This window comes from Vibrio scophthalmi LMG 19158, from assembly GCF_000222585.1.
Lineage (GTDB): Bacteria > Pseudomonadota > Gammaproteobacteria > Enterobacterales > Vibrionaceae > Vibrio > Vibrio scophthalmi.
Genome location: NZ_AFWE01000184.1, coordinates 1 through 56317, shown reverse-complemented (window position 1 = coordinate 56317; position 56317 = coordinate 1). Strand labels below are relative to the sequence as shown.

Annotated in this window: 56 protein-coding genes and 1 pseudogene; 28 read left to right on the top strand and 29 right to left on the bottom strand. The window is 45.0% G+C overall.

Annotated features, from left to right (window positions below):
* Both adiA and potE read right to left on the bottom strand, forming a co-directional pair.
* On the bottom strand, positions 1–2066 hold a 2066-nt coding region (adiA, locus tag RH88_RS15800), incomplete at its 3' end, for an arginine decarboxylase (protein WP_005597796.1).
* A 63-nt stretch (positions 2067–2129) separates the two neighbouring features.
* A complete protein-coding gene (gene potE / locus RH88_RS15795; protein ID WP_005597794.1) occupies positions 2130–3446 on the bottom strand; it encodes a putrescine-ornithine antiporter in 1317 nt (438 codons plus the stop codon).
* 487 nt (positions 3447–3933) lie between these two features.
* On the opposite strand from potE, the gene RH88_RS15790 reads away from it, so the two are divergent.
* The 5 genes from RH88_RS15790 (at position 3934) to RH88_RS15770 (ending at position 10042) form a co-directional block, all read left to right on the top strand.
* Positions 3934–4551: a DedA family protein gene (locus RH88_RS15790; RefSeq protein ID WP_005597792.1), complete on the top strand. Its 618-nt coding sequence runs from the start codon at positions 3934–3936 to the stop codon at positions 4549–4551.
* Positions 4552–4837: 286 nt separating this feature from the next.
* Complete coding sequence (locus tag RH88_RS15785) at positions 4838–6589, top strand: SgrR family transcriptional regulator (RefSeq protein WP_040757994.1); 1752 nt, start codon at positions 4838–4840, stop codon at positions 6587–6589.
* Between the two features lie 236 nt (positions 6590–6825).
* On the top strand, positions 6826–7815 hold the full coding sequence (locus tag RH88_RS15780) for an ABC transporter substrate-binding protein (RefSeq protein WP_040757997.1): 990 nt from the start codon (positions 6826–6828) through the stop codon (positions 7813–7815).
* Between the two features lie 96 nt (positions 7816–7911).
* Positions 7912–8811, top strand: coding sequence for an ABC transporter permease (locus RH88_RS15775; protein ID WP_005597786.1), 900 nt, complete (start codon positions 7912–7914; stop codon positions 8809–8811).
* Positions 8804–10042 (top strand): quaternary amine ABC transporter ATP-binding protein, encoded by a 1239-nt coding sequence (locus RH88_RS15770; RefSeq protein WP_005597784.1) that lies wholly within the window; start codon positions 8804–8806, stop codon positions 10040–10042. The genes RH88_RS15775 and RH88_RS15770 overlap by 8 nt, the downstream gene beginning before the upstream one ends.
* Positions 10043–10122: 80 nt before the next feature.
* Here the strand turns inward: RH88_RS15770 and RH88_RS15765 are convergent, their stop codons facing one another.
* Positions 10123–10833: a lipoate--protein ligase family protein gene (locus tag RH88_RS15765; RefSeq protein ID WP_005597782.1), complete on the bottom strand. Its 711-nt coding sequence runs from the start codon at positions 10831–10833 to the stop codon at positions 10123–10125.
* Positions 10834–10887: 54 nt separating this feature from the next.
* Positions 10888–11391, bottom strand: coding sequence for a hypothetical protein (locus RH88_RS15760; RefSeq protein ID WP_005597780.1), 504 nt, complete (start codon positions 11389–11391; stop codon positions 10888–10890).
* 304 nt (positions 11392–11695) lie between these two features.
* Between RH88_RS15760 and RH88_RS15755 the strand changes: the two genes are divergently transcribed.
* The 8 genes from RH88_RS15755 to RH88_RS15720 all read left to right on the top strand — a co-directional run bounded on the left by RH88_RS15755 (position 11696) and on the right by RH88_RS15720 (position 18727).
* On the top strand, positions 11696–13399 hold the full coding sequence (locus RH88_RS15755; RefSeq protein ID WP_005597778.1) for a leucine-rich repeat domain-containing protein: 1704 nt from the start codon (positions 11696–11698) through the stop codon (positions 13397–13399).
* A 191-nt stretch (positions 13400–13590) separates the two neighbouring features.
* Entirely contained in the window at positions 13591–14139 is a 549-nt protein-coding gene (locus tag RH88_RS15750; protein WP_005597776.1) for a flavodoxin family protein, read from the top strand.
* A 9-nt stretch (positions 14140–14148) separates the two neighbouring features.
* Positions 14149–14985, top strand: coding sequence for an arylamine N-acetyltransferase family protein (locus tag RH88_RS15745; RefSeq protein WP_005597775.1), 837 nt, complete (start codon positions 14149–14151; stop codon positions 14983–14985).
* A 111-nt stretch (positions 14986–15096) separates the two neighbouring features.
* Positions 15097–15441, top strand: a complete 345-nt coding sequence (locus tag RH88_RS15740; RefSeq protein ID WP_005597774.1) for a MazG nucleotide pyrophosphohydrolase domain-containing protein — start codon at positions 15097–15099, stop codon at positions 15439–15441.
* A complete protein-coding gene (locus RH88_RS15735) occupies positions 15438–16082 on the top strand; it encodes an HAD family hydrolase (RefSeq protein ID WP_005597773.1) in 645 nt (214 codons plus the stop codon). The genes RH88_RS15740 and RH88_RS15735 overlap by 4 nt, the downstream gene beginning before the upstream one ends.
* Positions 16063–16386 carry a cupin domain-containing protein gene (locus RH88_RS15730; RefSeq protein WP_005597772.1) on the top strand — a complete coding sequence of 108 codons (324 nt, stop codon included), beginning with the start codon at positions 16063–16065 and terminating at the stop codon, positions 16384–16386. Before RH88_RS15735 ends, RH88_RS15730 begins: the two co-directional genes overlap by 20 nt.
* Positions 16387–16518: 132 nt before the next feature.
* Positions 16519–17331 (top strand): hypothetical protein, encoded by an 813-nt coding sequence (locus RH88_RS15725; protein ID WP_005597771.1) that lies wholly within the window; start codon positions 16519–16521, stop codon positions 17329–17331.
* A gap of 259 nt (positions 17332–17590) precedes the next feature.
* Positions 17591–18727 (top strand): iron-containing alcohol dehydrogenase, encoded by a 1137-nt coding sequence (locus RH88_RS15720; RefSeq protein ID WP_005597770.1) that lies wholly within the window; start codon positions 17591–17593, stop codon positions 18725–18727.
* Positions 18728–18860: 133 nt separating this feature from the next.
* On the opposite strand, the gene manA is transcribed toward RH88_RS15720, so the two are convergent.
* From manA to RH88_RS15695, 5 genes are all read right to left on the bottom strand, one after another.
* The gene (gene manA / locus RH88_RS15715) at positions 18861–20054 is read right to left on the bottom strand and encodes a mannose-6-phosphate isomerase, class I (RefSeq protein ID WP_005597769.1); all 1194 of its coding nucleotides are present in this window, start codon (positions 20052–20054) and stop codon (positions 18861–18863) included.
* Between the two features lie 264 nt (positions 20055–20318).
* A complete protein-coding gene (locus tag RH88_RS15710; RefSeq protein WP_005597768.1) occupies positions 20319–20921 on the bottom strand; it encodes a fructose PTS transporter subunit IIA in 603 nt (200 codons plus the stop codon).
* Between the two features lie 12 nt (positions 20922–20933).
* Positions 20934–22640, bottom strand: a complete 1707-nt coding sequence (locus RH88_RS15705) for an alpha-amylase family glycosyl hydrolase (protein ID WP_005597767.1) — start codon at positions 22638–22640, stop codon at positions 20934–20936.
* 24 nt (positions 22641–22664) lie between these two features.
* Entirely contained in the window at positions 22665–25355 is a 2691-nt protein-coding gene (locus tag RH88_RS15700) for a glycoside hydrolase family 38 N-terminal domain-containing protein (protein ID WP_005597766.1), read from the bottom strand.
* An 85-nt stretch (positions 25356–25440) separates the two neighbouring features.
* On the bottom strand, positions 25441–26844 hold the full coding sequence (locus tag RH88_RS15695; protein ID WP_005597765.1) for a PTS fructose transporter subunit IIC: 1404 nt from the start codon (positions 26842–26844) through the stop codon (positions 25441–25443).
* Between the two features lie 175 nt (positions 26845–27019).
* On the opposite strand from RH88_RS15695, the gene RH88_RS15690 reads away from it, so the two are divergent.
* Positions 27020–27667 (top strand): MurR/RpiR family transcriptional regulator, encoded by a 648-nt coding sequence (locus RH88_RS15690; protein WP_005597764.1) that lies wholly within the window; start codon positions 27020–27022, stop codon positions 27665–27667.
* A 22-nt stretch (positions 27668–27689) separates the two neighbouring features.
* Here RH88_RS15690 and RH88_RS15685 read toward each other — a convergent pair whose 3' ends face one another.
* Positions 27690–28121 carry a hypothetical protein gene (locus tag RH88_RS15685; protein WP_005597763.1) on the bottom strand — a complete coding sequence of 144 codons (432 nt, stop codon included), beginning with the start codon at positions 28119–28121 and terminating at the stop codon, positions 27690–27692.
* A 191-nt stretch (positions 28122–28312) separates the two neighbouring features.
* Here RH88_RS15685 and RH88_RS15680 point away from each other — a divergent pair, with 191 nt between their 5' ends.
* Both RH88_RS15680 and RH88_RS15675 read left to right on the top strand, forming a co-directional pair.
* Positions 28313–28765 carry a GNAT family N-acetyltransferase gene (locus RH88_RS15680; protein WP_005597762.1) on the top strand — a complete coding sequence of 151 codons (453 nt, stop codon included), beginning with the start codon at positions 28313–28315 and terminating at the stop codon, positions 28763–28765.
* A 92-nt stretch (positions 28766–28857) separates the two neighbouring features.
* On the top strand, positions 28858–29475 hold the full coding sequence (locus RH88_RS15675) for an HAD family hydrolase (protein WP_005597761.1): 618 nt from the start codon (positions 28858–28860) through the stop codon (positions 29473–29475).
* Positions 29476–29556: 81 nt separating this feature from the next.
* Here RH88_RS15675 and RH88_RS15670 read toward each other — a convergent pair whose 3' ends face one another.
* Positions 29557–30948: an MATE family efflux transporter gene (locus RH88_RS15670; RefSeq protein WP_005597760.1), complete on the bottom strand. Its 1392-nt coding sequence runs from the start codon at positions 30946–30948 to the stop codon at positions 29557–29559.
* A gap of 148 nt (positions 30949–31096) precedes the next feature.
* A complete protein-coding gene (locus RH88_RS15665) occupies positions 31097–31843 on the bottom strand; it encodes a methyltransferase (protein WP_005597759.1) in 747 nt (248 codons plus the stop codon).
* Between the two features lie 188 nt (positions 31844–32031).
* Here RH88_RS15665 and RH88_RS23055 point away from each other — a divergent pair.
* The 3 genes and pseudogenes from RH88_RS23055 to RH88_RS15655 form a co-directional block, all read left to right on the top strand.
* Positions 32032–32318 (top strand): annotated as a pseudogene (locus tag RH88_RS23055) (UTRA domain-containing protein); the annotation flags it as partial.
* Positions 32319–32371: 53 nt separating this feature from the next.
* On the top strand, positions 32372–33007 hold the full coding sequence (locus tag RH88_RS15660) for an SGNH/GDSL hydrolase family protein (protein ID WP_005597758.1): 636 nt from the start codon (positions 32372–32374) through the stop codon (positions 33005–33007).
* 34 nt (positions 33008–33041) lie between these two features.
* Complete coding sequence (locus RH88_RS15655) at positions 33042–33929, top strand: LysR family transcriptional regulator (RefSeq protein WP_005597757.1); 888 nt, start codon at positions 33042–33044, stop codon at positions 33927–33929.
* 431 nt (positions 33930–34360) lie between these two features.
* Here the strand turns inward: RH88_RS15655 and RH88_RS15650 are convergent, their stop codons facing one another.
* Positions 34361–35125: a hypothetical protein gene (locus RH88_RS15650; protein ID WP_005597756.1), complete on the bottom strand. Its 765-nt coding sequence runs from the start codon at positions 35123–35125 to the stop codon at positions 34361–34363.
* 159 nt (positions 35126–35284) lie between these two features.
* Here RH88_RS15650 and RH88_RS15645 point away from each other — a divergent pair, with 159 nt between their 5' ends.
* On the top strand, positions 35285–35866 hold the full coding sequence (locus RH88_RS15645; protein ID WP_005597754.1) for a MarR family winged helix-turn-helix transcriptional regulator: 582 nt from the start codon (positions 35285–35287) through the stop codon (positions 35864–35866).
* 110 nt (positions 35867–35976) lie between these two features.
* On the opposite strand, the gene RH88_RS15640 is transcribed toward RH88_RS15645, so the two are convergent.
* From RH88_RS15640 to RH88_RS23050, 3 genes are all read right to left on the bottom strand, one after another.
* The gene (locus tag RH88_RS15640) at positions 35977–36486 is read right to left on the bottom strand and encodes a MerR family transcriptional regulator (RefSeq protein WP_040757993.1); all 510 of its coding nucleotides are present in this window, start codon (positions 36484–36486) and stop codon (positions 35977–35979) included.
* Between the two features lie 100 nt (positions 36487–36586).
* Entirely contained in the window at positions 36587–37273 is a 687-nt protein-coding gene (locus RH88_RS15635; RefSeq protein WP_005597751.1) for an MOSC domain-containing protein, read from the bottom strand.
* 104 nt (positions 37274–37377) lie between these two features.
* Positions 37378–37785: a PaaI family thioesterase gene (locus RH88_RS23050; RefSeq protein ID WP_081467385.1), complete on the bottom strand. Its 408-nt coding sequence runs from the start codon at positions 37783–37785 to the stop codon at positions 37378–37380.
* Between the two features lie 33 nt (positions 37786–37818).
* On the opposite strand from RH88_RS23050, the gene RH88_RS15630 reads away from it, so the two are divergent.
* Positions 37819–38130, top strand: a complete 312-nt coding sequence (locus RH88_RS15630; RefSeq protein WP_040757992.1) for a DUF134 domain-containing protein — start codon at positions 37819–37821, stop codon at positions 38128–38130.
* A 70-nt stretch (positions 38131–38200) separates the two neighbouring features.
* Here the strand turns inward: RH88_RS15630 and nqrM are convergent, their stop codons facing one another.
* From nqrM to RH88_RS15615, 3 genes are all read right to left on the bottom strand, one after another.
* Positions 38201–38398, bottom strand: coding sequence for a (Na+)-NQR maturation NqrM (gene nqrM, locus RH88_RS15625; RefSeq protein WP_005597745.1), 198 nt, complete (start codon positions 38396–38398; stop codon positions 38201–38203).
* Complete coding sequence (locus RH88_RS15620; protein WP_005597743.1) at positions 38395–38853, bottom strand: NifB/NifX family molybdenum-iron cluster-binding protein; 459 nt, start codon at positions 38851–38853, stop codon at positions 38395–38397. Before RH88_RS15620 ends, nqrM begins: the two co-directional genes overlap by 4 nt.
* A 111-nt stretch (positions 38854–38964) precedes the next feature.
* On the bottom strand, positions 38965–39576 hold the full coding sequence (locus RH88_RS15615) for a 3'-5' exonuclease (RefSeq protein ID WP_005597742.1): 612 nt from the start codon (positions 39574–39576) through the stop codon (positions 38965–38967).
* A gap of 440 nt (positions 39577–40016) precedes the next feature.
* Between RH88_RS15615 and RH88_RS15610 the strand changes: the two genes are divergently transcribed.
* The gene (locus tag RH88_RS15610) at positions 40017–42110 is read left to right on the top strand and encodes a methyl-accepting chemotaxis protein (RefSeq protein WP_005597740.1); all 2094 of its coding nucleotides are present in this window, start codon (positions 40017–40019) and stop codon (positions 42108–42110) included.
* A 96-nt stretch (positions 42111–42206) separates the two neighbouring features.
* On the opposite strand, the gene RH88_RS15605 is transcribed toward RH88_RS15610, so the two are convergent.
* A complete protein-coding gene (locus RH88_RS15605) occupies positions 42207–42623 on the bottom strand; it encodes a GFA family protein (RefSeq protein ID WP_005597739.1) in 417 nt (138 codons plus the stop codon).
* Positions 42624–42774: 151 nt separating this feature from the next.
* Positions 42775–43092, bottom strand: a complete 318-nt coding sequence (locus RH88_RS15600) for a helix-turn-helix domain-containing protein (RefSeq protein ID WP_005597738.1) — start codon at positions 43090–43092, stop codon at positions 42775–42777.
* Positions 43093–43232: 140 nt separating this feature from the next.
* Here RH88_RS15600 and RH88_RS15595 point away from each other — a divergent pair, with 140 nt between their 5' ends.
* A complete protein-coding gene (locus RH88_RS15595; protein ID WP_005597737.1) occupies positions 43233–43547 on the top strand; it encodes a hypothetical protein in 315 nt (104 codons plus the stop codon).
* 59 nt (positions 43548–43606) lie between these two features.
* Here RH88_RS15595 and RH88_RS15590 read toward each other — a convergent pair whose 3' ends face one another.
* The 4 genes from RH88_RS15590 to RH88_RS15575 form a co-directional block, all read right to left on the bottom strand.
* Entirely contained in the window at positions 43607–44035 is a 429-nt protein-coding gene (locus RH88_RS15590; protein WP_005597736.1) for a VOC family protein, read from the bottom strand.
* Between the two features lie 270 nt (positions 44036–44305).
* Positions 44306–44608 carry a Bor family protein gene (locus RH88_RS15585; RefSeq protein ID WP_005597735.1) on the bottom strand — a complete coding sequence of 101 codons (303 nt, stop codon included), beginning with the start codon at positions 44606–44608 and terminating at the stop codon, positions 44306–44308.
* A gap of 84 nt (positions 44609–44692) precedes the next feature.
* Positions 44693–46018, bottom strand: a complete 1326-nt coding sequence (locus RH88_RS15580; RefSeq protein WP_005597734.1) for a sensor histidine kinase — start codon at positions 46016–46018, stop codon at positions 44693–44695.
* A gap of 39 nt (positions 46019–46057) precedes the next feature.
* Positions 46058–46756 carry a response regulator gene (locus RH88_RS15575; protein ID WP_005597733.1) on the bottom strand — a complete coding sequence of 233 codons (699 nt, stop codon included), beginning with the start codon at positions 46754–46756 and terminating at the stop codon, positions 46058–46060.
* A 149-nt stretch (positions 46757–46905) separates the two neighbouring features.
* Between RH88_RS15575 and RH88_RS15570 the strand changes: the two genes are divergently transcribed.
* The 5 genes from RH88_RS15570 (at position 46906) to RH88_RS15550 (ending at position 52007) form a co-directional block, all read left to right on the top strand.
* Positions 46906–47997 (top strand): hypothetical protein, encoded by a 1092-nt coding sequence (locus RH88_RS15570; RefSeq protein WP_005597732.1) that lies wholly within the window; start codon positions 46906–46908, stop codon positions 47995–47997.
* Between the two features lie 311 nt (positions 47998–48308).
* Positions 48309–48629 (top strand): hypothetical protein, encoded by a 321-nt coding sequence (locus RH88_RS15565; protein ID WP_005597731.1) that lies wholly within the window; start codon positions 48309–48311, stop codon positions 48627–48629.
* Between the two features lie 251 nt (positions 48630–48880).
* Positions 48881–49291, top strand: coding sequence for a putative signal transducing protein (locus tag RH88_RS15560; RefSeq protein ID WP_005597729.1), 411 nt, complete (start codon positions 48881–48883; stop codon positions 49289–49291).
* 13 nt (positions 49292–49304) lie between these two features.
* On the top strand, positions 49305–49817 hold the full coding sequence (locus RH88_RS15555) for a hypothetical protein (RefSeq protein ID WP_005597728.1): 513 nt from the start codon (positions 49305–49307) through the stop codon (positions 49815–49817).
* 276 nt (positions 49818–50093) lie between these two features.
* Positions 50094–52007, top strand: a complete 1914-nt coding sequence (locus tag RH88_RS15550) for a methyl-accepting chemotaxis protein (protein ID WP_005597727.1) — start codon at positions 50094–50096, stop codon at positions 52005–52007.
* Between the two features lie 79 nt (positions 52008–52086).
* On the opposite strand, the gene sigZ is transcribed toward RH88_RS15550, so the two are convergent.
* The 4 genes from sigZ to RH88_RS15530 form a co-directional block, all read right to left on the bottom strand.
* Entirely contained in the window at positions 52087–52659 is a 573-nt protein-coding gene (gene sigZ, locus RH88_RS15545) for an RNA polymerase sigma factor SigZ (RefSeq protein ID WP_005597726.1), read from the bottom strand.
* The gene (locus tag RH88_RS15540) at positions 52643–52939 is read right to left on the bottom strand and encodes an ArsR/SmtB family transcription factor (protein WP_005597725.1); all 297 of its coding nucleotides are present in this window, start codon (positions 52937–52939) and stop codon (positions 52643–52645) included. The genes sigZ and RH88_RS15540 overlap by 17 nt, the downstream gene beginning before the upstream one ends.
* 363 nt (positions 52940–53302) lie before the next feature.
* Positions 53303–54661, bottom strand: coding sequence for a hypothetical protein (locus RH88_RS15535; RefSeq protein ID WP_005597724.1), 1359 nt, complete (start codon positions 54659–54661; stop codon positions 53303–53305).
* Between the two features lie 488 nt (positions 54662–55149).
* The gene (locus tag RH88_RS15530; protein WP_050798517.1) at positions 55150–56316 is read right to left on the bottom strand and encodes a multidrug effflux MFS transporter; all 1167 of its coding nucleotides are present in this window, start codon (positions 56314–56316) and stop codon (positions 55150–55152) included.
* Between the last annotated feature and the right edge of the window lies 1 nt (position 56317).

The following is a 56317-nucleotide window of genomic DNA, read 5'->3' as shown; positions in this document are numbered from 1 at the left end:
GGCACCATCTCAACATTGTTTTCAACGATAGATTCAAACGCCGCTCGTGGCGTCATTACCGCTTCTGGTAGAGTTGAATAAGCCGCATTAAGCTTGTCTGAAGGTGTATGCTGTTTAAGGTAATTAAACATTTTCACACTCAAATCCTTCATACCCATCTCACCATATACATCAGGGTAATTTTCAACTAACTCGGGTAAAACACTTTTCAATGGTGTGTTTTGATCGTGATGCTGCTTGAAATGCAGCAAGGTATTAACCAATGTCGCCCACTTACCTTTGGTGATCCCCATAGAGAAAAGGAACATCACTTGGAAGTCGGTAGTACGTGTTGGCACAATGCCATAACGGGTTAAATATTGAGTCACCAACGCCGCGGGAACCCCCGTATCAAGCAAGGTGCCATCATCCCCCATCCCTGGAGCAAGAATACTGACCTTAATCGGATCGAGCATACACCAATCTTCCGGCATATCTTTAAAACCATGCCACTCATCGCCCGGCTTCATCACCCAAAAATCTTGTGTTGAGGCCAGCAGTTGCGGATCAGCTTCTTCAAACGGCACTGTCTCACCGGTATTGGGATCAGTGAAGGTTTCTGCATTCCATGGTTTAAAGAACCAGTCACCATCTTGCTCAAACTCACGATACAGGCGGCCCATCGCTTGACGATAATCAACCGCTTCATGAATTACTTCTTGAGTCAGCGAGTAACCTCGATTACCCGACATTTGCGATACAGCAATGTCGTTCGATGCACTGATCGCATACAGCGGAGAAGTGGTTGCATGCATCATGTAGGATTGATTAAAACGCTGGAAATCAATCGCATCTTTACCATGGCGCACGTGAATATAAGAGGCTTGCGATAAGGCATTGAGTAACTTGTGCGTCGAGTGAGTGGCAAATACGGTTGGCTCGTCTTCGCTCTCGGTTGGCTCACCACGCATGGCAAAGTGATCGGTATAAATCGGATTAAAACGTGCGTATCCATACCAAGCTTCGTCAAAGTGGATACGGTTACTGCTCTTACCCAGAATCTCTTGAGCGCGCTTAGCGTTGTAACACAGCCCATCATAAGTACAGTTGGTGATCACCGCGTAAACCGGATCTTGATTGGCAAAATCTTTGGTTAATGGCCCTTCTGCAGCACGCTGCTTGAGCGCGGCCTGCTCCATCTGCTCTGGATAAATAGGCCCAATGATGCCGTAACGGTTACGAGTCGGCAGCATGTAAACAGGACGAGCCCCTGTCAGCATCAAGCCTTGTTCGATCGATTTATGACAATTACGATCACAAATCGCAAGGCTATTTTCCTTCATACACACTTGCATGATGGTACGGTTTGCCCCTGAGGTCCCCGTCACCAATGAATAGGATTTGTCCGCGCCAAACACCTTAGCAGCAAAAGCTTCACTGTCACCAAAATAGCCAGTGTGATCAAGCAAAGAGCCGAGTGAACCACGCTCGATACCCATATCAGAACGGAAAAGGGCTTCTCCATAATGTTGATAGAAACGCTGCCCTGCTGGGGTTTTAGTAAAACCAACCCCACCTTGGTGACCTGGCGCCGCCCAAGAGTATTCATGCACGTCATCGTATTTGATCATCGCCGCCATCAATGGTGGCAACAGTTGATCGCGATAGCGTTCCATCGCGGCAACGGCACGACCAACGATGAAGTCTGGTGTATCTTCAATAATCCAGACAAACTCATCAACCCGTGACATTAAATCACGACTCACAGAAAGCGTGATCTTTTTCCGTTCGGCTAAAAGAAAGACCGGCACGCCTTGCTGGCGACGGTTGAGCTTATCAATCAATTTAAAGAATTTTTCGTTCTCATCGGCTTGTCGACCCGTCATTTGCGAGGTCAACATAAAGCAGTCTACCGGAGTATTGGCATTGAATATCGAATAACAATCATCAAATGACGTCGCAATCGTCACTTCAACGCTTTCGCTGGCAAACTCCTCAATCAACCGGTTAAGCGCATTTTCAATCACGCCCGCCTTGACAGTATCGTTAAAAATTAAAGCGTGCTTCTTTTTACCGTACTTCCTCATAGCTATCGTACCTTATCGTTAATTCATTGATTATTGGATTGGTAGTAATAAATCGTCGTGCACTTATCCCTTTGGACCCGATACTGGTTTGGCATCTCGACTGGCAATAAAGCCATAGAAGAAATACCCCACTAATGTAATGAGCGTGCCGTAGAAGATGGATTCTTGCCCCGTCGCATAAGCACCATAAATGCTATATAGCACTGCGATTGAACCCACGAAAATTGAAACCTTGTATTCTGATTCGCCCACATTCGCTTGGCGCAAAATGACCCCTAGCGCCGTCAACGATAGGATGTATGGCACCATATTGATGAATACTGCGAGGTCCACCAGTACGTTAAATTGCTTGATCAGCGTAGGCGATATAGTCATGACGGCCAGAACAATTTCCAGCGCTAGCATGATCAACATGCCCTTCACAGGCGCATCAAATCGGTTTACGTCACTGAAGACTTTGGGGAAGAGTTTAAGATCGGCAGCCGCTTTAGAAACTTGGGCATTGGTAAACTGCCAGCCGAGCAATGAACCAATACAGGCAATAACGGCCATTGCTGTAATGATTTGTCCAATGGTTGGATCAAACATCTCGGCAAAAACCAAACCAAATGGCGCATCTGATTTAGCCAACTCAGCATTCGGTACGATACCTTGAATCACGGTTGTGGAAGCAATGTAGGTCACGGCGGAAAAAACGGTGGCAAGCATACAGGCCAGTGGTACATTGCGTTTAGGGTTCTCTACTGCGCCAGAGTTAGCACCAGCAGACTCGATACCAAGAAAGGCCCATAGCGTCAGAGCAATCCCCGAAGACATTGCAGTCGAGATTGAAACATTATTCGGATTCCACGCCTCAGCGAAAATTTTACTATCGAACCAAAACCAACCAATCACCGAGACACCAAGTACTGGGATAATGACCCCCCACACCGTAATCGCTGAGATGCGGCCGGTAATTTTAGCACCGCGCATATTGGCAAGCAGGGTAACAACAAGCACCACAACCACACCAACAAAGGTATGAATAGAGCTCTGTTTTAGCCAAGGAATGAAGGACTCCAAATACCCTACTGAAGTAACGGCAATGGCCACCGCACTGATCACCAAACAAACATAGTAGGTATAGGAAGCGATGAAAAAACTCGATTTGGCGTGCGCCCGCTGCGCATAGGCCGACATACCGCCATCTTCTTGGCAATACATACCACACTTGGCAAAGGAATAGGCTATACACAACGCGCCGACGGCGGTGATCCCCCATGCAAGCAGTGCTATCCCGCCAGTTTGGGCAAGACTGGAAGGTAACAGTATGATCCCCGAACCCATCATGTTAACCGTTACGATGGTTGTAAGCCCCATCAACCCCATCTTATTGCTCATAAAACCTCACCTATGCTTGCGTGACAAATTTTGACTAAAGCCATATTCGCCACTACCGCAAAGTAAGTGGGTGTTACCGACTACGATAATAAGCTATCCAGATCACACACTCTTCTTACGGATATTTTCGTCAATAATTGATGCTTGTAAGCATAGTTAGCGAATTTTTGTTCTAGCAAATTTTATTTTAATTAATAATCAGCTAATCGCTGTTAGGTAAAAAACTTGCCAGAAAATGTCGCGCCACACCCTGTCAAACAAATAGCCTCAAACACGACACGAATTCCGCTACACTTATTGATAAATTAATTTTTAGATTAATTATTTATCTTGCAATCAAATTAGCCGAATGATTAATCGCCCCTAGTTGCTCACTTTCGCAGCACTAATATCAGACCAACGTCAGGTTTTGCCTCAAAACGTGGACGACAATTGATTGATACGAACAACAGGCGTATTTAGACGTTTTAGCTCGTGGGAGTTTTGTGTGGAACACATCAACGAATTACTCAACGCCATGTCACCGGTACTTGATCATTACGGCTATCTGGCCTTAGTCATTAGTATCTTTCTCGAAGGGATTGGCGTACCCATGCCAGGTCAGTCACTGATGATCGCCGCCTCAATACTCGCATCACGCGGAGTGATGAATCTCCCTACGGTAATGATCGTTTCATGGTTGGCGTGTTTTATCGGCAACAGTTGCGGCTACCTATTGGGTTATTACTTTGAAGGTTGGCTGGATAAAAAAGGCTATATATCGGGCAGTAAAATGCAAAAGCTGCAAGCTGCGATTCAAAAGTATGGTCCGATATGTTTGGTGATCAGTCGCTTTATCGAAGGAATGAAACAATTCATGCCACTTGCTTGTGGTATTGCCAAGATGCCACGCCACGAATTTCTGTGGGGTAATGCTCTGGCTACCACTATTTGGGTAGCGGTATTTAGCTTGCTGAGCAATGTTGCTTTTGCTCATCTCCATCAAATCAGTACTTTCTACACTGCTCATCAACTTGGCGTATGGTGTGCGGCCGCGCTGGTGTTTATCGGCCTTATTGCCCTGATTGTCCGTCGTCGTGCCAATAAAGAAAAACCGACAAACTGACTCACTTAATAACCTTATTTATTCATTGGTAAAAAGCACAAAAAGCAGCAGTAAGCAGGCATTCTGGGGGTGCAGGAGCATATCTCTGTTCACTACTGCTTTTTCTACTTTCTCACCCCACTATTCTTAACCAGTATTAGGAAGAGAAAAACTCACCAATTTTATATTTCTTGTTCCTCAATTTAACTAAATCCGGCATAAATCAGCAAAATTGTGCGTATAATGAACCAATTGCGGAAATCATCATCCAATTCATTGCTTCATTTGGTCACAAGAGCCTAACGATATTTCTGATCTAAACCTGCTTCGCTACTATGCCCGCCTCGCGCCACTTGGCGTAGGCAACGAAATCAAAACGGCATTATCAGACGTTGCCGAGACTTTATTTACCAGCCCTCGTCATGCCAGAAATTTACTCGGTGAGATGCAAAAACAACAATGGCTTAGCTGGCAACCTAAAGTTGGTCGTAATCAACGCTCTAGCCTAATGTTGCAATTAGATTTAGATGAGCTCAAAGCGCAACTTGCCACTAAGCGCATCCAGCAAGGTAAATATGAAAAAGCCCTTGCGATACTCGACAACAATGAGCGCGCCTTTGGCCAACTACTGCAAAGCACCTCCGGCGCCTCTATCCGTGAAGGGCGCTTACACATTCAGCTCACCTATAAGCGCCCATTTGAAAAATTGCTGCCTCACTCTTTGCACCGTTCGAGTGAACGTTATCTTATCCGTCAGGTGTATTGCTGCTTAGTCACCAGTAATCGCCATGGCATGCTCGAAGGACAACTCGCTCATCATTGGCAACACAATGAACACGGTACTGAATGGTCTTTTTACCTAAGGCCGGGGCTCACTTTTCACAACGGCAATGCCATTGGTGCTTGTCATATCGCAGAGTTGTTTCAAAAACTCAAGCAGCACACAAACTATCAACAAGAATTGAATCACTTGATTGAAGTGCAAGCGCCAATGGTCAACAAAGTCACCTTCTATCTTTCAGAGCCCGATTTTGGCTTTGGTGGCTTGCTCTCTGGGATCAAATATTCCATTCAACCACTAAATCAACTGCAACCTGAGTTTCAAGGGGCTGTTACTGGCAGCGGTGTATTTGAAGTCGTTGAACACTCAGAGACCAAACTGTGTATGCAAGCATTCGATCGCTACTATGCTTGCCGCGCTCTGACCGATATGGTCACGATTTGGCAACTTGACGAACGCGAGTTGAAGCAAAAACAGATTGAAACCAATCATCCCGAAAAACAGCGAGAACAGGCCTGTCACTACTACTTAACGTCCGAGACACAAGCCGCTGATTCACAAGCGATTCAACAAACTCGCATCGAAGATGGTTGCATGTTCATCCTATTTAATCAGCGCAGTGGTGATGGGTTAAATGAGCAACAGCGACGTTATTTTTCCAGCCTAGTGACACCAGAAACCGTCTATCAGCATTTACAGCACCGTGGCAAAAATTTTGGTAGTGAACATGCCTACAATCTGCTGCCTATTTGGCACAAAGTGATCCGTCCGGATACGCCTATTTGTGCCTTGCCAAAACAGATCTCAATTGCCGTCTATGATTACAATGCACTGGTTAACTGCGCCACCGCCGTTGCAGACCAACTTAATCAGCTCGGCATCCAAGTAAAAGTGAACACTTACTCTTACCGTGAGTTAAATAGTCTCTGCTCTGAACAGCGTTTACAGGAGACCATGGTACTGACCAATATCAACCTTGATGACAACCGTCACGCCTCCGCATTTAACAACCTTTTTCATAACGCTATATTACATGGCAGCATCAGTGCTGAAGCAGAAACTTGGCTGATACAATCATTGAAAACACTGCGCCAAACGACCCCTCTCAACCAGTATCTAAATGCTTTAGAGCCCATTGCTGCTGCGCTTATTAATCAATATTGGTTACTGCCACTTTTTCACCACAGCCAAACACTGCGTTTTCATGGCGTGCTTAAAGACGTGGCCCTAACCAACTGGGGCTGGCCAGATATCCGTAATGTGTGGTCAGCAGACTGAATATGACAATTACTTAGATATCTAAAGATAAATATTTAGATACAAAATCGTTCGCCTAAAATTCCACCGTTCTCAAATTAGATAAATCGCTGTAAAAAATACTCTTATCGCTTATATTTCGGGGGATGCAGCCCATCTAAGCGAGATAATTTGGCAAATACGCACTTTAACAATAGTTTGAACTCTAATAAATATTTCGATAACCTTATGGAGTACTCATTAGAATGGAAATCGAAATGAAACTAAAATTAGCCACTCTTATTTTGGCGGGTTTAACCGCTACTCAAGCCTCAGCAGACGAGTGTGGTAACGTCACCATCGCCGAGATGAACTGGAGTTCAGCCAGCTTTCTAGCCAACCTTGATCAATTCATTTTAAATGAAGGCTACGGCTGCAATGCCGAACTGATCCCAGGTGACACGATGCCAACGGGCACCTCAATGATAGAGAAAGGTCAGCCCGATATTGCCCCTGAAATGTGGAGCAACAGTCTCAAAGAAGCCCTTGATCGTGGTGTTGCCGATAAGCGTCTACGCTATGCAGGCAAAGCATTGGTCGAAGGTGGTGAAGAAGGTTTTTGGGTTCCCGCTTACCTTGTGAAGCAGTACCCTGAAATGGCCACCATCGAAGGGGTGAAAAAACACGCGAAACTGTTTGAACACCCAGAAGATCCCGATACCAGTGCATTTTATAGCTGTCCAGCCGGTTGGAACTGTCAGATCAGTGCCGGTAACTTATTTAATGCCATGGAGCTCGACCAAGCAGGCTTTACTGTCGTTGACCCAGGTTCGAGTGCCGGTCTTTCTGGCTCATTAGCCAAAGCCTATACCCGTGAAGAAGCATGGTTCGGTTACTACTGGGCACCGACCGCGATTCTCGGTAAGTTTGATATGGTTAAAGTCGATTTCGGTAGCGGCGTGGATACAGACGAATACTTAAACTGTATCTCACGTGACGGCTGTGAAGATCCTAAAACCACGATGTACCCGCCATCGCCAGTGCATACCATTGTGACGGAAGCGTTCGCCTCTCGTGCTCCTGAAGTACAAGAGTATTTAAACAAACGTGGCTTCACTAACGCGCAAATGAACCAACTATTAGCATGGATGGAAGACAACCAAGCCAGTGGCGAAGATACCATGTTCCATTTCTTAGAAACGTCACCTGAGATTTGGCAGCAATGGCTACCAAAAGCGGTTGCAGACAAAGTCGCGGACGCCATCTAACCTCCTCTAGTACCGCAGACTAATCGCACTTCTGTAGTAACACATCTGTAGTTCTGAAGCGGCAGGAGCCGCTTCAGTATTGATAAGGAAATTAACATGTCTGACACTAGCTGGCTCAGCGAGTTTCCCGCAATGGAACGCGCCGATCTTCGAGCCATTCGCAAAACTTTAGATGGTGCCTATCGTGACTTTTCACGCGAATATGGTGACCTCATCGAATCCATTTTTGACCCACTGCTTTCTTTTTTAGTGTGGTTTGAAAAACTGCTTCTCTCTGCCCCATGGTTTCTGGTTCTCGCGGGTTGCTGCGCGTTAGTTTACGCCGCGAGCCGCTCTTGGAAATTGGTCGTGGGCTGTGCTGCATCACTCATGCTGATTGGTTATTTCGGCATGTGGGACGACACCATGCGCACGCTGAGTATCATCACAGTCTGTACCATGTTAGCAATCGTGCTCGGTATCCCGATTGGTATTGCGATGGCCCGTTCAAACCGCGTACAGTCAATCGTGACACCCATGCTGGATGTAATGCAAACCATGCCAGCCTTCGTCTACTTGATCCCTGTCGTCATGTTATTAGGTATTGGTAAGATTCCAGGGTTAATTGCGGTTGTTATTTACGCAATCCCACCTGTGATCCGCCTAACCAATTTAGGCATCCGTTTGGTCGATAAAGAAGTACTGGAAGCCGCCACTGCCTTTGGTGCAAGCAGCAAACAGCGACTGCTTGGTGTTCAATTACCTTTGGCAATGCCCACCATTATGGCCGGTATCAACCAAACCATTATGATGGCGCTCTCAATGGTCGTTATCGCCTCAATGATTGGGGTGAAAGGCCTTGGCCAGCCGGTACTAAAATCGATCACCAACCAATATTTCACCCTTGGTCTTCTTAACGGCTTTGCCATTGTTGCCCTAGCCATCTTGTTTGATCGTGCATCTCAAGCGTACGCCAAACGAACTCAAGCTCACTTAGGGGATTTAAAACATGACTGATGCATTGATTGAAATTAGCGGTTTATACAAGGTATTTGGCCGTAATCCTCGCTCGGTAATGGAGCAAGTAAAACGTGGCGATAGCAAAGATGATATTCTCAAAAATACCGGTCATACGGTGGGTTTGAAAGACATCAACCTCAGCATTAAACAAGGTGAGATCTTCGTTATCATGGGCTTGTCTGGCTCAGGAAAATCGACCCTTATTCGCCACTTCAACCGCTTAATTGACCCAACTGAAGGACAGATTTTGGTTGAAGGTATTGATGTGATGAAGCTGTCGAAAGACGAATTAGAGCAGTTTCGCCGTCATAAAATGTCGATGGTATTCCAACGCTTTGGTCTGTTACCGCACCGTACCGTGCTGGATAACGTCGCGTATGGTCTAGAAATCCAAGGGATTGAGAAAGAAGAGCGTGTTCAACGCGCAACTGAATGGCTCGAAACCGTTGGTCTTAAAGGGTATGAAAAACAGTACCCTGCCCAGTTATCTGGTGGTCAGCAGCAGCGTGTTGGTTTAGCACGCGCACTTTCAACTGATGCGGAAATTCTGTTGATGGATGAAGCTTTTTCAGCGCTTGACCCATTGATCCGGAGTGAAATGCAAGATCAGCTAATTGAATTACAAGAGACACTACACAAGACAATTATCTTCATTACCCACGATTTAGATGAAGCACTGCGCATCGGTGATCGCATCGCAATCTTAAAAGATGGTGTGCTGGTTCAGCAAGGTACCCCAGATGATATCTTGCTTAATCCGGCAGATGACTACGTAGAAGCCTTCGTTAAAGACGTCAACCGTGCCCGTGCGCTAACCGTTGAAACTGTGATGCAAAAACCAGCGCTACGCATTACCGCTTCAACGATTGAAGAAGCCCTTAGTCAAATGAAGAAGTCAAAGCAAGATTATGGCTACCACGTTACTGACGATGGCTACCAAGGCCTAATCACCAAAGAAGGATTGATTGATGCAGCCAAAGAGCCAAGTATCGATGAGCTGAGTGATGTCACTTATGAACCGGTACCATCGATTTCGCCTGATGCGGTCATTGAAACGGTTCTGACTGAGACCATCTCCAGTGATTACTCACTACCCGTGGTCGATGAAGAGGGCAATTTAAAAGGTGAGCTAGAACGAAGTGCGGTGGCGGATTTGTTTTCAGAAACAATATCAACGACTGTCAGTGATGAAAGCGCTCTAGAGCCCTCGGCAGAAAAAGCCAGCTAACTCCGTCCATCCGTGTAAACAGTCTCTAAATAACGAGCGTCAGCCTAAGCTGGCGCTCTCTCTTTACAACCCAATCACCATTAAGCCAAAAAAGCACTGGTTAACCGCTGAAAAAGCTGATCGACCGATGGGCGCTCAGTTATATGGTCATACAGCGGTGTATGCACAGACGCTTTGATCTGCGTATCATGCTGGCAAATATGATTACACAAAATCACTGGCTCAACGATCTGATCGACGTCAGCATCAATAATGATACATGCCTGCGAAAGAATCACTTGCCCGCCGCCCTTCTTTAGTAATACACGCTGCGCGGTACCAACCACTTTTTGCCCTGCAATATTAAGGTTGTACTGCCCGTCGCAATAAGATCCCTGAGTATCATGCACGTCAACCGACACGCCTAACTGGGCAAAGAAATCGGTGAGTACATCACACAGTTTTAAGTACGCTGATTTGATGTCGTATGGCGTATCTTGTGGCCATTGGTAAATATGCGACAGATTAATGATGCCTGGCAATTGCGGGACGGGCGCGCCACCGGTTTTCCGCGCGGTAAGTTGCCAGCCAGATTCAGCCAGTGCCTCAGTTAATTCGACACTGATTGGCCACTTCTTACCTGCGGGCAAGACTAAGGTTGGGCTTTTCGCCTGCCAAAGTAACAGCACTTGATCGAGGATACCAGCTTGTACCTGTGCAATCAGATCTGCTTCTTTAGCAAACAAGACATCCGCTTCGATAGAAGGGTAACGAATCAATTTATTGCGCTGCGCTGATGAAGAATGTGTCATGATCATAAACCTACCGTAACCAATAAAGCGGGCAACTTCGAAGGAGTAAAGAGGCTAACTTGCGCGGTACTGCTGCAAAAATGCCTGTAAAATCGGAATACCCGATTGACCACTTTGCTCGTGCTGCCAACATTGATAAATAGCAGTTTCATGATCAGCAATCAACGCAAATAGTGAGTGATGACTTGCCGCAAGGTACGCCCAATCTCGGTATTTCTCTTCATAAGGCGCAATCCAAGGCAGCAGCGTTTCGGTCAACTTTGGCCAAGCAAGATCAATCCATTTTTGCGCATCTTTAACTCCTTTTTGCTGCATTTCGCTGCTGTTAATCACAAATTTAGCCTCTAACTCCGTCAAGCCAACTTGCAGTTGTTGCGCGGTTAATGTCTCGACTTCAATCAAGGTTTGCCACAATGCGAGTCGCGATGGATCGGCATAATTTGCGGCAAAGTATTCAAAAAAAGCAATGCCATAAATTTCGCCATCGTAAGCGGCAATGATTTGTTTCAACGCATCGTTCTCTGCGCAAGTCATGGTTGAGGTATTTTGAGCGTTCATTGTGATTTCATTCAGCTTGTTGACTAGCGAAATAGTAGACCCATTTGGGCCTAGATAAAAGAGGGGAAGTAATAAGGTTATATGGCTCTAGAGCGACACGGCGCTAAACATCCATTCAAAACTCAACGTATTGCTAATTACGCAATTCCTAACTAAGCGATTAACGAATATTACTTTTGCTGATTTTTATGTACTCGCGATAACTAAATTTGATCACTAACAGAGTGAAATGTATGCAAACAACATAGTATGCTGACGAGATATGGATCGTACACATCATAAGTAGTGAGTTAGCAAAATCGTTATGTTGAAATATAAACTAGGTAAAATCGCCATTGGATTCTCGATGTTAGCAGGCCTCGCCGGGTGTACTCCTCCTGAGAAAGTCTCTGATATTCGTTTTTCTGATGACAATTTTGAAAAATGTGTCTTAGATTTAGGCATTGAAGAATTAGATCAAGTTACTCGCCTTGAATGCTCGAGTATGGATATTGAAAGTGCTGATGAAATTGAGTATTTCCCGCAATTAAACTACCTAGATCTTAACAGCAACTTACTTTCCCAACTGGATGTCAGCACCAACCAAAAATTGCAGCACCTTGAGGTATGGGCGCAGCTATCAAAAAAGGGGCTTGAATCTCTTACTTTCGGTACGCTGCCTGACCTTACCTATTTAACGCTCGACGGTGATAATCTAACAAAAACCGATATCACGCCTGCGACGTTTGAAAAGCAGTTACCTAGCCTTGAAGACTTGTCCTTTATCGGTACGCCGATTAAAGGCGATTTTACTCTGTCACTACAACACCAGAAGTTACGTGATTTGGGCATAATCGATACTGAAAAAGATCACAGTTTACCCGCAAAGCTAAAACTCGATCTTGATTTGCCTGCATTGACTAGACTCTTTATTCAAACTCCCGGTTTAGAGTCTCTGTCACTCAACAACAGCCATCAATTAGAAAACGTAGAGGTCGTAAAAACCGGGCTAAAATCACTGACGTTAGCTGACATGCCAAATCTTACTGAAGTCAGGTTATCCGACAACAAACTCTCGGAACTAACAGTCACTAATCTACCGGCATTGCACTACTTAGATGCTAACAATAACCAAATCACCTCGTTTGACGGGCGAACGTTACCAGCGTTGACTAATCTGTATCTAGAAGAAAACCAACTTAAAACCATACAGTACGCACAACCCAATTTTATTTCGGTGTTAGGTTTGGATAATAACCAACTGACATCGTTTGATTTTCAGCTCATTCCCAGCATTACCTCTTATTCTTTAGGCAATAATCCATTGGCTAAAGTTGAAGATCAGTTTGCTAAAAACACCCATCTCTATTATTGCGTTTCCGCAGGAGAACAACTCCCCTACATTGCAGAGATCACGGAAATATATTGCAATACGAATGGTAACGTCGCCGAAAGTGGTGACTTTAGCCAATACAATAGCCTCGAATTACTGGAACTCACTGCTGAATTTGATGATGGCCTATTGGATCTATCGACCTTAGAAGATCTTAAACATCTCAGTGCCAATATCTACAATCTGGACACTCTGAAATGGCCAAGTAATTCCGCACTCGAAACCGTCTATCTTACTTCCAGCAAGGTCAAATCGCTCACTATACCGACCTTACCCAAACTCAATGATCTTGAGCTTAAGAGTTTAAACGAGTTAGAAACGCTCACCATCGCACCACAACCTAGCCTTACAGAGCTAGAACTCAACGATGTAAGTGCACCTGAACTCAAGATGCAACAGTCACCAAAACTGACTAAGATTAAGGTTGTCCATTCCGATCTACGCCACTTAACACTCGAAGATATGCCTGCGTTGGAAAAAATTCAGATATTCCAAGCGCCACTTGAAACTCTAATTATTCGCAAGGTGCCAAACTTAAAGGAGATCTGTTTGTACTACGTACCCACAACCACCAAGATCACCAGCGTGCTAAGCAACGAGAAGCTACAGTCGCTCATCAAATATGATTGTCGATAATTAAAGACGCGACTTTATCACCACCACAGAATGAAGGTATTAGCTGCAAGAGCAATACCTTCATTTGCTTTGTGGCCCATGTGTATTCTTGGCGCGATAACTACCACCGCAAAAAGTGCTTTACCTGAAGTTAGGTTGAGGTTTTACAGTGACGACATTGTGATTTCAAACCTAAAAAAAAGGACATCTTTATGAGCAGTGTGGTTCTCTTCTCCAGCGCTAACAAACAAGGCAATACCGCACAAGTGGTACAAGCATTAGCACAACAGGTTAGCTTAAAGGTCATCAACCTCGATGAACTGAGCATCACCCCCTACAACTATGCTAATCAATACCCACAAGATGATTTTTACCCCCTCGTGGAAACACTACTAAGCGCCGACAATATCATTTTTGCCTCACCAATCTATTGGCACTGCCCAACCGCGCAAATGAAAGCTTTCATGGATCGTATGACCGAGCTATTGGATGTGAGTCATCTAAAACCCAAAGCGCGTGCGCTGGCGAATAAACGTGGATTCATTATTAGTAGCTCCGCTCAGGCCGAAGTTTGTCCCATCTTTGAAAGCATTTTTGCAAAAATATACCGCTATTATGATATGAGTTACCAAGGTAACTTACATGGTGATTTTTCATCAGGCCAAGCCAATATCGATAGCAATGCCTTATTGGAATTTGCTCAGCAACTCGATGCCGCCAAGCGACCATGCAACAACGCTACATCAATCACTTCTATTTAAAGGTCACCAATGACTACACAACACTTTATTGATCGTTATGTTATCGATAGTGGTATCACCACTGCACTCAACGCAGGCTCATCAGAATTAACTTTGATCAACCAATTAGTCGCGCATCATCTTGAGCATCTGCCCTTTTGCAGTGCCAACGTATTACTCAAAAAAGAGTTAAGTTTGGATCCTGATAATGTCTTTCAGCGTTTAGTCGAACAGCAGCGAGGCGGATACTGTTATGAACATAACAAGCTCTTTCAAATTCTTCTGGCCGAGCTTGGTTTCAACGTGCGTCCTTTGTTAGCGCGTGTATTATTAAATGGCAATGAACAAAACGGCCGAACCCATCGCATAACATTGGTGGAAATCGATGGCATTCAATATCTGGTTGACGTCGGCTTTGGTGTACAAACGCCGCGCATGGCCATTCCACTAAAACCCCATAGCTTTAGCCATTTAACCCAACAATTTCGACTCCAGCAGCAAGGTCCACAAAACTTTCGGCTTGAGATTTGGCAAGTAGATCACTGGCAAGCGCTGTATCGCTTCGACTTGAGTGAAGTCACCGAAATGGATTGTGACATTGGCCATTTCTACGCATCACAGAGTCCAAACAGCGGCTTTTATCATAATTTGGTGATCTCCAAGATCACCCATGCTCAGCGTCACTTGATCAAAAACCTAGACATTCATCGCTACAATGATGAGCTGGGCGAGCAATATGTTGAAAGCATCACCAGCGCGTCCCACTTGCATCAGCTATTGAGCGATACTTTCCAGCTTGGCTTTAGTGAACAGGAGGCTCAGCAACTGTTTAATCACCAATTGAATTACCTCGCCTCGAAAGCTTAACAGCGGTGCTAACCGACGTTGGGAGTTGCTCACGTCGGTAGCATTGTTCACTTTAAATCGATACGCTATAGGCTCTGACCACCGTCAATCGTTGATTTTTAAGGAAGCCCAATGCCCGATCTAAAACCAAGTCCAACTTTGGCCGATTTTCAGCACTATGTTGCTGAGTTAGAAGTGGAACGCAATTTCGCTGACCAATCGGTTTTAGAAAAGTGTTTATTACTGGGTGAAGAAATTGGGGAGTTGTTTCAAGCGATACGCAAAACAGAAGGCATCGCCATCGACCCGAATGCAAAAGTGGGCGAAATTGGGGATGAGCTGTCAGACATCTTCATCTATCTGTGCTCCATCGCTAATCGTTACGATATCGATCTTGAACAAGCCTTTTTAGCCAAAGAAGTCAAAAACAAGCAACGCACTTGGCAACCCGCCCAAAATGGTAAAACAGCGCCATGAATCTCGCGCTGTTTGATTTTGATGGCACCATCACTCATCAAGATGTCTATACCGAATTTCTATTCTACGCCACGTCTAAGCGGCGGATTATTTGGGGTGGTTTGCTCACCTCCCCCGTCATCGCTTTATACAAACTTGGCTTACTACCGGCGCGATACACCCGTCCAGTATTATCAAAAATGGCCTTTGGCGGCCGTAAAACAACCGAAGTCGACGCCCTTGCCGTACGATTTGTTCGCGACTATTTACCCAGCGTCATTCGCCCACAAGCATTAGAGAAAATCTGCTGGCATCAACAACAAGGGGACGAAATCTACGTCGTTTCAGCCTCTCTAAGCCCGTACCTTGCCATCTGGTGCCAACAACATGGATTGAAGCTGTTATGCAGCACCCTAGAAGAAAAACAAGGCCGATATACGGGCCGCTATCTGTATGGCGATTGCAGTTTAAACAATAAAGTCGCGGCAATTAAACAGACGTTAGATTTAGCCACCTACAGCCGAATTTATGCCTATGGCGATACTTATGAAGATCTCCCGATGTTAAATCTTGCCGATGAAAAATACTTTCAATGGCGCAAGATCGCATCCACTGATGGCCTTTCTCATGCAAGGAAAACCCATGAACAATCTATTGAGTAATATTCCTACCTCATTACCTACGGAAGTCTTTGAAGAGATCATCAATACCGCAGGCGTGCGGATTGAACGTATTATTTCTCATGGGCACACCTCGCCGGAACAAGGCTGGTATGATCAAGCGGAACATGAATGGGTGGTGGTGTTATCAGGCTTTGGCGTGATTGAATATGATGATGGCCAAGTGTTTCATTTGCAGCATGGCGACTATCTCAATATTCCTGCGCAGCAAAAACATCGCGTGATTGAGACCGCTGCCGATGAACCCACCGTGTGGCTCGCGATATTTTATCCCGATGTTCTCTAAGATTATTTGATGTTGCGATGGATGTTGCGATGGATCTCTCGATTCACGTTGATTTTTAACAGCGCTTCCCTCGATATGAGACAGCCAATTGCATAACATAAGATGCTCTCATGGATTGATGGCGCATTAAGTATGAATAAGAAAACCTTATTGGTTGTTGCAGCACTGGGGGCCGTTACGGTTATCTCAATGGCCACCAAACCAAACTCTGAAGGCTTGGTACTCCCATCATGCGACACACAACCGATCGTCGATACAGAAGTGCATTTTTTTGTCGACAATGACGTGCTTGAGCAATCAAATAAGCAAGAAGTCAGCGACTTTTTTACTCGCTCTATCAAACAATCCAATCTCATTCTAACCAATTCCTGCATTCCGATGACGCGATCTCTCGGTACCATCACTTATGTCGAGATCGACAAAGACAATATTCATGACATGTACACTATCCATCGCGAACTCGAAAACCGCCTCAACACCGACAATTTGCATCAATTGTTTCCAATGCCTAACCAATACTACGGGCTCGTCTTAGAGAAAAAGTATCAGGACATTACGGGTTTCTCAGGGATGACTGAGACGAACCTCAGCCAGCAATTTTTTGCTCTGACAATGCATAGTTCGCTATTTACCTTAGAGCACGAACTTGGCCATCTCGCTTGGGCTGAGCACTTGGAAGGTCACCCCATTCCCAATTTGGGTAAGTGGCTCCAATCGACGACATCCCCCGACCTACAACATCACTTAAAGCCTTATGCTCGTGCTTACAAATGTGGAACCGCTGGCACCGTAATGAGCTACGAAAATGAAATCTTGCCCATCTATTCCAATCCGGAAACCACTTACCGAGCCAAGGTTTGCGGGAATGCAGAGGATGGCGACAACGCGCGTGTACTGAGAGAGTTCGCCCATACATTAGCAGAAAAATCAAACTCAAACCCTTGAGTTAAACAGATAATAATCAATATCTTGTAACAATAATTAGCATTTATAACAGTTGAGTAAATAGGTCTTTTGCGCCGAAATAAACTCAGCGCGTTGCACTTCGTTTCATCATTTTTGTCAGTACACTCCTAAAACCGTACGTAAAACGCTAAGGCAAATTCGAGCCTAATCGCTCCATGATGCTGATCAAATTTAACGCAACACTTAACGGTAATATTTCCGCAGTTTGTTTTATTATTTTGACTCTAGGAAGCATCACATGAACATGTTTAAGATCCCTGAAAGCATCTACTTTGGAGAAAACGCAATGGAAGCGTTGAAAACTCTGCAAGGTAAGAAAGCCGTCATCGTGACAGGCGGAAGCTCAATGAAAAAGTTTGGTTTCATTGCCCAAACTCAGCAATTACTGGGCGAAGCGGGAATTGACTCTTTGGTATTTGACGGGGTAGAGCCGAACCCATCCGTGCAAACTGTAGTCAAAGGCGCACAAGCGATGCGTGACTTTGAACCAGATTGGATTATTGCGATTGGCGGCGGTTCAGCACTTGATGCGGCGAAAATCATGTGGTGTTTCTACGAACATCCACAGCTTGATTTTGCCGATATTATTCCGGTCGGTTCAATGCCCGCGCTACGCACTAAAGCCAAATTTGTCGCGATTCCATCCACCAGCGGCACAGCCTCTGAAATCACTGCATTCTCGGTGATCACCGATTTAGAAAACCACATCAAATACCCAATTGTTTCAGCGCATATCGTGCCTGATGTGGCGATCATCGATCCGGCTCTACCTGCAAAAATGCCACCACATATTACGGCGAATACCGGTATGGATGTCATGGCCCACGCACTCGAAGCCTTCGCCTCAACGGTTGCTAACGACTACTCCGACCCACTGGCAATGCGTGCGGTTAAGTTGGTATTTGAGAACATTGAAACGGCTTACAAACATGGCGATGACATGGTCGCGCGTGACAACATGCACAATGCTTCCACACTTGCGGGTATGGCATTTTCTAACGTCTCTCTAGGCCTAGTTCACTCGCTTGCACACAAAATTGGTGGTGAATTTGGCGTAACCCATGGTCTTGCTAACGCGATTTTGATGCCGTACATCATCGAATACAACAAGCAATCAACCGATAAATACGCGGAAATTGAGCGCTACTTAGGCTTAGAAAGCATCGAAAACGAACTACGTGCGCTGAATGCCAAACTGGACATCCCACTTACCTTCAAAGAAATCACTGAAGTTGAGATCAGCGAAGAAGCCTTCCTTGCCGTGCTTGATCGTATGAGCCAAAACGCGTTTGACGACCCTTGCACCCTGACCAACCCAGGTACGCCAACAGCTGAGGATGTAAAAGAGATCTACCGTCGCGCTTACTTTGGTTAAGCAAAAGCGAGAATAAAGTGCTAATCAAGCCTCTGCCAAGCAGAGGCTTTTTTGTTGCCATTGCACAATAGCTGTAGATAAAAAAACAGCCCGCCATGGGCGAGCTGCTATGCAAAATTAAAGATAAGAATAACTAGTTAAATGCGCGAGCTAGGGTGCCGACACCTTGATAGTGATACACCTTAGCGCTGCTACAAACAAACACCGATTCACCAGCTTTTAGCGTCACCGATTCGTGGTTATCCCGCACCGTCACTTCCCCTTCGACACAGAATAGAATCTCAGCGCCGCGCACATATTGGGCTTTCTCTTCGATGTCTGCTTTCAACACTTCAAAAGCAAAGTCATCGACAGGAATTGGGTAACCGATTTTGTTTTCCATTTGGTACGGGGTCAGTTTGATCTGCGTAGGATCGACCGACACAAACTTGGTATTATCAATCAGCTCCGCTACATCCATATGCTTAGGTGTTAAACCTGCGCGCAGTACGTTGTCAGAGTTGGCCATAATTTCAAGCCCCGTCCCTTTCACATACGCGTGCGGGGTTTCAGCATGAAGAAACATCGCCTCACCCGGCTCCAGCTCAACGACATTAAGCATTAATGGCGAGAACAAACCAATATCATCAGCGTACTCGTGGCTAAACTCAGCAATTAAGGCAAACGCTTCACGCGCTTTGCTGGTTTTCGCTTTACTCTCAATGGCTTGATGAAGCTCGCTCAGCGCTTGTTTTTTTTGCTCGCCAGATAAGTTCATCACCACAGAAAAAAACGCTCGCAGACCTGCCGCACTTGGTCTGTCTTGCAGCGCATCAATCTCACTGCGCAGCATTTCTATATTGGCTTGATTAAACAGCGCCACAATATCATTGATTGGTCGAAAGCCGTTCATCGCTTTGTAGAAGGTTAATGCATAAACCAGTTCCGGTTTATGGTTGGCATCTTTGTAGTTACGATTGCCTGCCGCCAGTTCAATACCTTGCGAGTTTTCTTTTTGATAGCCTTGGATCGCTTTACTGCGGCTTGGATGAACCTGAACTGACAACGGTTTGTCTGCCGATAACACCTTAAACAAATACGGTAGATCGCCAAAACGTTCAACCGTGTAATCGCCTAATACCGAGACTGGATCTTGCGCGATGAGATCAGACAGTAGCATGCCGTTACTGGCAATTTTTGAGCAACCATTTGGGTGCGCACCCATCCAAATTTCCGCTTGGGGTTGATGATCTGGGTTGCCAATACCAAACAACTCGGTGATCGCCGTTTGACTACCCCAGATGTAGTTTTGAATAACATTATCAAGTTTGTATAAAGCATGACTCATGAAGAGGCTCTCTTTAGATTCGTTTGAGATGATTTCAGCACTCGAGATAACGCTTTGGGGAGAGAGTTATGCCAATGATATGTGGCGAGGATGCATAATATTACTTTCCATCCACGCCGCTTATATCAACACAACCAGAATAGCGGTCGCTGAAATACCACACTGATTGACGAGAAATAATCTGCGTTAAATTCGCTCTATTTTCGCGCAATATTTCAACTAATGCTGAGATCACCTCAGCATTAATTGATTATCTACTAATAGTTAGAGTAATAAGAACAAAATCGCAGAAGCGAGTAAGCCAGCCCCGAGTACCATAGGGTAAGCTTGTGCACTGATGTCTCGTGCCATCTCAGGCTGCGCGGTTTCCTCAATCTCCTCTTGGACGATATCGGCTTGCTCGTCCTCTTCTTCACCTTCCCCAAACAGCGCCATCACTTCATCAGCCGTGTTGGCTTTGAGCAGCGCTTCGCGAAAATCATCTTCCACTAGCGATGAAGTCAGCGTGGTCAGTACTGCCATATGCGTTGAACCAGCTTCTGCTGGCGGAATCGCCAATAAGAAGATCATATTCACTGGCTCATCGCCATCTAAGCCTTGCCACTGCAGCTCTTCTTTAACCAATGCGCAAGCAAACACCGGCTCTTTCACCGCAATAGACTTGCCATGTGGTACAGCAAGGTATTCACCTAGTGCCGTTGGGCCTTCTTCTTCACGCAATAACACGGCGTCTAAAAACTGCTGACGGTTGGTCAGTTTACCCGCTTGATCAATTCGGTCGGTCAACGCGTTAATCGCAGAAAAACGGTCTGTAAATACCGCATCAAGCATGATCAAATCTGGAGAAGTAAGTTGTGCTAATTTCATCATCGGCTCCTGTTAGTTCGCTAGCCAAACAAATTGATATGGGTTTAGAGTAAATTGCGCGGCAAACTCGTGACCCGAAATAAGATCACGCCCACCAGCCAAGAGTGATACCTCTTGCGTTGTCGCCAACAGATTGACCACAAATCGAATGCTCTCTTCACCCTCGCCACGTTGCAAACCAAATAGCTGCGGGGATAACTCAAGTACCTGTTGCATGGACGTTGGAGCAAAGGCGGTTTGCTGCTTACGCAGGGCCAATAAACGCACCATTTCAGTGTAAATGCGGTTACGCAGCGAGCCAGATTCTGCCAATTCAGCTTCTAGGTTCTCAAGTTCAAATTTTTCACGGTTAATGCGGCGATTAATGCCTGACTCCACCATACCTTGCACATCGTTCTCACTGCCGAGCAAGCTATGGTAATAAACCGCTGGAACACCCACAAACGACAACAAAATCGCTTGCGCCGCTAAGAACTTATCGGCCTTGGTCGCAACATCGTCTTCCGGCTCAGTAATCGCACTCAAATAGTTGATGTTCAACTCGTATGGCGATTGCGTGCCATCACCGTTGTCTTTGTAATTAACTCGGCCACCTTTGCGCTCTACCTGCTCGCACATCATTTGACGGTCATCATTGGTTAAGATGCCTTCGGTAGGACGCACACCAATACCATCATGGCTAGCCAGGAAGTTAAAGTAAGTCGTTTTACGGCCTTCTTGCAACGATGCCATCGCTTCTGCGGTTAAGCCTTTAGCCCACTCGGTCAACACTTGGCTGTCTTGGCATAGGAAGGCATGCAACGTTAATGGCGGTAGCGGGAACTGGTACACCATGTGCGCTTCATCGCCATCACCAAAGTAAGAGATGTTCTCTTTGTGCGGCACGTTGGTTTCCGTTATTAGCAAGCTACCCGGCATCACTTCATCTAGCACAATACGCCATAGTTTGATGATCTCGTGCGCCTCTGGCAGGTGAATACAGCTGGTATTCAACACTTTCCAAATAAAACCAATCGCATCCAAGCGAACCGAACGACCACCGTTCGCCGCGTACATCAGCAAAATATCGATACTTTCCAGCAACACCTTTGGCGAACGGAAGTTGATATCAATTTGGTCATCTGAGAAGGTCGTCCACACATGCGCCGTTTCGCCGCTGGCTTTGGTAAATGGCGTCAGCAAAGGCAAAGCGCGTGGACGTGTCACGCTTGAGTAATCAAGCGCAGGATCAGAGACAACAAAGTAATCTTGATATGCTTCGTCGCCAGCTAAAAAGCCTTGGAACCAATCACTGCTTTTCGAGATATGGTTGATCACGCAGTCGTACATCAAATCAAAGTTATCCGCCAGCGCATTGAGCTCCGTCCAATCGCCCAAATTCTCATCAACCTTGCGGTAATCAACCACACTAAAACCGTCGTCTGAGGTGTAGGGGAACATTGGCAGAATATGGATATTGCTGATCGCATCTTTAAGATACTTATCGGCAAAGCACTTCATGGTTTGCAGCGTCGGCTCGCCTTGACGGCTAAAGCTGTCGCCGTAAGTAATCAGATATGAAGTGGTTTGATCCACCCACTGAGGGTACTGAGGCGCGCTGCCACGCCACTTTTCAATCAGCGCTAGAATATCTTCGGTAATCGATTCTGCTTGTGCTTTATCGCCATTTTCATCGCAGTAAAGAGCAGCCACTTTGGTATAGATTTGTTCTCTTATCATTTCTTATTATTCCTAACCTGCGACCTAAATTTTAAAACTGATTCGTAAATCGATGCTGTTATTCGGCTTCACTTGCCACTGTTGAGCAATTTCTTGTTCAAAGGGTTGTTCAAGACTTTGCTCACGATGATTAACACGCTCTATCTCAGCAAAATGAGCAAATGGTGTGATATCCAATTGCACTGCCTGCTCTGTTGGGTTGTAAAGGCGCACAATCACTGCATTATTGTGATAGAACGAATGACCAATACTGGATAGCTGAAGCGCTTGATGCAGTTCAAACAAGCCAAAACGCTTGGCAACTTGGCGTGAATCAAAACGCACTTGGAAACGCTCTAAACGATTTTCAAAACTGTTGAGTACTTGTTTTTGATAACTAAATGGCGCATCGAGAAACGCTTGTTCTGTACAGCGCACGGTTTGGTGACTCGCATCAGCCGTCAGCGCAATCGAAAAGCTAAACGTCATCGATTTTTGCAACTGTGCATCCGGGGTGTAAACCACGGTATTGTTGATGCCCGAAGCGCGGCCTGGACGCCAAAGCAGATCATCTTTGCCTAAGCGACCCGTCGCTTTAAACAGCGTCAGAGCAATCGCGTTCGTCTTATCACCTGCTTCTGCATCAGTGGCATTATTAGCGGGCAAAATTTGGAACTCTTTGATGCCGCGTCCATTGATGATCATCGCCTTGCCAGCTTCAGCAATTGCCACCGCACCATCGGTGGTTTCAATATCAATTGGACATTCACGGAAGCGCTCACGCCACCCTTCTACGACAGGGGCAATTGGGCGTGCCATTAATGCAAATGGCTGAGTACTTAATGACTGTTGGGTATTCACATCTGAGTTAATCACTACACGCACGCGGTGATCGCACACTTGGTTAACCGTCGTGATATCAACATGTAATTGCTGATCGCCATGGATAAGTTTTAGCTCAATATCAAAGCTCGCCAGCGCAGCTTTCTCTCCCGCAATACGCGACTCTAGATTGTGCGGCACCGCCAATTCTGCGCGCAGTGTCATGCGCTGTTCTAGCTCACCTTGCAGCACGGATAGACACGTCATCTCGCGGCACACCAGCGGCATGTCACCAGCCAACGGCGAGAAATCGTAAGAGTCACCGTCATCGGCCTGTTCTTCAAAGCTCAACAGTTGATTGATAACGCGACCCGATGCTTTATCTTCAAGGCTCAAGTGACCATTAACAAAACGCACGGCAAGTGACTCGCTTTCAATTTGAGCTTCTTTCGCTGTTGGATTTTGCTCTACACACTGCATTTTAGTGACAGCGTCACTTGCTTGCACCTGAAACACCTGATAGCCAAGTGCTGGTAAGTCACTCACGATAACATTCAGCTCAAAGCGGTAATACGGCGGTACATCCACTTCACGCTCACCATCTTTGGTCACTTCAATCATCTTGCCGCCATCTAAACGTTCACGGCGGATGATTTCGCATGTTAGTGATTGCTCACCATCACATAGCGTAATCTGCTCATACTTAGAGAAAGCCACCACTTGCACCACACCAGAGTATGAGCTTGGGCGTGAGTTGAAGATCATCACTTCGTTATCTTGGCATGCATTACTGGCGATCTCTTTCACCACCAAGTTATACAAGCCATGGCAGATCTCTTCTGCCTGTTTTAAACGGTGCATAATATCGGCATTGGTCGCATCGCTGTTACAGCCACCAATACTATCGTGAGCATGACACTCTAAAATCTTCTTCCATGCCATATCCACCAGTTCCGTATGGACGGTGATACCCTGCGCTTTTGCAATCGCAATTACCACTTCAAGCTTTTTCACCAAGAACTGTTCAATTTCAAAATTGAGCTTTTTGATGTCGTAGCGCACCGAACCGATGGTTTTGTGAATACGGGTATAACGCGGCGCTTTAAATTCACCACGGTAGGTTTCAAATTCTTCGCTGTTATGGCGTAGATAGTTAACGAAATTCTCCATCGACGAGATGGTATAGATATCTTTCGCAGGCGATCGCTCTGTTGCCGCAGAAAGCGTTGCTGGCAGGTTCGGGTCGATATTCACTTGGTCGCCGCCCGATGGGATCAATACTTCATCTAGGCCCGATAGTGACTTTATCTTCTCAATCATTGGGAAGATTTTCTTATCCAAATGATCCGCATCCGGCACGATGTTTTTCGCCGCGCCATAGCCATGCACAAGGTTGTAAGCGTAAATGGTGTCATCACCAGCGGACTGCCAATGGAAATGCGATTTTTGCACTTGCTGATCGTAATCGATACCACGCCAAAAAATGATGTTATCAATCCCCATACCTTTAAACAGCGTCGGCATTTGCGCGTTGTGGCCAAAGGTATCTGGCAGGTAACCCACCCTCATGCTGTGGCCTAGTTCTTCAGCGATGTGCATGCCGTATTTTAAGTTACGGATGATTGATTCAGCGCCAACGTTGTAAGTGTCCGTCTGCGTGTACCAAGGGCCAACAAACAACTTTTTATCGCTGATCAGCTTGCCAAGACGCTCACGCATGTGCGGTAGCACTTTTAAGTAATCTTCTACAATCGCCGATTGACCATCAAGGTGGTAGCAACTGTAGCTCGCTTGGTTCTCTAGCGTTTCGATCACTTTAGTGAAGTTATAAGTGGCAAGCACGTCACTGTCTTGCTGGGTAAAATACCACTCACGATCCCAGTGAGTGTGCGGAATGACATGTACTTTCGCCATGGGAAACTCTCTTTATTACGATGACTATTTGGTCTGTGACTTATTTCGATGATTTTGGGGCGAGTAGCTCGCCCCAAGTGACGTGTTATGCGTTTGCGTTGTCAGGCTTAGTACACAGCAGCAGTGCCACTGCAATAAAGCCAGAACCGATAGCGACAGAGATGATGTAGCTAATAGGATCAGAAGAGAGGAACCAACCCCAAACCGCTGGCAATGGTAGGCTTTGCCATACGTTGAGTAGTACGCCCACTTGAGTACCAAGGATGGCACCCAGCATCATAATTGGGATCATTTTCGGGTTCTTCAGAATGAATGGAATTGCCCCTTCTGAAATACCGATCATACCCAGCATGAGCGATGTTTTACCTACGGTGCGCTCTTCGTTCGAGAACACTGGTTTACGGAATTTGCCATCAAGCAGCGCCGCAATACCCACACCGATTGGTGGAATAACAATACCCAACTCACGAGCCAGCAAGTCAAAGCCTTCGCCCATGCCGTTTAGGCCAAGCGCGACCGAACCCGCGGCTTTGTTGATTGGGCCACCCAAGTCAAAAGCCGTACCAGCTGCGATAACCATTGAGTAGATACCGCGACCAGCATCACCCGCTTGAGTGAATAGATCGATCATGGCAATGTTCAACGCGCCAAAGAATGGGTTGATGGCGTATTCCATTGTCAGCACCATCACAACACCGGTAATTGCCGGAACAAGCAACATGGTTTTCAGCGTGGTCAGCTCGGTTTTCACCTTGATGGTATCGTTAAGATAACGAACTAGGTAACCGACTAAGAAGCCGATCGCAATCGCACCAAAGAAGCCCGATGGTGCCCAACCTTCAAGATCGAAGAAGCGTTTATACACTTCATCACTCATGATGCCGCCAATAAAGGCCGGGATTAACGCCGGTTTACCAGCAATTGAATAAGCTAGGTACGCCGCGAAAATTGGGTACATAAACTTGATGGTCATGAAACCAAGCTTATCGAGAGTTTGAATTGGCGTACCAGAGATATCGATGAATTCGCCAGTGATTTTCGCCACCGCCATCAATAGGCCACCCAGTACCACCACTGGCAGCATGTAACTGATACCGGTCATGATATGACCAATCGCCACTTGGTAAGCAGAGCGTTTTTCTTCGACCACTTGCGGGCCGCCTTCGCTCTTCTCTTTGCCTAAATTGAACACATTCGGTAGCAGCTCATCGACACGTTTGATCAGCTCTTGGGTGCGTACTTTCATTGGATTGGCATTGTCGAAACGTTCCATATCCATGATTGGCACATCGATGGCTAAAACCACACCATCCGCTGTCGCAATATCATGCGCGGTTAATTTGTTTTTAACCCCATCACTGCCTTGGGTTTCTACTTTCACTTCATAGCCGTGTTTCTCGGCCCAGCTTTGAATTTTCTTCGCCGCCATAAAGGTGTGTGCAATGCCTGTAGGGCAAGCGGTCACTGCAACTATCTTTTTCTTTGCCATGGTTTTTCACCGTTATATTTATTTGACTAGCGCAGTATATTTTCCGGTTATGTATCAAGATACTGTTTCCTCGTACAAGCCATGTATGACGATACTTTTGTGAACTTCATCAAGGAAAATCGCGCCATTTTCACGCCTAATAGCGCCCTAGCCATTTTCTAAATAAGTACCTTGGATGAACACCTTTAAAGGCATTGAACGAGCGATCTACGAATACCTCATCACTCATGCCAATGAGCTGCACGAAATCGCGGCCAAAACCATTGCCAATAAAGCCTTAACCACCACAACATCGGTTAATCGTGTCTGTAAGAAAATGGGCTACGCCAGCTATACCGAACTGCGCTACAAGCTGGTGCAAGATCTGAGAAAGCAGACAGTCGTGGGCGAAGAGGAAGCGTCGCAATCACAACGTATTTCACAAGTAGCACAGGTACTCAACGCATCGCCGGTGGTTTATCTCTACTCACGCGGCGCATCGATTGTTAGCGTGACTTATCTATCGCGCTTTTTATCGCTGGCCAATATTCCACACTTAGTGATCAGCGATATTCACCAGCTCGCACGAGCAGAAAAAGGCACCTTAGTGTTAGTCAGTAAATCTGGCGAGACGCAAGCGGTGGTCGATATGGCGCACAACGCTAAGCGCAAAGGTTTGAAGGTTTTGGCGATCAGCCATGTTGGCTCGACACTGGCGGCGATCGCCAATACCAACTTAGATTTGGAAGAGCAAGTTGACGGTATTTCACCCTACAGCCGCGAATCGCAGATTCAGATTTTGAAGACCATCGATGTGATTGGTAGAGCGTTGTTGGAAGATTAGAAGGTTAGGCGTGTAGCACAAATCAACTTCGCTCAACATACCAAGAGCCTTTGCATGGACCATTGGTAAGAAACCAGTCACCTTGTATTTGATTGCCCGAAGCGGTGGCTTTGAAGCGATAATCCCAGCGTTCATTGCTCGCATACAGCGTTAACGTGCCTTGCTCATCAATCCACCCTTTCAGTGACGTACCATTGTACGTTAACGTTAGATGAGCAAACCCATCGACCACCGTTCCGGTTATGGTTGTGTTATCGCAGATCCAGTTTTTAGAAACATCGATTCGTCTTCCAGCCCATTCACCATCAAACTCAGTCGACACGGCAAAGCCGGGGGTATCAGGTAATTTCGGAAAAGCGGCCGCATTGCCCAACCCCAATACCTTATATTTACTCGCCACCATCATCACAACGCCAATACCCAAAGTTAGACCAACAACGATTCCTTTCTTCATCTTTGTCCCTAAAGATACATGTCATACTCAACATCCTACCAACCTCAGCTCCGCCTACAAATCCTCTGCTGTGATCTTGACCACATTGATTCAAAATTTAAGGGTTTCTTAATCTTCAGTTGGTGCCTCGGACACTTCACGTTGATTGTTATTTGCTCTATATTAAAATTTTTCAACGAGAATTCAGCCACATGAACATAGAGTTAAGACCAATTACACTCGATAACTTCTATGCAATCTGTCAGCTTGAAGTTTCGCCTGAGCAGGTTACTCAGGTTGATAGCAATGCCATCTCATTAGCCGAAGCGAACTTCATGCCGTTTGCTTGGTTCAGAGCAATCTACGCAAATAATCAACCGGTCGGATTTATCCTCGTGGATGCCGATACTACGACAGGAAAATTCTCTTTATGGCGACTGATGCTCGACCAATCACAACAAGGCAAAGGCTATGGGCGTCTTGCGATAAGTGCTCTCACTAACGCCTTGCAACGTGAGTTTGGTATTTCTGAGCTATTTACCAGCGTGGTCGCGGGGGAAAATAGCCCGATCGCATTTTATCAAAGCTGCGGTTTTGAACTCACCGGTGCTCTGGTCGCAGGGCGCGAAATAGAACTGTGCTTAGCGGTTGAGTTTGTAAAATAAAGACGTTGAACGGCATTTCAAAACGCCAGATGATGTAACCTCTTAACTCAGATCCATGCAACATACCGAAAGGCACAAACAAGGGAGTAATAATGGCGTCTCACAAGATTCACAACGTGGTTTTCGACATTGGTAATGTGGTTGTCCGATGGGCGCCGCTAGAAATTGCTCGGCTGACTTTTGGTGATATTGATGGCCTTGAAGACCAAGCAAGAGCTATTTTCCAATCTGAAACATGGTTAAAACTCAATAAAGGGCTTATATCAGAGAGCGAAGCGGCAAGCCAGTATCAGCAATCGCTAGGATTGTCCGCTCTTGAATGCGAACGCCTGTTCTACTACGTAAAGCAAACTCAGTTACTTATCTATGGATCAGTGGATCTTATCAAGCGAATAAAATCCGCTGGCTATCGCGTGTATGCACTCACCGATAACGTCCATGAAATCGTTTCCCATCTGAAATCAACCTACACATTTTGGCCGTTATTTGACGGCGCGATCGTCTCGGCTGAGGTCGCTCTATTAAAACCACAGCCTGAAATCTATCAAGCATTACTGGCGCAGTTTGCGCTTGAAGCCTCTGAAACCGTGTTTATTGATGATATGCCCTACAATGTCGCCGGTGCTGAAGCGGTTGGCATGGCAGGCATTCAGTTTGAAAATTCAAGCCAATGTGAGCAGACGTTAAAAACGCTCGGTCTGCGTTTCTAATCACTGACACATTCCGATCAAAAAAGCGCGTTACTGCTATAAAACAATAACGCGCTTTTCTCTGCTAATATCTTTGGTTTCTTAAGTGACCGGAATGGCATTTTCTGGCAATGACGAACGGCTTTTAATCACGTAACGCAAACGCAGTAACATCAACACAGCGGCCACGGTTAAACCGGTCAAAATGCCCACCCAGAAGCCCTTCTCGCCCATTGCAGGCACGATGATATCTGTCAGCCCTAACACCACGCCCAGTGGCAAAGCCAGCCCCCAATAGGAAGCGACGGCCAAAAACATCGGGATCTTGGTGTCTTTATAACCACGTAGTGCGCCGTTCGCACCAAGTTGTAGCGCATCACTAAATTGGTACAATGCAGTCATCGCAAGCAGCGTTGCCGCCGTAGCGCTGATAACCGGGTCACTGGTGTAGAGGCGAATAATCCATTCCGGAAACAGCAAGAAAGTCGCCACCGAAATAAGTGACACTAAAGCTGAAACAATGATGCCTATTTTACTGCGATCAATCGCGCCCAGTTCATCGCCTTCACCCAGAGCATAACCAACACGGATGGTGATGCCAAACGAGATGCTCATCGGGATCACATAGGTCATACTAGAGATGTTAAGCGCGATCTGCGCGGCGGCGACGTTTTCAGCACCAATACGGCCAATAAGCAGCGCGATAACGGCAAAAATGCTGCCACAGATGGCGATGTTCATGCCAATCGGTAAGCCAAGTTTGAGCAGATGATACATCGCTGCAGCTCTTGGTTTTGCATCGGAAAAACGAATGATGGTTTTATAGTGATGATGCGCTTTGATGTAACTGAAGAGCAAACCTGACATTAGCCAATAAACCAAACTGGTCGCCCAACCACAACCCACCGCGCCCATTTCAGGGAAACCAAAATGGCCGTAAATCAGCACGTAGTTAACAGGGATATTAACCAATAAACCAATCATCGAAATGATCATCGGAGCCTTGGTATTGTTCATCCCTTCACAGAAACCATTTAGGGTATAGAAAAGCGCAATCCCCGGAACACCAAAAGCAAGAGCGAAAGCATAATCACTGGCGATCGGGATGATTTCAGAAGCAACACCAATCCATTCTAGAATCGACTGAGCACTGACCAGATAAGCAATAAGCAAGGCACTGGCGATCAAGGCCAGCCAAACCATCTGGAAAAATTCCACTGAGATGCTGTCAAAGTCACGCGCGCCACGATGGTAAGCAACAACGGGCGTGAGCGCCATAATCACACCACGTAACAGTAGCAGTACCGGTATCCAAAGACTGGCACCGAGTGCGATTGCCGCCAAATCAGCCGGGCTCACTTGGCCGGCCATTGTCGTATCGACAAAGCCCATCGCTTGAGTGGCAATTTGAGTCAAAATAATAGGAATCGACAGATGCATCAAAGCACCCGATTCACGAGTAAAACGAGAAAAAGGACGAGGAGTCGTATGCATGGAGGTTCTTCAACACCAATATAAATGCACCAATGATGGCAGGATAGCGGGTGTGCATTTTAGGGTGTGCCCGTTAGGCGGCGATAATATAAACAGCTTATGATTGAGAGTAAAGCCTAATAATCCCGCTTACCTCGCGCATTTTTACTTAACAGGTTCGCAGCGGTGGTTTTTGTGCCACCAATAGACCTACCCGTTGTTTTTCTAACGTTAAACCGATCCGTTTTAGGCGAGAAAGCGCGCTAAAATCGTAACAATGGTGCTCGCTGATATTAGCAAAACCGGCTTGGGTTAACTGTTGTCGCCAAAAACGGGCGGAATGGAAACAAACACCGACACCGGCGGTGTTCGCGCCCAGTTTTTCAGTGAGCGGCGCCAGCACTTTACTCGAGGTAAGATGGTAGATAAGTTGGCTGGGTAGATCTTCAATCAGCGCGCCTTCGTAGAAATTTTCAAAGATCAGCACAATACCGCCCGGAGCGAGCACTTTGTAGGCATCTCGCAATGCTTGTTGCTGAACACGGCAAGTATTTTGATAACCTTCGGTAACGAAATGGTGCAGAACCCAATTAAACTGAACCGCCTGCAATCGGCTTGGTAATGCCAAACTCTGAAAGGTCGATTGCAGCACTTGCTTACGTTCATCCGGTCGATTTTTTTGCGCTAAAGATGGCTCGGGTTCCACTAATATCGCCGACGCGCGAGCAAAATGATTCAGCACTTTGTCGACATATTTACCATTACCACCGCCCACATCCATTAACTTGAAGGGCGCTTGAGAGATCTGATACTTATCTAAAGCCTCGATGACCAAATCAAACATCGAGTCATCGACATATTCGGTATCAAATGCTTGCGTCTGTTCGCTAGAGAGGAGTTTTACGGAATCAGCCATGCAATCACCTAGTCTCATTTTGTTATCGTTAATCCACCAACCTTCTACTATGAGCAAGTATCAAACCAAGTTTAAGTACATTAATTTTCAATAACTTAAAATTCATTCCGTAGGATTTATCATTTTAAGAATGAGATTCGGAAGCAAAATAAATAAAGGCAGGCAAACGCTAACTTAAGTCAGCCTGAATGTTGGCATTTGAGCACCAAAGTGCATCACTGGCCATAACAGAGCATTTAGACATCACCGAAGGCAATCTGTATCTTCTATGTTAAACGTGTGCGCTATGTGAATGACAACCCGTTCACGGTGGAAGAAACTTGGCTGCCAACTGAGATATTTCCGGATTTAACTGATCATCGAAAAGCGTACTCGTAGCCACTTAATCGACGATACAATTTTTGAATACAGTCGAAACTATTTCAAATCAAGTGATTACAAATTTATGTTAACCGCAAAACGTCATCGCTCATAACCAGAGTCTTGTAATACAATCAGACTGTATTCATTCAATCGCTAGGTTAAGTAATGAAATCAGGTCAGAAGTCTGTGCTCTGTTTTGGTGACTCCAATACGTGGGGTTATATTCCATTACACGGAGGGCGCTATGAACATGAAGTGCGTTGGACAACGCAGCTCGAGAATCAGTTACCTGACGATTGGCGCGTGATAAATGAAGGGCTACCGGGTAGAACGACCGGCTTTCACGAATCACTGCATAACCCGCATTCAGGTTTAGGTTACTTTTTGCCATGCTTAGAGAAACATCAACCTGACGTGGTGGTGATCATGCTCGGCACTAATGATTTGCAGAGCCAATTTGGCCTAACAGCCCATGACATCGCTTCTGGTGCAGGGGAACTGGTCAAATACGCGCAATATTTTGCTAATCACAACCCTACCAAAGCGCGGGCAATATTGCTCGTCTGCCCGACACCCATTGATGAGATCGGATTCGCCGCTCACGGCTTTACGGGTGCAAAAGAAAAGTCACATCAATTTGACGACCATTACCGCACGAAAGCGGAAGAGCTGGGTTGCTATTACTTCAATGCTGGTAGTATTGTGAAAGCTTGTGCAAGCGAGGGGGTTCACTGGCCTGCGGATCAGTTGCCACTGTTCGCTGACGCACTTTATCAGCGCATTCGCACCATCATCGCTTAATCTATATTCACTGACCATTTGGCAAAGGCGTATTATGAAAGTACTGCAGGATTTTTCTGTTTTTATCGAAACCGCAAAACAAGGCAGTATCACCCAAGCGGCCAATATCATGAATCTCACGCCCGCCGCCGTAAGCGCGACGATTAAACGTTTAGAAAGCCAATTTAGCTGCGTACTGTTTATCCGCTCCACACGCAGTATTCGCCTAACATCTGAAGGGCAACTGATGTTGGAAAAATGCCAGCAAGCGGTTGATGCGATTGAGTCTGGTGTGGAGTCAGTCAAACACGACCCCAACCAAATCACTGGCCATTTGCGCCTAGCCATGCCTTCCGATTTGGGGCGCAACGTTCTGTTACCGCTACTGGATGAGTTTCTCGATTTGCACCCAAAACTGATCCTGTCTACAGAACTGTGTGACACCGTGGTCGATCTTTACACCCGACCACTCGATGCCTCTTTTCGCTATGGCACACCACCTGACTCCAGTATGGTGGCACTACCGATCAGCCCCAATAATGATCGCATCGCTTGTGCTTCGCCTGACTATATCGCCAAATATGGCAAACCAACGCACCCATCAGAGCTGGTAAATCACAACTGCATCAACTTTATCACGCTCGTCAAATACCACACCAAATGGCGCTTTAGTAAACAAGGGGAAAAATGCGAAGTGATCGCCACCGGTAATCGCTTTGCCAACGATGGCGATGTGGTAAGACGCTGGATGTTGGCAGGGAAAGGCATTGGCTATAAAACGCGTCTCGACACGCAACCCGATATTGATAGCGGTAAACTCATCCCATTATTTGAAGATTGGCAAGGCGATCATATCCCACTCAACATGGTCGTAACTGATAAGCGCCAATTAACTCCAGCATTGCTGGCGCTGAAAGCCTTTTTACAAGAAAAGTTAGGTTAGTACTCGCAAGATAAGTCTGCATAAAACCACAATTGGCCTTGGCACCCGCACCACACTGTCTGATGTTGGCGCGAGTGTCTGCGCCTTTTTCAATGCCGCTTTGCCAGAAAACGGCACACCGATAACGCCAATATTTGCAACTTTACATCAAACAATCCTGACGAACTCAAAATCCTTGCTAAACTAAAGTTGTACTATCGCCTCTTTGCAGACTCCCCCTTTCTGCTGAGAGGCTTCTTTTTTCTGTAAGCATCGCACCATCAAGCAACCCACGACCTTACAAAGATGACTCAAAGTGCCCGTGAGCCGTGGAAACGTGGCGAGAGGTTACGCTGAGCCAACTACCTTAGTGTGTTAGCACCTCAGTGTAACAACTTATCCCGCTTTCATTTCATCAGTAGACGCCACAACCGAACGCGATTAAGCCGAGGTTACTTGCGGCTGACTTCTCCCGGCAATGACAAATCACCAGAAGCAATATCATACACACCAGTCACACACAGCAGCGGCGCATGAATACTGTCATTGACCTTTAGTACTGCGGTAACGGAATCAAAGTTGAACGCATCATTCAAGCCAATATCGGCTTTAGGTACTTTCACTCGTAACTCTTTGTCGGTAAATTTAGGCGCATAATCCGGGCTATCAATGTAAATCGGTAGCTCTGGCCAAGTCGCAGGAACTTTAGGTGTCTCGCCCGCTGGAATATCACGCACCGTCAACCCTTCTGGACACTGAGCATCTTCGGTTAACACCACCCAATGTGAGTGCCACAATGCGCCATCATTGGCCAAGTCACCATCACCATTTTCATCGTATTTCGGCGTGTCATCAAAATCAGGGTGAGCAGTCACTGCGAGGGCAACAATACCTTTATCTTGTTCAAAACCAATATCAGCAGAATTGAGCGTAGTTGGCCAAACATAACTAAATACATTCGCTCCTGCTAACTGCCCCACCGCTTGCGGTTTTACTTCGCCGATAGCATCACGCACTTCGGTTTGGAAAATTAAATGATCGGCTTTTTTTACCACTTTGGCGTGAACCACATCAAAGCTGGCAACAACATCTTGATTGCTATCGGCAATGATATGCTCATCAAGGTGAGCAAATGCAGTGCTAGAACTCAGAGCAACGCAAAGGGCCGTTGTCACGCTCAGAGCGACACGATTGAGGGCAAGTCCAGATTTGTTCATAATTTTTCTCCTTGTATTAAAACTATCCTGCCATGCATTTTTAGTTTTGCCTCGAAACTTTTATTAAGTTAGCACATCAGTTATACTTTTCAACATAGTTTCGACTAAAAACTAATTAAGCCTTTAGAGATCATATTTTCAAATCGAATTGGAGAAAGCATGGCAAGCAACCATGAAGCCTATGAATTACTAGAGAGAATTGGCAACCTGCTGCGCAATGAAGCGCGCCAAATGGGCAACGAACACGGCTTGCACCCTGTCCATATCGAAATGTTGTATTACCTGCAACGTTGTAACCTCTTTAGTGATACGCCAGCCGCGCTTACTGAGTTTCTCGGCATTACCAAAGGCACCGCTTCACAATCAATCACGCTGTTGGAGAGCAAGGGTTTACTAAGCAAGAATAAAGATCTCAATGACAAGCGTATCTCACACCTAAAGCTTACTGAGCAAGGAGAAACGCTGATCCATCAGATCTGCCCACCCGCTCGCTTTATTCCATTGTTAGAAAAAGTAGAAAACGACTCTCCTCACGTCATAATGGTACTCAAGCAATTACTCAGCGACATGCAGCAAGGTAACGACAAAGCCAGTTTTGGCGTATGTAAAACCTGTCGCCACCACGAAGTTCGTTCGGAAACAGAGTTTTTCTGTCAACTAACGCAGATGACGCTCGCTCGTGAATTCGGGGAGTTGATCTGTAAAGAGCATGATGAAGAATTCACAGATAAGAAAGACTGAAATAACCGCGTAGTCAATTGGGGCACGACTCAGTAATCCCTAGTTAAACGACAATAAAAAAGCACCGAACGATTATACGAACGGTGCTTTTTTATTCGCTTCAGATCAAATTAGATTTTACGAATCTGCTCAATTTCTTGAGCATCAATACCGAGTGATTCCAAGAATTTCTGATGTTCTTGTGGCTCCATTGCTTCAAACGTTTGGTGCCATTTCACCATGTCTGCTTGTGTAAAACCGGCCGCTTGCATAATTTCAACCCAACGTTGTTTCGTCACGCTTTTATCCTCAATGAGTTTTGGTTCTTGAAGTAACACTACGATCGCTTTTTGTTGTGCGCGTAGTGTTTGGATCTCTCGCTCTAGTTCTTCGAAATGATCTTTCAATATTTGTGCTTGAGATTGCCCCTGTCGATCCAACAAAGTGCGAATACTGCTTAAAGGCAAACCGTAAGAACGATAAGAAGCGATCGTTTTAAGTCGCTCTACCTCATTCTCCCCATACCAGCGATAGCCGTTCTCTGCACGATAGGCAGGCAGGAGTAGCTGCTCTTTCTCGTAATACAGAATCGTAGTGCGGGAAGTTCCGCACTCTCTTGCTAGTTGGGTTACCGTTAACATTTTTTCGCCTCTTTGTGGTTCAGGCATTATCTTCAACCCTTGACTCATAGACGGGTCAATAGCTTGATTGACTCTTTTTATTAAGCCACGTCAACAACAATTAAGCGTGGCCCAGCAAACGAAAATTCCAGTTTTCCACTTCGCCTGTAGCAATCCGTTTTTCGACATTAGCACGCCAGCTATTAGACAAGCGCTCTTGGGCAATAAGCTCCTCTAGCCCCTGTGGGTTTAACGGATCACCAAAGTAACGCTCACAAACGGCAAGGATCGAGAGTGGATTTTTCACTCGCTCAAGCAAAATCAAAGGCTGATCTGGACTCACTTTACCCGCTTGTATCACTCGATATAACCAACCGCAACGGCTGACATCTTGCATATCGACAGAAAAGTTTTCGACACCCCAGCGCTGACTCAGCTTCATACAAGGTGAGCGTGGCTGGCTAACTTCAATAATTGCTTCACCCCATTGGTAACGATCCCCAATGCAAACATCCGACTCAGTCATACCCATCGAGCTGATGTTCTCTCCCATCCCCGGCGCACACCATTGAGAGTCACTGCGGTATTTATTCGCCCAGTAGTCATAATGTTCCGCAGGATATTGATGCAAAGCGCGCTCAACGCCACCATGAAATTTGGTCTCAAAGCACTCATCTCCTTCTAACCCCGTCGGAGTAAGGAGGATTTCATCCGTCACTTGAGATTTATTCATAGCGGTTTGCATACCATGAAATTGTGCGACTTTACCGCGATATACTCCGGCAATAGGATAGATTGTCATGGTCATTGAAGCTCCTTACTCGTCAAGATGTGAAGAAAATATCGCTGAGTGTACCAGCCCAATAATGCAAGATTAAAGCCCAGCGTTCAGGATAAAATCACAACTCGACGCTAACCATCACACAACGACATAAATCGACTACTTGCAGATGAACACAACACGCCATTGCACCAAATTTCACTATTTAACCAATGGAGTCGACATTTACTCTTCACCCATCGTGCTTGCACGCAGAGCGTTTGTCCAATAGGTATCGGCTGATGAAAGCGCACCTCTAAGCTAACCGTCATAGCGGTAATATCTAAATTGAATAGACAATGCAGCATAGCACTATCGTGCAACGTCGTGACTAAACCGCCTTGCATTACGCCGTCGTAGCCCTGCACCTTTTGTGTTGCTACAATCGAGGCTTGAACGCTATGGGTGTTTGTGGGGATGAACTCAATACATTGTTCAGAAAAGAATGGTTGGCAACACACCGCGCATTGGCAGTGTGATTTGGCTTTAGATGACACCATTATTTGCCCTTATTTTTGAGAGAGAAAATCGACATGGCTCGGCCTAAAATACAACGCAAAATCTGTACTCGCGCGCCTTACTCTTGCTTTAAGCCTAATGGCGTACCGATGACAGAGCTGCAACACATAGAACTCCAAGCGGAAGAGCTTGAAGCGTTACGTTTAGCCGATCAAGAAGGGCTGAGCCAACTCGATGCCGCCGCGCAAATGCAGGTCTCTCGCCAAACCTTCGGCAACATCGTTAAGCGGGCCCGAGCCAAAGTGGCAAATTGTTTGGTCAACGGTCATGCCTTGGTGCTAGCAACTGATCAAGATACACCTGTGCAAAAAGGATCGGCTGACTGAGCAGCTAAGCAACTAAGCAACTAAGTAGCCAAGCAACCAAGCAACCAAGCAACTAAGTGGCTCACCTGTGTTAAGTATTGGGCTCACTAATTTGGTACAAGGTTTTACGATGTTCATCGCACACTTCTTCGCAATTGCATTCACGCTCAATATCAATATTGGCTAACCCACCGCAACTGCCTGCAATGGGTTTACGAGAAAACAGCACACCAATAGCCATCAGACTAATCACCACGACAAAACCAATCAAAGCGAAGATAAAGGTCATTTGGCGATCCTTTTTATCAAGGTAAAGCCTTTTTGCAATGAGCTCATAATTGGCGATGGAGTACTGGCGGCTGATTGACTACCGCATGATTTTTTACTGCCACAACAACTGGTCGTCTTCTTAGGTTCCTTACCATAATCCAAGCAAGTCACTGGCATTAGCACTGCGTAATCCAACTGGCGAATATCTGCTTTTGGCGGTGCAGCAAAAACCTCAAGATTAAGATCAAACAAAGCACTCAGCATTTTCCTACCAATTGAACGCACGACGACCGCATTGACGTTTTGTGCGGCCATTAATGCCATCCACTGCTTTTTCTTACCACAATTCGAAGCCGTTTCTTCAAGAGTGATGAGCTGATAAGTGCCGGTGGTTTGATTGAAGATCGCCACTTGTGGCGCACGAGAGAAGTGATTGGAAACAAGATTATCAAGACAAGGAATTGCGTAGATCATAGTGGCTCCTGCCCTATAAGAACAAAAGCACACTATATCGCCAGTTATTGGCATATGCCAATAACTAATTTGGAAAATTAGATTGTGAAAGTTATCGCAATCAGTGTGTCACTAACGGCTCACCTTTCTTAGCAGAGTATCAATCGATGCCTTAGGCGTTTTCGCTATCTTCGTCATTAATTCAAAACTTGGCTGCGTAATCCCATATTTATCGCGTAACGTCGCCAATTGAACACGCCATAACTTTGCCGTCATTTCCGCATCTGCTAATGCTCGGTGAAATACGCCATCATTATCGATTTGGTGATAACGAACTAAATCCCCCAACTTGTGGGATGAGGTTTCTTGATGCAATCGGCGTGATACCAATAAAGAGCATGCAAACTGGCCATTGTAATCGCGGTTAATGAGGGCGAGTTCGCCATCTAAAAAACGTTGATCGAATGATGCATTGTGCGCCAATAAATTACTGCCTTGAATAAAGTCAGCAAATTCATCCATCACTTCTGCACAGCGCGGAGCACCACTTAACATGTTGTTGGTAATACCGGTATAACCTTCGATGAAACTACTCACTCGAAAACCTGGATTCATCAAGCGTTGAAATCGATCAACCACTTCTCCTTGATGCAATTTCACGGCACCAATTTCAATGGCTCGATCGCCTTGTTGAGGAGAAAGTCCCGTGGTCTCGAAGTCGAGCACAATTATTGAATCCGCCATAGAAGGAATAGACACACATCACCTATATCAATGTAAAAATACCCGCGCAGTGTAACCACACTTATCGGTTAGCGCAAAGCGCATTAAGCGCTGATTTTTTGCGCAAAAAAAATTTGACCTATCTCATTAAAATATCAAATTTTATCGCCAAATTTTTGGCTGTTACATTTGTTCGATAAAGAGAACCGGCTTTAATCTGGTTAAGCTACATTAAATTAAAAACAATATTAACAACAACTTATAGAAAAATAGCTCTCACTCAATTATCACCGCCAAACGCCAAATTTCAGACTGGTCACCAAAGTGATTCATAAGCGATCTTTTACTGTTCATATTTATCTATTTTGCAAAATATTGCGTTCAATTGTTATCGCTATAATCAGCGAGATTTCATAAATAACAATAACTAAGCACGTACACATTCATAAAGGTATATGAACATGTTCAATAGTATTCGCACACAAATTGCTGTCAGCGCGGGGGTGGCGATGGCCTTCACCCTATTGATCGCGATGGGGATGACAACCAACGCTTTTACCAAAGTTAACCAACAGATTTCCAGCAAGGTTTCTGACCAGCTGACTGAAGCCACCACTTCTCACTTACGTTCTACCGCTTCAGAACAAGGTAAAACTATCGCCAATGAGCTGTTTCCCGTCACTCGTAGCTTAAGCCAATTACGCTCAATTATGGAGCAAAGTGCCCAAGATCATGCCGGAGCTGATGCACTGGTTAATCATTTTACGGCGGCGCTAAAAGCCCAAGATGAAGCGGTTTTTGCCGGTTACATGGTATTTGAAGAAAAAACCTGGCCGCTGGAAAGTGAAGCAAAAGCAGGAAGCGCTTTCAACGAAAACGGCGTATTGGCGCCTTTTTTCTCTCCTAATAATCAAGGCAGTTTTGATGCTTTGGGCATGGCAAGCTTTTCCAACACTGCCATGAATGCAAATGGTGAGCGCGTCGACGATTGGCACCTAATGCCGTATCAAACGGGTCGCACCTTCGTGATGGAACCTTACATGTACCCTGTGCGTGGCAAGCAGGAACTGATCACCACCATCAGCCAACCAATCAAAGTCAACGGCAAGATCATTGGTTCATTGGGTTTCGATCTGGCACTGACCCAATTACAAGCGCAGAGCCAATCACTCGCGAGTGATCTATTTGAAGGCGAAGGCAATATCATCATCGCTTCTTGGAAAGGGGCAACGCTGGCTAACGCTAATCTACCCGCAACTGTCGGTAAAAAAGTCCCGAGCCAGTTATACAATCAATGGTCAAAAATCCAAAACCTCGCCTCAGGTACAGCGATTGGTATGATGACGCAAAACGGCCAAGAGTACGCCATCACTTCTGTTAACACCTCTGGTGCAGCATGGATTGTTATCGTGTCAGTACCAACTCATGTATTGCAAAAAAGCATTGCCGACTTCAATAGTTGGAATAGCGAGATGAATAGCCAAGCGATCCAGCAAGGCGTGACCGCCGGCATTTTAGCGATGCTATTTGGGGTAGCCGCAATGACCTTTATTGCGCACTCACTAGGCAAAGTACTAGGCAACTTAGTGGAGCGTTTTAAAGATGTCGCACAAGGCGATGGCGATCTGACTTATCGCTTAGAAGTAAAAGGCAAAGATGAAACCGCCCAGCTATCACATTGGTTCAACGCCTTCCTAAGCCGTATGCAAGAGATGTTACGATCGGCTAAAGAGACCGCGGTTCAAGTGGATTCGAGCGCTCGCAAAGGCCAAGAGAGTGCAGATATATCGAAAGATAAGCTCAACGGTCAGCTAAATGAAGTCAATTCACTGGCAACGGCCATCAATGAAATGACCGCAGCGGCGCAAGAAGTTGCCAACTCAGCGGTACAAGCTGCAACAGCGGCAAGCCAAGTCCAATCTAATAGCCAAAATGGTATGACACGCATGGATAATGCAGCACATGCCGTTGAGGCATTGGCGCAGCAAGTCAACAATGCCCAAGTGCAAACACTGAGTTTGGCGGAATCGAGCGCAAGCATTCAAGGTATTCTGTCTGAAATTGGCGGCATTGCTGAACAGACCAACTTATTAGCACTGAATGCAGCGATTGAAGCGGCACGCGCAGGTTCTGCTGGCCGTGGTTTTGCCGTGGTTGCGGATGAGGTACGTAACTTAGCCAACCGCACTCAAAGCTCTACTGAAGAGATTCGTAGCATGCTGGCACATCTAGAGCGTGACACCCAGACGATTGTTGAATTGATGGAGCAGAGCCAAGAACAAGCGGCCGATACCAAGGATGAAACCCAAGCAGCGCAAACGGCCTTAGCGGAGATCAACCAAGCGATTGATGTGATTAACGACATGAATAACCAAATCGCCTCTGCTGCTGAAGAACAGAGTTTGGTCGCAGAAGAGATCAACCGTAACGTGGTGATCATTAACGACACCGCCGTTGATGTGATGGACACAATGACGACGTCTGTTGATATCAGCAATGAGTTGTCAGGACGCGCCTCTGATCTTCACGATGAGTTGAACAAATTTAAGATCTGAGTTTACCCTCATGCTACAAATCGCAGCGCCCAATTGGGCGCTGTTTTTTATTTCGCTATCTCGAAGGAAGCAAAGAACATGGCCTAGATATACTCATCACTGAGGCTGACCTTCAATTATTTTTACCCCTGCCGGAATATCAACCCAAGATTGTTTTTCTTTCACCCACACGTGCACTGTTGGGGCAAATAGTGAGTCATCGGCCAAGTTCACCGGTTTAAGCTTGAGTTTGATTAACTGCGGATGCTCGGGATCAAAATGATAAATACGGTTACCACACCCACCACAAAACTTGGCGCAATTGACATTGCCACTGTCTGCGGGCCGGCTCCAATCTGACATCTCACCATGAAAATCAATATCTTCCGCTTTCACTACTGCTGTAACGCTAAATGGCGCTGTAGAGAGCTTCTGGCACTCTTTACAATGGCATGCAGCCACCATTTGCGGTGCCGCTTTTAATTGGTAGGAAACTTGGCCACATTGGCACTGTGCTGTAATTGGGTAAGTCATATCTATTCCTTTATCTATGACGATCATTCATCGCTTGTGGCACATCACTATCGCAATAATACCCAGTAATTTTCAAGCACAATGATTATTTATATGACCTAACTCAAGCGAGTCAGTCTTAAACGCTCTGTTTCCACCATCGCTTTCCCGCTTAAAGTTTTTGCTTTGTTATCAACATTAAAAACCGCATCAATGATGTTTGTGCATCACGATTTAATAATCGGCAAGCGGCGGTTAAATCCGCAGTTGTTGTGGGCTGGATGCCTTTGATATCGAGCGCAACATCAAGTTCTGTTATGTGTAGTGCACGAGTAATAGCGCGAAACTGAGACAGTTTCATATCCGATTCGCCTCGTTCGATACGCTGATAAGTTTTTAAGCTCATACCCGCAATCTCGGCAATTTCCACGCGTGTCATACTGGCTGATTTACGTCTATTAATTAGAACCATCACTATAGGGTCAATCATCACAAGCTCCTAAAAAGGACAGATTTGACCTATCTAACGCAATAAGCAGACCATGTTGACCACCCCATATTTACCCCCTATTCCACTGTTCGCACAATGCGCTGATTTTTAAACAGTTAGCATCGAACCGTTGGTATTAAATGAACAAGAATAATGAAATTTTTGATGCAGAGTGCAATGAGTCACTTCGCAATTTGCGACTCCTTATTGCAAAATTAATTAACGACATTGAGCAAATTGCGATGGATTCACAAGATGAATCTTTAACGCGAATTAAACAGTCTCAATACCGCTTATTGAAATACAAAGAGCTATTATTGCACTTACCTCACATTGATGAGAGTGAGCTGCTGTTTGCTCGTACTGAACTGTCAAAAAACGAAAAGCAAATAGCAAAACTCGGTTTTGAAGCGCTGACGTTTGCTATTGATGAGCTAGACAAACAACTGACTTAGTCATTGAAACAAAAAAAGCCGAGTAAAATCGGCTTTTTTAAACGATAGAAGATTTCGCGTTAGTCGATCACTAACGAACCATCGGCATTGAACTTCCAACAATCACCATAAGCAACTTCCCACAGATGACCATCAGGATCGGCAAAATAACCACTATAACCACCCCAGAATACATCTTGAGCGGACTTTTCAATTGTGCCACCAGCCTTCGCTGCCACCGTTAGTATTTCATCAACTTCACCGCGGCTACGCGTATTATGTGCGATCGTTACACCCGTAAACCCTTCGCGGTAACCAACGTATTTATTAGAAATGTCACGCGCGAGAGCATTGATCGGATATAAAGCTAAGCAGACGCCACCGGTTTTGAAAAATACAATGCCTTCCGCTGGAGAATAAGTGGTTGGGAAACCAAGTGCTGTATAGAAGTTATACGATGTCTCTAGATCTTTTACGCCAAGCGTAATAATGCTGATACGAGGTTCCATTTTAGCTCACTCTGTTGAAATGGCGATCCATGATGAACGTTAAATTCAACCGTCATTTTGATGGTGAACTAACCTTATCAACGCCAAAGTTTATCTCAATTGTGTGAAGTGTAACCACATTTTAGCCATGCGGAAACCCAAATTTGCCAACAAAATCAAAATTACAGGGGCAAATCCAAAACCCACACTGTAGACATTTCATTTGCTTTACAAACCAAAAAACGCCCTAAGCTCGTAAGAGCCATAGGCGCAGTCAATGCTAATGAACTATCACGCTTTACAATAAATACGCGCTTCTCTTGGGGTATAGATACCAAATGTAATAACATCAAGCAAAACGTTAACAAACGTTTTTTGCACTTCAACTTTTGCGACTTTATCCCCACCGCCACATACGCCTGCAGCATCGATTTCTTGCCCTTGAGCTAGGCCATCAATAAAGAAGTGTTGTGATTGTTTTGACGTTGGTGTGTTGCTTACTGCCGAATTCGTATCCGATGACATAACGAATGTCTGCTGGGCACAACCCGTAGCCGTTAGAGATAGTATAATAGTCAGTATTAATTTTTTCATGATTTACTCCAAAACATATCAAACAATGAACGAACCAGAAGTCCTCTAGCCGCTGGTGATGCATATTGTTTCAGAGCTGATTTATTATTTCTGTATGTGATTGTCAGCGAGCGAATGACATAACGGAAAACAAAGGGTAAACACTGCGCCTTTTAACACGTCACTACGGCCAACTTTAATTGCCATATCATGCTGCTCACAAATTTTTTTCACAATCGAAAGCCCTAGTCCATGGCCACTTTTTGCTTTATTTCTCGATTGATTCGCAACATAAAAAGGTTCAAACAACTGAGCGTGATGTTTTTTTTCTACGCCAGGTCCATCATCATGAATGGAAACAAAAAGGTATTCATCACTTGGATCGAGAATAATCGTGATTTTCTGATCGGCAAATTTGATTGCATTACGGACGATGTTATCCAAAGCTCGCTTAAACAATTTTCGGTCACCACAAATCACCGTCTCACTCAACGAATTGTTTATGCGGTTAATCTCTAACTTAGTTTCTCGTCGCCAAGATTTTATCAATTCATTCAAAAAACCATCGATTACTATGTCTTCTTTGGACAATTCCAATCGGCGGCTATCAAGTTTGGCGTAATACAAAAGCTCATCCACCATTTGCTCCATTTCCTCAGTATCATCAACAATACTGCGAATCGTTGATGATTGTCGATAATCTAGAGGCGTCTCTTTTAATAACTCAGCCTGCCACTGAATCCGAAAGATTGGTGTACGCAACTCATGGGCAATAGCGTTAGTCAACGCTCGATTACTTTCTATTAAGCTATGAATTCGATCAGCCATAACATTAAACGATTTATTTAATGTTCCTATCGCATTTCCTGACGTAGTCAGAGCACGAGAAGATAGATTTCCAGAGGCAAAATCGAGCGTCACTTTTTCTAATTTTTTAACTCGACGAAAAATAACGGTGAGATGCCCTAAACCATATAAGATGAAACTAGCAATGAAAAACAGCCACACTAAATCAGTTTCAAATTGAACATTTTGATGTAGTGAACTTTCTTCATCGGGGCTATAGCGAAATACTCTTTCCTCTCCGGTTAAACGAAACCATAGATCTCTGTCTCCATCTAAAAAGACCCGAGCAGCATTATTTTCACCAAAAAAAACAGCTATAGGTTGTGGTAAATCATCACTTGGGGAATATGTCGTTAAAATATGCCTTGTCGTATTCGCAAACTGATTAATGGCATCAATCGCAGCCTCCGAACCTTGATTATCCGCAATTTGTTGCACCATTTGTTGATATGCAATCGCTTCATAATCTTCTAACAGGTCCTCATAGTTCGTGGTTAAGTATGAAACTGAAATTTCATAAGCGATGACCCCAGAAAAAAAACAGGCCAGCAAGACCAAAATCGACTCCAAGTAAATACGTCGCATTGTTATCACTCCCTTTACTCGCTATGGTTGAATGGCGAATTACCATGCTGTAGAGACAAACAGGTAGCCCTTACCTCTTACCGTTTGTATTTTCTCAGCAGAGGCAGAGTCATCGCCTAGCAGCTTTCTCAGCCTAACCACCTTATTATCGATAGAACGATCAAACCCATCATATTCAATACCACGTAACTCTCTAGTTAACTGTTCTCGCGATATAGGTATATCGGGGCTAGTCGCTAACAACCAAAGAAGGTCAAACTCACTATCCGTTAACGGTATTACTTCTCCTTGAAACTCACACCGCTTATATCTTTTTTTTAGTGTTAATTGGCGATATTCGATCTCATCCGAATTCTTCGCTTCCGGTAAGACCGCTTGCCGACGCAATAATGTGCGTACACGAGCTAATAGCACCCTCGGTTTTACGGGTTTCATTACATAATCATCCGCGCCAGTTTCAAGGCCCGCAACATGATCAAAGTCATCATCACTCGCAGTTAATATCAATACTTTACCGTTATAATGTGCGCGAATTTGGCGACAAATAGTCAAACCATCCATGACTGGCAACATTAAGTCCAGCAGCACAATATCAGGTTGTTCATCAATGATGTATTGCACAGAATCCGCACCATCATCTCGAGTGTTAACAGAAAATCCTTGAGTAACAAAATAATCTTCCAACATACTTTGGAGCTTTAAATCATCCTCAACAATAAGCATTCTTGGTAGTGACATTGAATAATTCGCCTTTTCTTTTTCTCAGATTTCTGTTCAATTCTAAAGCCATTGTATCTACATAGAATTACATTTCCATACCAATCCAAGACAGAAAAATACAATCCGACACATTAACATCCCACTCATCAACATGACTGGGGACAAAAATGAACTATTTAAAAAAATCGATGCTATTCATTCCACTTGTTATTCTTGCTGGCTGCAACACATCTTCAAGCAAAACAAATTCAGTACAAAAAATCGTAGCGAAACCATTAACCAACTACGTTTATTCAGATAAAAAAGCTGACAAGTTAATGGAAGAAAGAAAACAAATCATCGAATCGATAAAAGTGACTTACAAAGGTAAAGCATACCACAATGTGAAATTTGCTGAAGCAATTGACTCAGAGCAGGTTGTTGTAAAATTAGTTGACGTTAACGATCATGAAATTGATCTCTTGTTCGATATAGAGGGCAACAAACAATGCCATATTTATGAGCAACCAAACATAGAATCCTTCCCATGCTCGGACGTATACCGTTCAGAAAACAGTACTACAACATTAATCGATGCAAAGACCATTGATAGCCATATTGAGGTAAAAGTTGAGTACAACAATGAACTCTCTGAACTGATTAGCAGCATTGGTTCTACCGTTTTAACTGCGTCTCAAAACGGTAATCATATTGATATCATAACTTCATTTGCTTTCGACGACTTCTACCAAGATGTGCTCAAGACCAAAGCTGCAGACAATCACTCTACGCTAGGCGCAACCACCTATTTACAACTCGAGGAGATCATTGAACAGTACAGAGGTAGTGATATGACTTTGAAATTCAATAACCGCATTGGGGGTAGTGCCGACGATGACATTAATCTCTATTCAGCGGTCATGATTCATAAAAATAACCTCATCACGATGGTGACACCCACAGGGTCAGTGTTTTCCGGGGGAACCGATTTATTCGCTGCAGGCAAAGAGCGCATCTTACAAAAGACCAATAAAAACGTAGCCATTGAGGCAAATAAACAAATCGGTGTACACAGTTGGAGTGATGGCAAACAATCAGCCAAAGAGATCCCATATACTGATGAAAGCCATCGTAAGCAAGCAACATTCTGCCAGATGGTCCTCGGTGATAAGGGGGTTGATTTTTACCTCTTCACACTCAATGCTGCACCTTTCAACGGCGCTCACTGGATAACAAAATCCGATTCCGATAAATATAACTTTATTACTCGAATCGAATAACAAATAACTTCCATTATAACGCCGAATTAAGAATACATCTTATATATTGAGAAATTCAAACTGATAGATTGCCACTTAGGGCTTTTTACATTTTATTGACTCCATATAAGTAAAACTGACAACTCGGCTCAAATTTAAGACAGACAAATGTGATAAAACACTCCACATAAACAATTCAGTTAATGGCATAAATTCATTTTTCCATTACTATTTCTCTATTTATTGCACAATATATAGAACTAAACATAACTTGATATTAAATGTAATGAATATTCGACTGAAAAAGCGCAATGATTGACTAGGAGTTCACTGTGCCACGAGCCATTTTATTCGCGACATTACTGATGACTGTGACTGGTTGTACTAGCCAAATCGTTAGCCTCGATACCCATGTTCAATCCTACGTGGATTCCAACATCATAGACGCGCAAACGTTATATCTGACGCCAAGTCGCAAGGCGCTGGGCCTGTTTGAGACTAAAATCTACGCATGGCAAGAAACGCAAACCAAACTTGATAACGGCGAAACTCAACACGCATTCTCCGATCCCTATCGAGACTGCATCATCACGTGGGTCGCCGATTCTGATGGTATTATTACTCGTGGGTGGTATCTAGGTGACGACTGCTAATACCAATCAGGATAAGTAAGTGGTCAGAAATTTGCGCAAGAAAAATCGCTTAGAACTAGGCGTAGATTACCGTTAACTAGTTATTCTAATTACAAAATCTACAACAACGTTATCAGTGGTTTTAATCAGCAAGAATGATCAAAGACTTATGTTGAACGGTATCAGTCATCGTTGTTATAACATGTCACTTGTGACGACGCGCTGTGATCAGATCGCTAGCGGCGCAGTTAGATGGGAACCAAGGAGCTATTTTGATTGTTGTTGCTCGATTTTCTTTTCCTCATGAAGCACACATAGCCAAAGCCAGCCTCGATTGTGCAGGAATTGAGTGTTATCTCGCTGATGAGCACACCGTGAATGCGCAATGGCTTTATTCCAATGCCATTGGCGGAGTCCGTCTCATGGTACACGAAACGGATATAACGGTTGCTAGTGAGCTACTCAACAGTGATTTTTCACACTTACTCAGCAACGGTGAAGACGCAGCTTCTACAAAAAGAGAACGCTGTTCATGCTGTGGCAGCACTGACATTTATGCCTTTACACAAGGAAAACGCACCGCTTTTGTTGTCTTTATCTTGCTTGGCTTTCCACTCTTCTTTTACAAGCATGGCTACAAGTGCCATCAATGTGGCCAATTTAGCGATAAGTTAGGCGAATAACAAAGAGAACATCATGATGAGCCACGTGCAAAAGATTAGCCTTTTAAGCTTGTTACTGCTGCCTACAGTCGCTTATGCGAACGTGGTTTGGCCTGCCCTCTATTTGGAGGTTCGCCTTTTTTCTTGGTGGGCAATTAGCGCCGGTCTCGTGCTCGAAACGCTTTTTGTTCGCTATTATTTCTCTTTACCCGCTAAACGAGCTTTCGTTGCAACTCTCGCCGCCAATATAGTTTCCGCGCTATTAGGCATTGTATTGATTCCTTTGGCGGGACTGCTTTGGGAATTCTTCCCTGCCTCGATCATTAACTCACTTCTCGGCTGGGGCACATTTAACCCCATCACCTGGGGAGCTACATTTCTATTGGGTTGCTTGGTCAACAGCATCCTAGAAGGACTCGTATATAAAAAGTGGTTTGTGGCCAATCTTCAGCTAAAAAGTACTGCTTTTTTATGGCTATTGGCGGTAAATTCACTCAGTGTCACAATGGCCTTTATCAGCTTATGGATAGAACCGTTGGTCTTATAATCTAGCCGTTTCCCTGTCGTATTTACCTTCGTTACCTCGATCAATCCACCATTCTGTTCGCTCTCTTACTCATTGCTTAAATAAATTTTTTGCTACCAATCTGTGATCTTCAATTAGACATTTAAATATGGATCGCATTTTTTTGTAAAGAAATGCAACTACATGTCGATATCTTAACCGTGTTGGACATCTCTACGAATGGAAGTCATCGCCGAATAGGGTAAGCAGGCGTAAAACCTCACAATAACGACATGCTATAAAAAGGCAGATCAACCAATGAAATTAAATTCAATTAGCATCAAGCAAAAGGTGGTGGCAGGAATCACCTTAGCCGTGCTTTCATCCACAATTATTATGGGCGTCATCGCCCAGAAACAGTCTCGTAGCTTACTTGAACACCACCTTATAGAAATTGAGCTTCCGTCGATCCTTGACGACATTAGTAATCAGATCGACCGTGAAGTAAGCGAAATGCTGCTGGCAGCTGAACAAATCACCAATAACGAGTTTATCAAACACGCCGTCGATGGCACTGAAATCGATGCCAGTGTACAAGCGATGTTAGTCCAAGAACTCAAGAACGTTCGTCAGCAGTACGACCTAAATGATGCCTCGGTTGCAAACCGAGAAACGGCTTATTACTGGAACCAAGACGGCTTCTTACGTCAGCTAAACCAACAACAAGATGGTTGGTTTTTTGGCTTTACTCAATCGGGTAATGCAACCTCTGTCAGTATCTTTCAAGAGCCAAATGGCGATGTGAAAATGTTCACCAATTTTCAGCTATTGCACGGCTTAACCATGGCTGGTCTATCTAAATCAATGGATGACATGGTGTCGCTACTTAACAATTTTAGAATTGAGCAAAGTGGCTTTGTCTTCCTTACGGACGCAAATGGCAACATCAAAATTCATCGTGATGGCAACGCAACACGCAGCTCTTTGGATAATCTTTACGGCGTTGGTACTGCGAAACTACTTAATAAGTCAGGTTTCAATCTCATCGAAGCGGAATACCAAGGCGAACAGGTCTTTGTTTCGAGCACCTACGTTCCATCCATGGATTGGTTCGTTGTCGGCGTGGTTCCTGTTGAAGAAGTGTTTGCTGATCTTGCCGCAGTAGCAAAACAAATGATGCTCACCACCGCCTTTATTGCGGTGCTATTTATCATCATGGGTGTGTTACTCGCCAACAGCATTACTCGCCCGATTCGTGCTATCGCAGCGCGTTTTAGCGACTTAGGCAAAGGGGATGGGGATTTATCACAACGTATTGAAATTAAGAGTAGTGATGAAATCGGCCAATTGTCAGAAGGCTTTAACGGCTTTATTGAAAAGATCCACCAATCGATGAAAGAGGTTGCATCCACCAGTCATGCACTGCAATCTGCGGCGGATAATGTGTCTAACCGAGCCAACTCAACCTACGACAATAGCCAGCTGCAACGCGACCAAACGATTCAAGTGGTCACTGCGATCAATCAGATGGGCGCAACCATTAGTGAAATCGCCTCAAACGCTGCAACCGCGGCAGATACCGCAGCGCTCGCCTCTGATAATACTCAGATGGGGCAAAACGTCGTCAACAAGGCGAAAAATGTGATCAGCCGTTTAGCCGCAGACATCGACCATACTGGCCAAGTCGTGGGGCAGCTAGCGTCAACTACTCAAGAGATCGGTTCAATTTTGGATGTTATCCGTGATATTTCAGATCAAACGAATCTACTTGCATTGAACGCAGCGATTGAAGCAGCACGCGCGGGTGAGCAAGGCCGTGGATTTGCGGTTGTTGCAGATGAAGTTCGCAACCTAGCGAGCCGCACCGCATCTTCTACCGACGAAATTCAGAAGATGATTAACCAGCTACAAGGTGACGCGAAAGACGCGGTAACCGCAATGGAAGCGGGCAAGGCGCTGACTTATGAAGGCGTGTCATCGTCTGACGAAGCGGCCGAAGTTCTGACTCATATCTCGGAGCGTATTCACGATATTACCGATCGTAATACCCAAGTTGCAACGGCAACCGAAGAGCAGTCAACCGTGGTTTATACCATCAACAACAATATCGAAGAGATCAACGCGATCAATGAAGCAACCACAGGGACAGCAGAGGAATTGGCTTTAGCTAGTGGAGAACTCAAAGAGCTTTCTCAACGTTTAGATACCATGGTGGGTAGCTTTAAGCTGTAGCGTTTACAATACAACGCTTTTAATACACCAAAGCCTCGCACCGCGAGGCTTTTTAATGCTAATCAGACTAAGAAGATGATTAGCAGTGGGGGCATGCTTTTGATTTCTGAAGATAATCAATCACATTACCATGCTTATCCAGAGTCAGATCACAGCACTCTTCAAACAGCTTTTTAAGCTCTGTACGGCTCTTTTGCACGCGAGATTTCAGTGTGGAGTAGCTGACACCTTGCTGCTCGGCCAACTCTTTTTGACTAACACCACCAAGCTCAACACTTCCGAGAAGTTCAGCACTCGACTCTGGCAATGCTTGAATAAATGGCGCAATACAATTTGCCAGTTCTTGCTCAACACTTTCAGGCACTTGTTCAAACCATAAATCATCCGCTTGTAGATCATTATCGCGTTGAGTACGAGCACGCTTGCGATAAAAATCGATAATGGTTCGCTGCGCCAATTGAAACAACCAAGACTTCACGCTTGATTCATTTTGTACATCCGCCAAGCTTTGGTAGGTCTTGATCAAAATCTCTTGTTGTAGGTCTTCAACGTCTGCCTCATTAGCGACTTTACTATGCAAAAACGCTTTCAATGAATGCTGGTATTGGCGCCATACCTCATCAAGATTCAGTAAATTATTGGCATTTTTCATCAGCGCAGCATTCCGCTTGTAAAAAACCAATCACGCCTTCTAAGCATTGATATTCCGCCACACAATACAGAGTTCGCCCTTCGCGACGTTGACTGATCAAACCGGCTGAAGCAAGGCTGGCAATATGATGAGATAACGTGGAGCCAGGAATATCTAATTGCTCTTGTAATCCACCCACCGCAATGCCTTGATACCCTGCTTTCACCACACTTTTGTAGATAGATAAACGGGTTGGATGGCCAAGCTCTTTTAACGCTTTAGCAACAGCTTCGAGTTCCATTGTATTCACCGATTAGTTTGCTTCGATTTACTATATATTTCCAAAATAATCGAAATATAACTAAAAAGCAATCTCGTTACTTCAAATCGCGGATGTAGGGAAAAGTTTCATTGGAACTATTTCCACTAAGTTGAAACTCTAATGAGAGCCGGTCACAACCAACTTTTGGACAGAAATGAGTCAGTGAATTCGCTAAATTAGTAATGAATACATTACTACAGGTATGGAAAAGTGAAAAAGCTCACTGTCAGAGGTTCGATAGCAATAGAGAGAACGAAACCGATCCTACAGGTACCAGCAAACAATCCCACAACAAATAACCCGCAGACAGCGTGCTTTCTGTTTAATTGCGAACTAATGGAACTACTTCTTTGCTTTCTGTTTTACATTCCACAAGAAATGACTTGGATTAGCAGTGACTTTTGATTTGTAGTCGTGGTGTGACTTCAGAGCATTCAACCCCGCAACGCCAGTAGCAATCAAACTAGCCCCGCCAGTCACAATGCTAAACCCTAAGCCAGCAACGGCAATACCAGCTTCAGCAAAATGTGTTCGTTTTAACTGCTTCACTTGTGGGGCTATCTGGTGCATCTGTACTTCGAATAGTTCATGCTGAGTATCTTCGATAATTGCTTTCACACGACTAGGGTCAGTTTCATTCCTTGCTTCACGTAGCCCTTTTTCTAATTCAGCACGGAACGACTGGAATGCTTCACCGTCGTTGTTTCGAATAGACATCAAATCAGCAGAGGATACTTGTTCCATGAATGGCACGTCCATCTGTAGCGCACAATTTAATGTATTGGCTTGAATATCAGTACTACCGACATTCATGTTAAGTAGATTGCTTTCAAACGGATGCTCCGTACCAAACATGCAGCCGAGGTATTCTGATAACGCTACACGCTTGCTGAGGTCAATGTAATGATTTCTCGCAGTTTGATTTACAGATTGATATACCCAAGCATCAAAATCAGCTTTACTGGGTGGCACAGAAGACTTCTTTTGAATGAAGGTGAATAGGTTTTCTTTATCAGTCGGTTCAAATTCTGTTGGGTTTAATAGATAACCCATAGCGAAGCCGCTTTCCATGCCTTGGAAATGAATGCTGATGTTTCTACATGGGTATAGATCACGCATTACGAGCATTCGTCCATTATCGTTCTGAACACTTCGCACATCAACACTAGCTTTGTACTGTTCTAAGATGTTTGGAGGTAAGCAATCTTCAAATCCAACATCTGAGTAGAGTAGCTGTACTTCAGTGTCCCTTTCAAGTTCAAAAGTAACTGGGTACAGCTTAACGTAACCACCTGCTACTAACGGACGTAATTCAATCAATCGAACCGCTGCTTTGGTTAGTTTATGGCGGTCTACCTTTGGGGTTGAAGCCATGCCGATAAATGACGCCAGGGCTTCTGTAGCTTGAGTTCTAAAGTCAGTTAGTTCAAAGACTGGATCTGCAACTACAGCTTCTTCTAGATATAGTGCAGCCTGTTTTAGATGAGAAGTATGAGACAGGGTATCAGTTGCTAAGCAACTAACTACGCCCTGAGATTTGACCACATCACGTATTTCAGGCAGTACCTTTAAGCAGTATTCACGGTATTTAATAAGTTCCTGTTCGAGTACTGCATCTGAAAGGCCACTATAAAGTCTAGTAACGAGTGTACTATCAAGTAGCAATGAATCATTTAAGTAGTCGTATGCGTAGCTTCCCATGACTTCTGAATCCGTATTGATTAGGCATCGGTATTTTATCTAGTTTCGAGTGCTAAGTAACTGTTAATCCCGCCCTAGAGATAGAAGTCTATGATCTGACTCGCCGAGGTCAGTGTCTACGACTGTAGTGGCACAGTGAATTTGGTCACATAGTTGGATTAGGAAAAGTAAGTCAGATGAAGCTTTGGTGGTGGATGTGTTGAATCAGTCGAAACAAGGAATGGGGCACTTTCGAGCTAGAAAGTGCCTCGGATAAAAATTCAACCTGAGAAGTTCTTGGACAAGAATAAATCAGTGGTTTTGCTAAATTAGCATTCAATGGATTAGGTGAGGTATTGCAAAGCTTCAGATTGAATTGCTACGGTCATTTAATCTACTACATGTTTCCCAAATCACACAGCCACCACATTTGTGGTAGTTATGTGAGCCGAGGCATCTAGCACCAAATTGCTTTATGTTCGTCAATTTCCAAGCGATTAAGTTAGGTGTTAATTTAACCTTGAGTCAGCTCTATGCATGGTGCGGCTCTCTACTGTGATTAACAAAACTGGCAGCAATGACAACAGCATGACGATGGCTAGTGTAGAGATACTACTGACTCCCAAAACTCCCGATACAACAACTAGCAATGCGCCTCCAATCATTCTGAAAAAACCATCGATTGATGTTGCCAAACCAGCACAATACTTAAAAGGCTCAAGGGCAAGAGATGTAGCAGAGCCAGATAAGAGACTAAAGCCTGCGGCTCCCAATGCCGATAGAGCAAAGAACGCATTAGTCGCATTTGAGCTTATAAACAACAAACCCACGCCTCCGACAGTGATAACGGTGGCACCAAAACGCACAGTGTTCCTGCGGCCAAACGACTTCATCAATCTTGGTGCAATAAGGCTAGCTAATATTTGAACGCCGCCTATGACGCCAAACATAAGAGAGAACTGCACTTGAGAAAGCTCTCCTTCACTAATTGCAACAATTGGGGCAACCGAAATGTAAGTCAACAGTGCACCAAAACTGAGCATGTTAGCCAGTGAATACACCAAAAACGTACGATTGCTCAAGATGTCACGCACATTACATTTAAGTGCTTGTGTGTCCTTTACATCAACCGTATCTTTTACATTAACCGTAGCCATAACACTCTTCTTAGACTGAAGTGTTACCGCTGACATAATAAACAACAAGAGAGCTAAACCAGCCATGAGGTAGAAGCCACCTGTCCAACCCCACAAGAGAACCAACCCACTACCAATGAGCGGTGCAATAGTTGGTACCGCACTGGTTACACCCCCCATATAACTTAACCACTTGCCCGCGACGTCACCTTCGTAATTGTCTCGAACCCAAGCCATGGCAGTAATCATAGTGAATGAAGCGCCAACACCTTGAAGGGCTCGCGCTGCGTATAGAATCTCTAAAGAGGAAGATGCTACAACCAACAGGCTACCTACTGCATACATGATCAACCCAAACATGGCTGAGAACTTTCGCCCTTTGCGATCAGAAACGGGTCCCGCGATTAATTGACTAACACCGAGCGCCAAAACGTAAATCGAAATAGTTTGTCTTATTTCACTATCAGAGACAGCGAACGCTTCTATCATCTGTGGAAACGATGGCAAGTAGACATCAATAGCCAGTGGTCCCAAAGGTATG

Coding starts and splice junctions, on each gene's coding strand:
- RH88_RS15595 (WP_005597737.1), top strand. CDS start 43,233: ATGAACAAGAATAATGAAATTTTTGATGCAGAGTGCAATGAGTCACTT.
- RH88_RS15605 (WP_005597739.1), bottom strand. CDS start 42,623: ATGACTTACCCAATTACAGCACAGTGCCAATGTGGCCAAGTTTCCTAC.
- RH88_RS15650 (WP_005597756.1), bottom strand. CDS start 35,125: ATGAACAAATCTGGACTTGCCCTCAATCGTGTCGCTCTGAGCGTGACA.
- RH88_RS15620 (WP_005597743.1), bottom strand. CDS start 38,853: ATGATCTACGCAATTCCTTGTCTTGATAATCTTGTTTCCAATCACTTC.
- RH88_RS15710 (WP_005597768.1), bottom strand. CDS start 20,921: ATGAAATTAGCACAACTTACTTCTCCAGATTTGATCATGCTTGATGCG.
- nqrM (WP_005597745.1), bottom strand. CDS start 38,398: ATGACCTTTATCTTCGCTTTGATTGGTTTTGTCGTGGTGATTAGTCTG.
- RH88_RS15580 (WP_005597734.1), bottom strand. CDS start 46,018: ATGCGACGTATTTACTTGGAGTCGATTTTGGTCTTGCTGGCCTGTTTT.
- RH88_RS15685 (WP_005597763.1), bottom strand. CDS start 28,121: ATGAAGAAAGGAATCGTTGTTGGTCTAACTTTGGGTATTGGCGTTGTG.
- RH88_RS15635 (WP_005597751.1), bottom strand. CDS start 37,273: ATGACCATGACAATCTATCCTATTGCCGGAGTATATCGCGGTAAAGTC.
- RH88_RS15705 (WP_005597767.1), bottom strand. CDS start 22,640: ATGATAAGAGAACAAATCTATACCAAAGTGGCTGCTCTTTACTGCGAT.
- RH88_RS15735 (WP_005597773.1), top strand. CDS start 15,438: ATGAATCTCGCGCTGTTTGATTTTGATGGCACCATCACTCATCAAGAT.
- RH88_RS15640 (WP_040757993.1), bottom strand. CDS start 36,486: ATGTTAACGGTAACCCAACTAGCAAGAGAGTGCGGAACTTCCCGCACT.
- RH88_RS15575 (WP_005597733.1), bottom strand. CDS start 46,756: ATGTCACTACCAAGAATGCTTATTGTTGAGGATGATTTAAAGCTCCAA.
- RH88_RS15690 (WP_005597764.1), top strand. CDS start 27,020: ATGAACACCTTTAAAGGCATTGAACGAGCGATCTACGAATACCTCATC.
- RH88_RS15655 (WP_005597757.1), top strand. CDS start 33,042: ATGAAAGTACTGCAGGATTTTTCTGTTTTTATCGAAACCGCAAAACAA.
- RH88_RS15550 (WP_005597727.1), top strand. CDS start 50,094: ATGAAATTAAATTCAATTAGCATCAAGCAAAAGGTGGTGGCAGGAATC.
- RH88_RS15695 (WP_005597765.1), bottom strand. CDS start 26,844: ATGGCAAAGAAAAAGATAGTTGCAGTGACCGCTTGCCCTACAGGCATT.
- RH88_RS15615 (WP_005597742.1), bottom strand. CDS start 39,576: ATGGCGGATTCAATAATTGTGCTCGACTTCGAGACCACGGGACTTTCT.
- manA (WP_005597769.1), bottom strand. CDS start 20,054: ATGAGTCATGCTTTATACAAACTTGATAATGTTATTCAAAACTACATC.
- RH88_RS15680 (WP_005597762.1), top strand. CDS start 28,313: ATGAACATAGAGTTAAGACCAATTACACTCGATAACTTCTATGCAATC.
- RH88_RS15600 (WP_005597738.1), bottom strand. CDS start 43,092: ATGATTGACCCTATAGTGATGGTTCTAATTAATAGACGTAAATCAGCC.
- RH88_RS15780 (WP_040757997.1), top strand. CDS start 6,826: ATGAAACTAAAATTAGCCACTCTTATTTTGGCGGGTTTAACCGCTACT.
- RH88_RS15675 (WP_005597761.1), top strand. CDS start 28,858: ATGGCGTCTCACAAGATTCACAACGTGGTTTTCGACATTGGTAATGTG.
- RH88_RS15740 (WP_005597774.1), top strand. CDS start 15,097: ATGCCCGATCTAAAACCAAGTCCAACTTTGGCCGATTTTCAGCACTAT.
- RH88_RS15645 (WP_005597754.1), top strand. CDS start 35,285: ATGGCAAGCAACCATGAAGCCTATGAATTACTAGAGAGAATTGGCAAC.
- sigZ (WP_005597726.1), bottom strand. CDS start 52,659: ATGAAAAATGCCAATAATTTACTGAATCTTGATGAGGTATGGCGCCAA.
- RH88_RS15720 (WP_005597770.1), top strand. CDS start 17,591: ATGAACATGTTTAAGATCCCTGAAAGCATCTACTTTGGAGAAAACGCA.
- RH88_RS15665 (WP_005597759.1), bottom strand. CDS start 31,843: ATGGCTGATTCCGTAAAACTCCTCTCTAGCGAACAGACGCAAGCATTT.
- RH88_RS15760 (WP_005597780.1), bottom strand. CDS start 11,391: ATGAACGCTCAAAATACCTCAACCATGACTTGCGCAGAGAACGATGCG.
- RH88_RS15630 (WP_040757992.1), top strand. CDS start 37,819: ATGGCTCGGCCTAAAATACAACGCAAAATCTGTACTCGCGCGCCTTAC.
- RH88_RS15570 (WP_005597732.1), top strand. CDS start 46,906: ATGAACTATTTAAAAAAATCGATGCTATTCATTCCACTTGTTATTCTT.
- RH88_RS15535 (WP_005597724.1), bottom strand. CDS start 54,661: ATGGGAAGCTACGCATACGACTACTTAAATGATTCATTGCTACTTGAT.
- RH88_RS15730 (WP_005597772.1), top strand. CDS start 16,063: ATGAACAATCTATTGAGTAATATTCCTACCTCATTACCTACGGAAGTC.
- RH88_RS15585 (WP_005597735.1), bottom strand. CDS start 44,608: ATGAAAAAATTAATACTGACTATTATACTATCTCTAACGGCTACGGGT.
- RH88_RS15700 (WP_005597766.1), bottom strand. CDS start 25,355: ATGGCGAAAGTACATGTCATTCCGCACACTCACTGGGATCGTGAGTGG.
- RH88_RS15670 (WP_005597760.1), bottom strand. CDS start 30,948: ATGCATACGACTCCTCGTCCTTTTTCTCGTTTTACTCGTGAATCGGGT.
- RH88_RS15725 (WP_005597771.1), top strand. CDS start 16,519: ATGAATAAGAAAACCTTATTGGTTGTTGCAGCACTGGGGGCCGTTACG.
- RH88_RS15745 (WP_005597775.1), top strand. CDS start 14,149: ATGACTACACAACACTTTATTGATCGTTATGTTATCGATAGTGGTATC.
- RH88_RS15610 (WP_005597740.1), top strand. CDS start 40,017: ATGTTCAATAGTATTCGCACACAAATTGCTGTCAGCGCGGGGGTGGCG.
- RH88_RS15755 (WP_005597778.1), top strand. CDS start 11,696: ATGTTGAAATATAAACTAGGTAAAATCGCCATTGGATTCTCGATGTTA.
- potE (WP_005597794.1), bottom strand. CDS start 3,446: ATGAGCAATAAGATGGGGTTGATGGGGCTTACAACCATCGTAACGGTT.
- RH88_RS15590 (WP_005597736.1), bottom strand. CDS start 44,035: ATGGAACCTCGTATCAGCATTATTACGCTTGGCGTAAAAGATCTAGAG.
- RH88_RS15775 (WP_005597786.1), top strand. CDS start 7,912: ATGTCTGACACTAGCTGGCTCAGCGAGTTTCCCGCAATGGAACGCGCC.
- RH88_RS15555 (WP_005597728.1), top strand. CDS start 49,305: ATGATGAGCCACGTGCAAAAGATTAGCCTTTTAAGCTTGTTACTGCTG.
- RH88_RS15770 (WP_005597784.1), top strand. CDS start 8,804: ATGACTGATGCATTGATTGAAATTAGCGGTTTATACAAGGTATTTGGC.
- RH88_RS15765 (WP_005597782.1), bottom strand. CDS start 10,833: ATGACACATTCTTCATCAGCGCAGCGCAATAAATTGATTCGTTACCCT.
- RH88_RS15660 (WP_005597758.1), top strand. CDS start 32,372: ATGAAATCAGGTCAGAAGTCTGTGCTCTGTTTTGGTGACTCCAATACG.
- RH88_RS23050 (WP_081467385.1), bottom strand. CDS start 37,785: ATGGTGTCATCTAAAGCCAAATCACACTGCCAATGCGCGGTGTGTTGC.
- RH88_RS15750 (WP_005597776.1), top strand. CDS start 13,591: ATGAGCAGTGTGGTTCTCTTCTCCAGCGCTAACAAACAAGGCAATACC.
- RH88_RS15540 (WP_005597725.1), bottom strand. CDS start 52,939: ATGGAACTCGAAGCTGTTGCTAAAGCGTTAAAAGAGCTTGGCCATCCA.